At 32.9% G+C, this 56,432-nt stretch carries 65 protein-coding genes and 2 pseudogenes (1 of these 67 cut by a window edge); 28 read left to right on the forward strand and 39 right to left on the reverse strand.

The genetic code is table 11. From position 1 onward, the window contains the following. Positions 1-7: 7 nt before the first annotated feature. Together RCJ96_RS09810 and RCJ96_RS09815 are read right to left on the reverse strand one after the other, a co-directional pair. Positions 8-538, reverse strand: coding sequence for a general stress protein (locus tag RCJ96_RS09810; RefSeq protein WP_416504741.1), 531 nt, complete (start codon positions 536-538; stop codon positions 8-10). A gap of 39 nt (positions 539-577) precedes the next feature. Continuing rightward, entirely contained in the window at positions 578-715 is a 138-nt protein-coding gene (locus RCJ96_RS09815) for a hypothetical protein (RefSeq protein WP_000359816.1), read from the reverse strand. A gap of 208 nt (positions 716-923) precedes the next feature. On the opposite strand from RCJ96_RS09815, the gene RCJ96_RS09820 reads away from it, so the two are divergent. The 3 genes from RCJ96_RS09820 to RCJ96_RS09830 all read left to right on the forward strand — a co-directional run bounded on the left by RCJ96_RS09820 (position 924) and on the right by RCJ96_RS09830 (position 4,945). Beyond that, a complete protein-coding gene (locus tag RCJ96_RS09820) occupies positions 924-1,175 on the forward strand; it encodes a hypothetical protein (protein ID WP_017560540.1) in 252 nt (83 codons plus the stop codon). A 205-nt stretch (positions 1,176-1,380) separates the two neighbouring features. Continuing rightward, a complete protein-coding gene (locus RCJ96_RS09825; protein ID WP_446699766.1) occupies positions 1,381-4,071 on the forward strand; it encodes a response regulator in 2,691 nt (896 codons plus the stop codon). Positions 4,072-4,087: 16 nt separating this feature from the next. After that, complete coding sequence (locus RCJ96_RS09830) at positions 4,088-4,945, forward strand: CheR family methyltransferase (protein WP_074609744.1); 858 nt, start codon at positions 4,088-4,090, stop codon at positions 4,943-4,945. Between the two features lie 38 nt (positions 4,946-4,983). On the opposite strand, the gene RCJ96_RS09835 is transcribed toward RCJ96_RS09830, so the two are convergent. From RCJ96_RS09835 to rsbV, 5 genes are all read right to left on the reverse strand, one after another. Next, complete coding sequence (locus RCJ96_RS09835; protein ID WP_242303966.1) at positions 4,984-6,126, reverse strand: fused response regulator/phosphatase; 1,143 nt, start codon at positions 6,124-6,126, stop codon at positions 4,984-4,986. Between the two features lie 175 nt (positions 6,127-6,301). Continuing rightward, positions 6,302-6,742, reverse strand: coding sequence for a ferritin-like domain-containing protein (locus RCJ96_RS09840; RefSeq protein WP_416504739.1), 441 nt, complete (start codon positions 6,740-6,742; stop codon positions 6,302-6,304). Positions 6,743-6,811: 69 nt separating this feature from the next. Next, positions 6,812-7,588 carry an RNA polymerase sigma factor SigB gene (sigB, locus tag RCJ96_RS09845; RefSeq protein ID WP_074609749.1) on the reverse strand — a complete coding sequence of 259 codons (777 nt, stop codon included), beginning with the start codon at positions 7,586-7,588 and terminating at the stop codon, positions 6,812-6,814. Beyond that, the gene (gene rsbW / locus RCJ96_RS09850; protein WP_002091785.1) at positions 7,551-8,033 is read right to left on the reverse strand and encodes an anti-sigma B factor RsbW; all 483 of its coding nucleotides are present in this window, start codon (positions 8,031-8,033) and stop codon (positions 7,551-7,553) included. The genes sigB and rsbW overlap by 38 nt, the downstream gene beginning before the upstream one ends. A 6-nt stretch (positions 8,034-8,039) precedes the next feature. After that, complete coding sequence (gene rsbV, locus RCJ96_RS09855; RefSeq protein ID WP_416504738.1) at positions 8,040-8,378, reverse strand: anti sigma b factor antagonist RsbV; 339 nt, start codon at positions 8,376-8,378, stop codon at positions 8,040-8,042. Between the two features lie 197 nt (positions 8,379-8,575). On the opposite strand from rsbV, the gene RCJ96_RS09860 reads away from it, so the two are divergent. Continuing rightward, entirely contained in the window at positions 8,576-8,776 is a 201-nt protein-coding gene (locus RCJ96_RS09860; RefSeq protein ID WP_000390995.1) for a hypothetical protein, read from the forward strand. A 182-nt stretch (positions 8,777-8,958) separates the two neighbouring features. Here RCJ96_RS09860 and RCJ96_RS09865 read toward each other — a convergent pair whose 3' ends face one another. The 3 genes from RCJ96_RS09865 to RCJ96_RS09875 all read right to left on the reverse strand — a co-directional run bounded on the left by RCJ96_RS09865 (position 8,959) and on the right by RCJ96_RS09875 (position 9,926). Continuing rightward, a complete protein-coding gene (locus tag RCJ96_RS09865; protein WP_000522902.1) occupies positions 8,959-9,210 on the reverse strand; it encodes a GlsB/YeaQ/YmgE family stress response membrane protein in 252 nt (83 codons plus the stop codon). 75 nt (positions 9,211-9,285) lie between these two features. Continuing rightward, positions 9,286-9,486: a CsbD family protein gene (locus RCJ96_RS09870; RefSeq protein WP_000004269.1), complete on the reverse strand. Its 201-nt coding sequence runs from the start codon at positions 9,484-9,486 to the stop codon at positions 9,286-9,288. A 50-nt stretch (positions 9,487-9,536) separates the two neighbouring features. Further along, positions 9,537-9,926, reverse strand: coding sequence for a general stress protein (locus RCJ96_RS09875; protein WP_416504737.1), 390 nt, complete (start codon positions 9,924-9,926; stop codon positions 9,537-9,539). Positions 9,927-10,033: 107 nt separating this feature from the next. Here RCJ96_RS09875 and RCJ96_RS09880 point away from each other — a divergent pair, with 107 nt between their 5' ends. Continuing rightward, complete coding sequence (locus RCJ96_RS09880) at positions 10,034-10,402, forward strand: VOC family protein (protein ID WP_416504736.1); 369 nt, start codon at positions 10,034-10,036, stop codon at positions 10,400-10,402. Between the two features lie 95 nt (positions 10,403-10,497). Further along, complete coding sequence (locus tag RCJ96_RS09885; RefSeq protein ID WP_074609754.1) at positions 10,498-10,953, forward strand: hypothetical protein; 456 nt, start codon at positions 10,498-10,500, stop codon at positions 10,951-10,953. Positions 10,954-11,039: 86 nt separating this feature from the next. On the opposite strand, the gene RCJ96_RS09890 is transcribed toward RCJ96_RS09885, so the two are convergent. Then, positions 11,040-11,453 carry a hypothetical protein gene (locus RCJ96_RS09890; RefSeq protein WP_000120198.1) on the reverse strand — a complete coding sequence of 138 codons (414 nt, stop codon included), beginning with the start codon at positions 11,451-11,453 and terminating at the stop codon, positions 11,040-11,042. Positions 11,454-11,768: 315 nt separating this feature from the next. Between RCJ96_RS09890 and RCJ96_RS09895 the strand changes: the two are divergent. Further along, positions 11,769-11,852, forward strand: a pseudogene (locus RCJ96_RS09895) (YjcZ family sporulation protein); the annotation flags it as partial. Between the two features lie 300 nt (positions 11,853-12,152). Continuing rightward, positions 12,153-12,392 carry a DUF2798 domain-containing protein gene (locus tag RCJ96_RS09900; RefSeq protein WP_000700215.1) on the forward strand — a complete coding sequence of 80 codons (240 nt, stop codon included), beginning with the start codon at positions 12,153-12,155 and terminating at the stop codon, positions 12,390-12,392. A 317-nt stretch (positions 12,393-12,709) separates the two neighbouring features. Here the strand turns inward: RCJ96_RS09900 and RCJ96_RS09905 are convergent, their stop codons facing one another. The 4 genes from RCJ96_RS09905 to RCJ96_RS09920 all read right to left on the reverse strand — a co-directional run bounded on the left by RCJ96_RS09905 (position 12,710) and on the right by RCJ96_RS09920 (position 16,813). Further along, positions 12,710-13,618, reverse strand: coding sequence for an alpha/beta fold hydrolase (locus tag RCJ96_RS09905; protein WP_074609756.1), 909 nt, complete (start codon positions 13,616-13,618; stop codon positions 12,710-12,712). A 367-nt stretch (positions 13,619-13,985) separates the two neighbouring features. Beyond that, complete coding sequence (locus tag RCJ96_RS09910; protein WP_074609758.1) at positions 13,986-14,597, reverse strand: DUF2812 domain-containing protein; 612 nt, start codon at positions 14,595-14,597, stop codon at positions 13,986-13,988. A 13-nt stretch (positions 14,598-14,610) separates the two neighbouring features. Continuing rightward, the gene (locus RCJ96_RS09915) at positions 14,611-14,925 is read right to left on the reverse strand and encodes a PadR family transcriptional regulator (RefSeq protein ID WP_074609760.1); all 315 of its coding nucleotides are present in this window, start codon (positions 14,923-14,925) and stop codon (positions 14,611-14,613) included. A gap of 151 nt (positions 14,926-15,076) precedes the next feature. Next, on the reverse strand, positions 15,077-16,813 hold the full coding sequence (locus tag RCJ96_RS09920) for an S-layer homology domain-containing protein (RefSeq protein ID WP_416504735.1): 1,737 nt from the start codon (positions 16,811-16,813) through the stop codon (positions 15,077-15,079). Positions 16,814-17,296: 483 nt separating this feature from the next. Between RCJ96_RS09920 and RCJ96_RS09925 the strand changes: the two genes are divergently transcribed. The 3 genes from RCJ96_RS09925 (at position 17,297) to RCJ96_RS09935 (ending at position 19,557) form a co-directional block, all read left to right on the forward strand. Continuing rightward, a complete protein-coding gene (locus RCJ96_RS09925) occupies positions 17,297-17,461 on the forward strand; it encodes a hypothetical protein (protein ID WP_074609763.1) in 165 nt (54 codons plus the stop codon). A 502-nt stretch (positions 17,462-17,963) separates the two neighbouring features. After that, positions 17,964-18,179 (forward strand): hypothetical protein, encoded by a 216-nt coding sequence (locus RCJ96_RS09930; RefSeq protein WP_257145174.1) that lies wholly within the window; start codon positions 17,964-17,966, stop codon positions 18,177-18,179. 484 nt (positions 18,180-18,663) lie between these two features. Next, positions 18,664-19,557 (forward strand): helix-turn-helix domain-containing protein, encoded by an 894-nt coding sequence (locus tag RCJ96_RS09935; RefSeq protein ID WP_242303969.1) that lies wholly within the window; start codon positions 18,664-18,666, stop codon positions 19,555-19,557. Positions 19,558-19,670: 113 nt separating this feature from the next. Here the strand turns inward: RCJ96_RS09935 and RCJ96_RS09940 are convergent, their stop codons facing one another. Next, a complete protein-coding gene (locus RCJ96_RS09940) occupies positions 19,671-19,952 on the reverse strand; it encodes an LCI fold-containing protein (protein ID WP_000473859.1) in 282 nt (93 codons plus the stop codon). A gap of 403 nt (positions 19,953-20,355) precedes the next feature. Here RCJ96_RS09940 and RCJ96_RS09945 point away from each other — a divergent pair, with 403 nt between their 5' ends. Then, positions 20,356-20,466, forward strand: a complete 111-nt coding sequence (locus RCJ96_RS09945; protein ID WP_000540371.1) for a YjcZ family sporulation protein — start codon at positions 20,356-20,358, stop codon at positions 20,464-20,466. A gap of 151 nt (positions 20,467-20,617) precedes the next feature. On the opposite strand, the gene RCJ96_RS09950 is transcribed toward RCJ96_RS09945, so the two are convergent. Continuing rightward, positions 20,618-21,742, reverse strand: a complete 1,125-nt coding sequence (locus tag RCJ96_RS09950) for an HD-GYP domain-containing protein (RefSeq protein WP_416504734.1) — start codon at positions 21,740-21,742, stop codon at positions 20,618-20,620. A 257-nt stretch (positions 21,743-21,999) separates the two neighbouring features. On the opposite strand from RCJ96_RS09950, the pseudogene RCJ96_RS09955 reads away from it, so the two are divergent. Next, positions 22,000-22,098 (forward strand): annotated as a pseudogene (locus RCJ96_RS09955) (transposase); the annotation flags it as partial. 469 nt (positions 22,099-22,567) lie between these two features. On the opposite strand, the gene RCJ96_RS09960 reads toward RCJ96_RS09955, so the two are convergent. The 4 genes from RCJ96_RS09960 to RCJ96_RS09975 form a co-directional block, all read right to left on the reverse strand. Then, positions 22,568-23,101 carry a VanZ family protein gene (locus tag RCJ96_RS09960; RefSeq protein ID WP_242303971.1) on the reverse strand — a complete coding sequence of 178 codons (534 nt, stop codon included), beginning with the start codon at positions 23,099-23,101 and terminating at the stop codon, positions 22,568-22,570. A 21-nt stretch (positions 23,102-23,122) separates the two neighbouring features. Next, positions 23,123-24,466, reverse strand: a complete 1,344-nt coding sequence (locus RCJ96_RS09965; RefSeq protein WP_416504733.1) for a sensor histidine kinase — start codon at positions 24,464-24,466, stop codon at positions 23,123-23,125. Then, positions 24,463-25,125 (reverse strand): response regulator transcription factor, encoded by a 663-nt coding sequence (locus RCJ96_RS09970; protein ID WP_416504732.1) that lies wholly within the window; start codon positions 25,123-25,125, stop codon positions 24,463-24,465. Before RCJ96_RS09970 ends, RCJ96_RS09965 begins: the two co-directional genes overlap by 4 nt. 62 nt (positions 25,126-25,187) lie before the next feature. Then, positions 25,188-25,343 (reverse strand): DNA-binding protein, encoded by a 156-nt coding sequence (locus tag RCJ96_RS09975; protein WP_416504731.1) that lies wholly within the window; start codon positions 25,341-25,343, stop codon positions 25,188-25,190. 429 nt (positions 25,344-25,772) lie between these two features. Between RCJ96_RS09975 and RCJ96_RS09980 the strand changes: the two genes are divergently transcribed. Together RCJ96_RS09980 and RCJ96_RS09985 are read left to right on the forward strand one after the other, a co-directional pair. After that, positions 25,773-26,255: a GNAT family N-acetyltransferase gene (locus RCJ96_RS09980; RefSeq protein ID WP_074607563.1), complete on the forward strand. Its 483-nt coding sequence runs from the start codon at positions 25,773-25,775 to the stop codon at positions 26,253-26,255. A gap of 292 nt (positions 26,256-26,547) precedes the next feature. Further along, positions 26,548-27,381, forward strand: coding sequence for a CPBP family intramembrane glutamic endopeptidase (locus tag RCJ96_RS09985; protein WP_416504259.1), 834 nt, complete (start codon positions 26,548-26,550; stop codon positions 27,379-27,381). Positions 27,382-27,778: 397 nt separating this feature from the next. On the opposite strand, the gene RCJ96_RS09990 is transcribed toward RCJ96_RS09985, so the two are convergent. Further along, the gene (locus RCJ96_RS09990; protein WP_139302764.1) at positions 27,779-28,285 is read right to left on the reverse strand and encodes an RrF2 family transcriptional regulator; all 507 of its coding nucleotides are present in this window, start codon (positions 28,283-28,285) and stop codon (positions 27,779-27,781) included. Positions 28,286-28,496: 211 nt separating this feature from the next. Between RCJ96_RS09990 and RCJ96_RS09995 the strand changes: the two genes are divergently transcribed. Beyond that, positions 28,497-29,138, forward strand: coding sequence for an FMN-dependent NADH-azoreductase (locus tag RCJ96_RS09995; protein WP_416504260.1), 642 nt, complete (start codon positions 28,497-28,499; stop codon positions 29,136-29,138). A 75-nt stretch (positions 29,139-29,213) separates the two neighbouring features. Here RCJ96_RS09995 and dhaK read toward each other — a convergent pair whose 3' ends face one another. Beyond that, positions 29,214-30,965, reverse strand: a complete 1,752-nt coding sequence (gene dhaK / locus RCJ96_RS10000) for a dihydroxyacetone kinase subunit DhaK (RefSeq protein WP_242303978.1) — start codon at positions 30,963-30,965, stop codon at positions 29,214-29,216. A 178-nt stretch (positions 30,966-31,143) separates the two neighbouring features. Between dhaK and dhaS the strand changes: the two genes are divergently transcribed. Together dhaS and dhaQ are read left to right on the forward strand one after the other, a co-directional pair. Next, on the forward strand, positions 31,144-31,710 hold the full coding sequence (dhaS, locus tag RCJ96_RS10005) for a dihydroxyacetone kinase transcriptional activator DhaS (RefSeq protein WP_000204208.1): 567 nt from the start codon (positions 31,144-31,146) through the stop codon (positions 31,708-31,710). Between the two features lie 19 nt (positions 31,711-31,729). After that, complete coding sequence (gene dhaQ, locus RCJ96_RS10010; protein WP_416504261.1) at positions 31,730-32,728, forward strand: DhaKLM operon coactivator DhaQ; 999 nt, start codon at positions 31,730-31,732, stop codon at positions 32,726-32,728. Between the two features lie 99 nt (positions 32,729-32,827). Here dhaQ and RCJ96_RS10015 read toward each other — a convergent pair whose 3' ends face one another. From RCJ96_RS10015 to RCJ96_RS10040, 6 genes are all read right to left on the reverse strand, one after another. Next, the gene (locus RCJ96_RS10015) at positions 32,828-33,466 is read right to left on the reverse strand and encodes a VanZ family protein (protein ID WP_242303982.1); all 639 of its coding nucleotides are present in this window, start codon (positions 33,464-33,466) and stop codon (positions 32,828-32,830) included. A 333-nt stretch (positions 33,467-33,799) separates the two neighbouring features. Further along, positions 33,800-34,453 carry a DUF2306 domain-containing protein gene (locus RCJ96_RS10020; RefSeq protein ID WP_242303983.1) on the reverse strand — a complete coding sequence of 218 codons (654 nt, stop codon included), beginning with the start codon at positions 34,451-34,453 and terminating at the stop codon, positions 33,800-33,802. Between the two features lie 293 nt (positions 34,454-34,746). Next, positions 34,747-35,118 carry an ATP synthase subunit I gene (locus RCJ96_RS10025; protein ID WP_074607554.1) on the reverse strand — a complete coding sequence of 124 codons (372 nt, stop codon included), beginning with the start codon at positions 35,116-35,118 and terminating at the stop codon, positions 34,747-34,749. Positions 35,119-35,141: 23 nt separating this feature from the next. Beyond that, on the reverse strand, positions 35,142-35,726 hold the full coding sequence (gene pssA, locus RCJ96_RS10030; protein ID WP_139302762.1) for a CDP-diacylglycerol--serine O-phosphatidyltransferase: 585 nt from the start codon (positions 35,724-35,726) through the stop codon (positions 35,142-35,144). Further along, the gene (locus RCJ96_RS10035) at positions 35,719-36,177 is read right to left on the reverse strand and encodes a MarR family winged helix-turn-helix transcriptional regulator (protein WP_074607552.1); all 459 of its coding nucleotides are present in this window, start codon (positions 36,175-36,177) and stop codon (positions 35,719-35,721) included. Before RCJ96_RS10035 ends, pssA begins: the two co-directional genes overlap by 8 nt. A gap of 159 nt (positions 36,178-36,336) precedes the next feature. Continuing rightward, positions 36,337-36,693: a DUF4259 domain-containing protein gene (locus tag RCJ96_RS10040; protein WP_242303985.1), complete on the reverse strand. Its 357-nt coding sequence runs from the start codon at positions 36,691-36,693 to the stop codon at positions 36,337-36,339. Positions 36,694-37,069: 376 nt separating this feature from the next. Between RCJ96_RS10040 and RCJ96_RS10045 the strand changes: the two genes are divergently transcribed. After that, positions 37,070-37,336, forward strand: coding sequence for a YmzC family protein (locus RCJ96_RS10045; protein ID WP_242303986.1), 267 nt, complete (start codon positions 37,070-37,072; stop codon positions 37,334-37,336). Between the two features lie 143 nt (positions 37,337-37,479). After that, entirely contained in the window at positions 37,480-37,590 is a 111-nt protein-coding gene (locus RCJ96_RS10050) for a YjcZ family sporulation protein (RefSeq protein ID WP_000505679.1), read from the forward strand. A 229-nt stretch (positions 37,591-37,819) separates the two neighbouring features. Here the strand turns inward: RCJ96_RS10050 and RCJ96_RS10055 are convergent, their stop codons facing one another. The 3 genes from RCJ96_RS10055 to RCJ96_RS10065 all read right to left on the reverse strand — a co-directional run bounded on the left by RCJ96_RS10055 (position 37,820) and on the right by RCJ96_RS10065 (position 41,398). Next, a complete protein-coding gene (locus RCJ96_RS10055; RefSeq protein WP_446699767.1) occupies positions 37,820-38,842 on the reverse strand; it encodes a hypothetical protein in 1,023 nt (340 codons plus the stop codon). A 1,299-nt stretch (positions 38,843-40,141) separates the two neighbouring features. Beyond that, positions 40,142-40,696, reverse strand: a complete 555-nt coding sequence (locus RCJ96_RS10060; protein ID WP_074607549.1) for an HPP family protein — start codon at positions 40,694-40,696, stop codon at positions 40,142-40,144. Positions 40,697-40,813: 117 nt separating this feature from the next. Further along, positions 40,814-41,398, reverse strand: coding sequence for a CGNR zinc finger domain-containing protein (locus tag RCJ96_RS10065; RefSeq protein ID WP_416504263.1), 585 nt, complete (start codon positions 41,396-41,398; stop codon positions 40,814-40,816). A 420-nt stretch (positions 41,399-41,818) separates the two neighbouring features. On the opposite strand from RCJ96_RS10065, the gene RCJ96_RS10070 reads away from it, so the two are divergent. After that, positions 41,819-43,228 (forward strand): alpha/beta hydrolase family protein, encoded by a 1,410-nt coding sequence (locus tag RCJ96_RS10070; protein WP_416504264.1) that lies wholly within the window; start codon positions 41,819-41,821, stop codon positions 43,226-43,228. A 458-nt stretch (positions 43,229-43,686) separates the two neighbouring features. Here the strand turns inward: RCJ96_RS10070 and RCJ96_RS10075 are convergent, their stop codons facing one another. Together RCJ96_RS10075 and RCJ96_RS10080 are read right to left on the reverse strand one after the other, a co-directional pair. Beyond that, positions 43,687-44,514: a class I SAM-dependent methyltransferase gene (locus RCJ96_RS10075; protein ID WP_242303990.1), complete on the reverse strand. Its 828-nt coding sequence runs from the start codon at positions 44,512-44,514 to the stop codon at positions 43,687-43,689. A 614-nt stretch (positions 44,515-45,128) separates the two neighbouring features. Continuing rightward, a complete protein-coding gene (locus tag RCJ96_RS10080) occupies positions 45,129-45,374 on the reverse strand; it encodes a hypothetical protein (protein ID WP_000013681.1) in 246 nt (81 codons plus the stop codon). 198 nt (positions 45,375-45,572) lie between these two features. Here RCJ96_RS10080 and RCJ96_RS10085 point away from each other — a divergent pair, with 198 nt between their 5' ends. From RCJ96_RS10085 to RCJ96_RS10100, 4 genes are all read left to right on the forward strand, one after another. After that, on the forward strand, positions 45,573-45,698 hold the full coding sequence (locus RCJ96_RS10085) for a YjcZ family sporulation protein (protein ID WP_000540377.1): 126 nt from the start codon (positions 45,573-45,575) through the stop codon (positions 45,696-45,698). A gap of 220 nt (positions 45,699-45,918) precedes the next feature. After that, the gene (locus tag RCJ96_RS10090) at positions 45,919-46,260 is read left to right on the forward strand and encodes a PadR family transcriptional regulator (RefSeq protein WP_000683196.1); all 342 of its coding nucleotides are present in this window, start codon (positions 45,919-45,921) and stop codon (positions 46,258-46,260) included. Then, a complete protein-coding gene (locus tag RCJ96_RS10095; protein ID WP_446699768.1) occupies positions 46,253-46,735 on the forward strand; it encodes a hypothetical protein in 483 nt (160 codons plus the stop codon). The genes RCJ96_RS10090 and RCJ96_RS10095 overlap by 8 nt, the downstream gene beginning before the upstream one ends. Continuing rightward, positions 46,732-47,259 carry a permease gene (locus RCJ96_RS10100; RefSeq protein WP_446699769.1) on the forward strand — a complete coding sequence of 176 codons (528 nt, stop codon included), beginning with the start codon at positions 46,732-46,734 and terminating at the stop codon, positions 47,257-47,259. Before RCJ96_RS10095 ends, RCJ96_RS10100 begins: the two co-directional genes overlap by 4 nt. 40 nt (positions 47,260-47,299) lie before the next feature. Here RCJ96_RS10100 and RCJ96_RS10105 read toward each other — a convergent pair whose 3' ends face one another. Continuing rightward, a complete protein-coding gene (locus RCJ96_RS10105; RefSeq protein WP_446699770.1) occupies positions 47,300-48,775 on the reverse strand; it encodes an MDR family MFS transporter in 1,476 nt (491 codons plus the stop codon). 142 nt (positions 48,776-48,917) lie between these two features. Between RCJ96_RS10105 and RCJ96_RS10110 the strand changes: the two genes are divergently transcribed. The 3 genes from RCJ96_RS10110 (at position 48,918) to RCJ96_RS10120 (ending at position 52,276) form a co-directional block, all read left to right on the forward strand. Then, positions 48,918-49,493: a TetR/AcrR family transcriptional regulator gene (locus RCJ96_RS10110; RefSeq protein WP_000999288.1), complete on the forward strand. Its 576-nt coding sequence runs from the start codon at positions 48,918-48,920 to the stop codon at positions 49,491-49,493. 458 nt (positions 49,494-49,951) lie between these two features. Continuing rightward, positions 49,952-50,710 (forward strand): hypothetical protein, encoded by a 759-nt coding sequence (locus RCJ96_RS10115; RefSeq protein WP_202294809.1) that lies wholly within the window; start codon positions 49,952-49,954, stop codon positions 50,708-50,710. A gap of 120 nt (positions 50,711-50,830) precedes the next feature. Continuing rightward, complete coding sequence (locus RCJ96_RS10120; RefSeq protein ID WP_202294811.1) at positions 50,831-52,276, forward strand: SIR2 family protein; 1,446 nt, start codon at positions 50,831-50,833, stop codon at positions 52,274-52,276. Positions 52,277-52,459: 183 nt separating this feature from the next. Here RCJ96_RS10120 and RCJ96_RS10125 read toward each other — a convergent pair whose 3' ends face one another. The 4 genes from RCJ96_RS10125 to RCJ96_RS10140 all read right to left on the reverse strand — a co-directional run. Beyond that, positions 52,460-53,068 (reverse strand): TIR domain-containing protein, encoded by a 609-nt coding sequence (locus RCJ96_RS10125; protein WP_446699771.1) that lies wholly within the window; start codon positions 53,066-53,068, stop codon positions 52,460-52,462. Positions 53,069-53,140: 72 nt separating this feature from the next. Beyond that, a complete protein-coding gene (locus tag RCJ96_RS10130; protein ID WP_446699772.1) occupies positions 53,141-54,583 on the reverse strand; it encodes an SIR2 family protein in 1,443 nt (480 codons plus the stop codon). A 413-nt stretch (positions 54,584-54,996) separates the two neighbouring features. After that, complete coding sequence (locus RCJ96_RS10135; RefSeq protein WP_446699773.1) at positions 54,997-55,377, reverse strand: DUF6262 family protein; 381 nt, start codon at positions 55,375-55,377, stop codon at positions 54,997-54,999. 1 nt (position 55,378) lies between these two features. Further along, positions 55,379-56,432: the end of a tyrosine-type recombinase/integrase gene (locus tag RCJ96_RS10140; RefSeq protein ID WP_446699774.1), read on the reverse strand. 1,061 nt of this gene lie beyond the right edge of the window; the window shows 1,054 of its 2,115 coding nt (coding positions 1,062-2,115); the start codon falls outside the window, past its right edge; the stop codon is at positions 55,379-55,381.

A 56,432-nucleotide genomic window follows, 5' to 3' on the forward strand; every position in this document is an offset into this window, starting at 1 on the left:
TTACATTTTATTTAAAGAAATCAGAGTTATAAGCATGATGCTTATCAAATATTTTATAGATTTCTAACTTATCATCTAATTTTGCATCTACTAAAATTAGTATATTTCCATCGTAAATGTATTCTTCATATTTCTTAGCGTGTTCTTCTGGAATGCCTAATCCGATAAATGCTCCTATTAAACTTCCAGCTCCTCCGCCAATACCGGCTCCCCCAATTGCTGCTGCGATAGGTCCTGCTGCTACAATTGGGCCCAGTCCAGATACAGCAAGTACACCAAGACCTGTTAATAAACCTCCGAGTCCACCTGCTACTCCTCCAGCTACAAGCCCTGTCGCTGAAAAGATATCCGCTTTATGTGCAGTTTCATGATTCACTTTCTCACCTGATTTTTCTTCCAGATGTTCAATTTCCTTTTGATCTTTCGCAATAGCTGAAATGTTATCTGCCGAGTATCCTTTTTCCTTTAATTCATTAATAACGAGTGCCGCATCATCAATTGTTGGAAAAACACCTACTATTTTTCTATCTACATTCATAACTATTAACCTCCTAAAATTTTATATAACGTATCTTTATTACTCTTCGTTTTTATATACACTAATTTTTTTATTCACATAACCATTTACGAAAAACGCTAACAATAAAAGGACTACAAGAGAACTACTTAACAAGTAAATGAAATCAAATGTAATATCCGTTATCATTTTATCCATATGTAACAGTCTCCTTTTTATTTAAAGTAAAAGTATAAAACCTTACAATTCATCTTCGGTCAATATCTTTGTAGTATATGTATACCCTCCGTAACTCTTTCTAAACGTAAAAAACTATAATTATATTTTTTCTTATTTATATGTTTAACATTTTTTAAAACGGGTACGTTTATATTGTTATGCTTATTATATGGAAAGGAAAATTACGATGAACGCCATTCACTCTACTACTATTCTTTATAATGAAACACCTACAATAACGCAGATTCATCATTTTTATGCTTTAATGACAACATTTCAAACGAATGTATTTATAAGTAAACAAGGAACACTTACTTCTATTAAAAACTTAAGCACATTAGTATCATTTTTCCTTACTGTAAAAAAGAGAGAGCTTGTATTATTTATATTTGAAGGAATAGATGCAAAAAAAGCTTTAAGAACACTCTTTCCTTCTTAAAGGTTTTATTATCCCCTATTCCCTCGATTGTTACTTTTCATATATCGTTTTATACTTCAAAATGATTTCCTCTATTCAAAACGAGACCCCCTAATACAATAGGGGGATTTCTAGTTTAGCCCTATGAAAACTGATATAATATATATTACGTTTTTCATTCTTTAAAATAGAAAACTTTTAATAACCTTGAAGGTAGGAATTTTTAATGAAATCGGAAGCAAAATTTAGTATTCGCTACAAAATTATGGCTGGTTATTTAGTTATCATTTTGTTTTTACTTATTTCTTTTATTATGTTAAACAATCAGATTTCCAATTTACAAAAATCTCGTAATTTTATTATTGATCACGATTTTAAAGTTCTCAATTTAACGAACCAAGTGGAGAAAGACTTGCTAACAATAGAAAATAAATCGAAAGGCTTTATCACTTCTAATAACGCGAACTATTTGCAATCTCTTAACTCTGCCGAAAGAGATTATGAAAAACATTACCATAATCTTTTTTCTTTATTAGAAGATAATCCATCTCAGCAAGAAAAATTAAAAGAGATTAACGGAAACATTACTAATTGGATGAATAAAGAGATTCACCCGTTAATTGCAAATCATAATAGTAATAAAATACAAGAAATCGACACTACCGAAATCCAATCATTACAATCACAACTAACTGACTTCCGTAGCACTGAGGAGCAATTAACGAAAAAAAGAGCTGCACAATTAGATACTAAAAATAATAAATTAGAGCTTTGGTTATACAGTTTATTGTTCTTACTATCTTGTATTTCTATTATCGTTTCACTTTATATTTCCAATTCCATTACAAAAACGATTAAAAATGTAATTCAAGCTATTAAATCCATTTCTTCTAAAGAAAAAATTACGGAAAGAATTCATGTAAATACACATGATGAAATAAAAGATCTTGCTCATACAACGAACCATCTGCTAGACGAAATATCGAAAAGAGAGTGGTTACAAACGGAGATTGCAGAATTAATTTTAATGTATCAAGGTGTATCTTCTATTGAGATGTTAGGTAACAAAATTTTGAGTGGAATTATACAAAAAACGCAAACTTCTTGCGGCGCGTTTTATGTACGTGAAGAAGTTGAAGAAACTGTCTACTTTGTGAAAAAAGCTTCTTTTGCCGATCAAGGTGTTGATATTGGAAAACAATCTATTAAAATGGGTGAAGGTTTCATTGGACAGTCTGCTTTAGAAAAGAAAAGTTTTATTCTTAGGGACATACCTGAAGAGTTTCGTTACGTTACTACTGGATTATTAGAAATACGCCCTAAAAATTTACTAGTCATCCCTGTCTTATTTGAGGATGAAGTGATTGCAGTAATGGAGTTAGTAAGTGTAACTGACATTTCAGATTTACATCAAGATTTAATTCACCAAACTGTTGATAATCTAGGTTTAACAATCCATAGTATTATGGGACGTATGCGAATTCAAACTCTTTTACATGAATCACAAGCAATGACAGAAGAGTTACAAGTTCAATCAGAAGAATTACAAACGCAAGCGGAAGAACTACAAATGCAAGCCGAAGAATTGCGAACAACGAATGAACAGTTAGAATCTAGAACGGAAGAGGCTGAACAGAAGACAGCTGACTTACAAATTACTAAATTAGAATTAGAAGAAAAAGCAAGTGAGTTGTTACGTAGCTCAAAATACAAATCAGAGTTCCTAGCAAATATGTCGCATGAATTACGCACACCGTTAAATAGTATTTTACTATTATCTGAAATGTTAAAAGAAAATCATGATAATCATTTATCCGATGATGAAATTGAATTAGCAACCGTCATTCATTCATCAGGGAAAGATTTGCTTACTTTAATTAATGACATACTGGATTTATCTAAAGTAGAAGCCGGAAAACTAGATGTCATTTTTGAAGCAACGAACATAAGTGATATGGCTGCAAGTATGCAGCAAAACTTTTTACATATCGCTGCACAAAAAAATGTTGAATTTACTGTTGAAAACAGTGACACGATTCCTGATCTGTTTTATACAGATGCAAAAAGGATTGAACAAATTATTAAAAACTTATTATCCAATGCATTTAAATTCACGGAAAAAGGATCTGTCTCTTTACATTTCGATTCAATCGAAACAAGCAATTTAAGTGATGATATGCAATCTATAAGTAAAGACTGGATTACAATTTCAGTAAAAGATACTGGTATTGGTATTGCTAAAGAACAACATCAACTTATTTTCGAAGCCTTTCAACAGGCTGATGGCGCAACGATTCGGAAGTATGGTGGTACAGGCTTAGGATTATCTATTTGTAAAGAGTTTGCTAGATTATTAGGTGGTTGGATTACGTTACAGAGTCATGTAGGAGAAGGCAGTACTTTCACCGTATATATTCCCAACCTTCCAAATGGATTACATGATGTACAGTTATCCAATTTAGAAGTCGCAGCAACGATAGAAGACGTTACTCCTGATGAAGTTATTGAAGAAACTATCGTTCTCCCAGAAGCAAATAATGTCTTCCAAGAGAAAACTATTTTAATTGTCGATGATGATCATCGAAATATATTTGCATTACAAAATGCATTAAAAAAACAACATGCCAATATCATTACTGCACAAAACGGCCTAGAGTGTTTAGAAATACTAAAAAACAATACAAATATCGACCTTATTTTAATGGATATTATGATGCCAAATATGGACGGTTATGAAACGATGGAACATATCCGAATGAACTTAGGATTACATGAAATACCTATTATCGCATTAACTGCTAAAGCAATGCCAAATGATAAGGAAAAATGTTTATCTGCTGGCGCTTCAGATTATATAAGTAAACCATTAAATTTACATCAACTCTATTCGGTAATGAGTGTATGGTTAATAAAATAAGTGAGGTTTCGTTTCAGTGGAAAATAAGTATTATAATTTTGATCCATCAGTAGATACGGATAAGCGTACGAACTTAGAAATTGAATTACTATTAGAAGCGGTATTTAAACTATCGGGATTTGATTTTCGCCAATACGCTCGCACATCTATTTATAGGCGGATTTGTAATCGAATGCAGATTTCTAATATCCCTACTATTTCAAAATTAATTGAAAAAGTAATTCATGAGGAAGGGGTTTTAGAACAGTTATTAAATGATTTCTCAATCAATGTAACTGAGATGTTCCGTAACCCTATCTTTTTTAAGGCGCTAAGAGAGCATGTTATTCCTGAATTAAGAAAGCATCCTGAAATTAGAATTTGGCATGCTGGATGCGCAACTGGTGAAGAAGTTTTATCCATGTCCATCTTACTTCACGAAGAAGGGTTAAGTGAAAAAGCTGTTATTTACGCAACGGATATGAATACAGATGTGTTAGAAAAGGCAAAACAAGGAATTCTTCCATTAAATAAAATGCAAACTTATACGAAAAATTATTTACAAGCTGGCGGTACACAAGCATTTTCTAACTATTATTCAACGGATAGTCGTTTTGCTTATTTTAATCCTTCACTGTTACAAAACATTATTTTTGCACAACATAATTTAGTAACTGATCAATCTTTTAACGAATTTCATATTATACTTTGCCGTAACGTTTTAATTTACTTTACAAGTAAACTTCAAAACCAAGTACAGCAACTCTTTTATGAAAGTTTAGGTCACAACGGATTCCTATGTTTAGGAAATAAAGAAACTCTTCGTTTCTCGGATATCATGCCGCATTATACCCAATTTAATCCGAACGAACAAATCTATCAAAAAATACAATAAAAGCGTATGAAATCCTCTGTTTGGATTTCATACGCTTTTTATTTCGCATTCGTTTGTATCATAATGAGGCACATATCATCTGATTGCGCTTGTTTCTGTTCTTCCTTATAAAACCCTTCTATCTCTTCTTCTAGCTCTCCCCATTTTCTTTCTGTAAAAGTACGTAATTTCTCTTCAGCTTCAAATTCATCACTTGCAATTGCTTCAAGAACGCCATCTGTAAACAATACGATTTGAGCATTTTTCTCAAAAGGTATAACTGTCTTTTCAACTTTTATTTCATCAAAAAACCCTACCGCACAACTCCCGCGATTTAGTTCAACTACATTTGTTTCATCAACTAAAACATATCCAGAAGGATGTCCTGCATTTACATATTCAATCGTTCTATCTTCTGTATTAACTACTAAGTATATCGCTGTAAAATAATATGGAATATTGTCATTCTCATTATGTAAAAGAGTCATATATTTATTTAAGTCTTTCATAACGAGTTCTGGGTCGATTAAACTTTTAATCGTTTCACGTAATACAGACGAAATGAACATGCAAACTAAGGAAGCAGATACACCATGTCCCATCACATCTAATAATATAATACCGTAGCGGTTTTCATCGATTTTATACCAGTAATACATATCTCCAGCTAGTTTAAATGAAGGTAAGTAACTTGCTTCAATTTTTATATGCTCTTCTCTTAATGGGCTACTTAATAAGTTTCTTTGTACTTGCGTAGCTAAATCTAGTTCATTCCGAAGATTCTCTTCCTGTTCTTTATGCCAATTTAATTCCGATTTCAAGCGTAATGCTACACGCATACGCGCTAACAATTCAACCTTATTTATTGGTTTTGTAATATAATCCATTGCACCTATATCAAGTGCTTCAGCTAATTTATTCGCATCTTCTAAAGCTGTTACAAAAATAATAGGAATATCTTTAAACTTCTCCTCTTTTTGTAATCGCCTACAAACTTCAAGTCCATCAATTTCAGGCATCATAATATCTAATAGTATTAAATCTATTTCGTTATGCCTGGAAGAATCTTTTCCAAAATGGATGTATTCGAAAAGCTCTTGTGCAGAATTCAGCGATACAAGATCCTGATATCCGGCTTGTTTTAAAATCTTCTTAATTACAAAGATGTTAACCGGATTATCATCTACAATTAAAATGGACACAAGTGATTTCCCCTTTTCTTATATAAAATGTAAATCGATTATCATTTTCTATTTTTCTAGTATTACATACTCAGTTACAAAATGAAAATTTCCTACTCATACCTATTTTTTATACAGCAAAAGAACAAACCCCCAGAAATGAGAGTTTGTTCTTTCACTCTATAAATTTCCACTTTTAATTTAGCACCATTGCTTTATCACTTAAAAGACGATCCAATTCTTCCATATGATTGGTTTCATCTGCAATCATATTTTCTAACTTTACAACTAACTCTGTCATATTTAAATTCGCGGCTTGTTCTTTTCGCTTTTCATAACGCTTAATTGTTTCATATTCTGATTCTCTAGCATATTCTAACATTTCTCTAACATCTTCTGCTTGTTTCACTCGTAAAGGGATCGTAGTAGGTGTACCACCTAGCGTCTTAATTTTCTCCGCTAAATATAGGGCATGTCCTTGTTCATCACTAATTTCAGATTCAAAGAAAGGTTTTAACACTTGTCTATATATACCAGAAACTGTAGCTGCATTATGGTTATACATAATAATTGCTGAGTATTCTCCCGCTAAATCTTCATTCAATCCTTCGATTAGTTCTTTCACATCGTGTGACATTTCATATCTCCTCCTATACTTAATAAGTACCCCTTTTCTCATGTTTTAAACATCATTATTTAAAATTTTTTATGTATCTAAAAATGCGGCTTGTTTCAACTTACTTATCGCTTGTCTTTTAATACGAGAAACGTGCATTTGTGAAATACCTAACCGTTCCCCTGTATCTTTTTGATTTAAATTTTCTTCAAATATATAATGAATAACACTCTTTTCCGTTTCATTTAATACGTTAAAAATATCCTTTAAAACGAGACGCCTTTCTGTCTCTTCATATCCTTGCTCTACTTCACCTACAGATTCAATTCTCGCTACCGAACTTCCATCAGATGCATTTTCAACTACATCATCTAAGGAAGATACTCGATAATTATTTTTCGCATCCATAATTTCTAGTACTTCCTCTTCGGATAGTCCTAAATGATCCGCAATCTCTATAATTTTCGGTGAACGCTGCAAATGATCTGTTAGTTCCTCTATCGCAAGTTTAATTTTTCCGCCTAAATCTTTAATTCGCCTTGGAACGTGAATGCCCCAAGTTTTATCGCGTAAATACTTCTTTATTTCCCCTACTATCGTAGGTATTGCAAAAGGCTCAAAAGCATTCCCTATCGAATAATCATACCTTCTTATTGCGCCTAAGAGCCCTAACATGCCTACTTGTATAATATCCTCATGCATCGGTCCGCCTTTTGAATAGCGATATGCAATGGAATAGACAAGATTTTTATAATGCTCAACTAACCTTTCCTGCGCTTCATCACATTGGTTTTGTTGAAATTCTGCAATTAGTTTAATAACGTCTTCTTTAGTAAGATTCGTAGGTTGAGATTGGATTTCCATCATTCTCCACCTGCTCTCTTTGTATATATTTTGTCATTAAAACTGTCATGCCCTCATCATGCATGATTTGTATATCATCCATTAACGTATTAATTAAATATAAACCTAAACCATTTTCCGGCAAATGTTCTACTGGTTTACTAATATCATACGGGCCAACTTTACTTCTTAAGTTGTTAAAATCAAAGCTAACCCCATTATCCGCAACCATAATTTCTAATCGATCTTCATATAGCCCAAAGACAATTGCAATTTCTCCAACGTCTTCTTTATATGCATGTTGTACAATATTTGTACATGCTTCACTAATAGCAATTTTCATATCTTCTATATCGTCATAAGCAAAGCCCATTCGATTTGCAACACCAGCCATTGTTAAACGAATAATAGCCACATATTCTGCCTTTGCAGGAATTTTCATTTCTATCTTTTCAAATCTCTCCATCATCCCTAGTCACCTTCTTTCTACTTTTTCAAAATCGGAATTCAAATTTAATATTTCTGTTAACCCTGTAATATCAAATAATCTTTTTAACCTTTTAGATACACCAATAAACTCTAGTTTTCCATTATTTTTCTTAACTGCTTTTAATAGTGCTATAAAAACACCTAAACCGGTACTATCCATATAATCTACCTTATTAAAATCTACGACAATATGAACCTCTTTTTCGCCTGCAATAGGCATCATCTTATTTTTTAAATCTGATGCCGTATACGCATCAATTTCACCATTAAGCTGTACCGTATAACCTACATCATTTTGCAAAATATTTATTCCCAAATTCATCATTTCCGCCCCCTTATCTCAAACTACTACTATGTTAATTACCCATAAAAATTAGTTTTAAACATATTTTTTTATTTTTATTATAAATAAATTTTCTATATCTTTCTCAGCTTAACACTAAAAAAATAATACCAAATGTTTAAACCTTATAAATTTGTGTATGTATAATGTATAAACATTATTTTTAGGGGGATCTATCTATGGAAGAGCACAACTTTAAAAAGGGAGATTTCGTTCAATTTTCTTATCGACACGATCATGCTACAAAATTAGTTGGTTCCATTATTAACATACTAACGAATACGATTGTAGTTGATATAGGTAATAACGAGGACTTATCTCATATAGAACCACGGCAGGTCGTAAGAATAAATAATTGTAAAAAAGTAACGATGGTTTAATACATAATAGAAATTGTAATTCCAATGAGCGGGGGACCTTCATCCCCCGCTCATTCCTATGCAAAATACATAAAAAAAGCATCCAAATTATTTGAATTGGATGCTTTTTTTATGTATTTTTATGAGCTTATTAACTTTATAGTCACATATGACAAACTTAAGATTACCATTCATTATCATACTTACGCTTTCCGTAACATTCTAGAGAAGAATGTAACGATTAAAATAAAGACAATTGCACCTAATAACGCTGGAAGAATAAAGATGCCTCCCCATTCAGGACCCCAATGACCAAATAACGCACTACCTACCCAAGATCCGATTAATCCGGCAATTACATTACCAACTATACCTAAAGGAAAGTCTTTTCCCGTAATCATTCCAGCTAACGCACCAATAAGTCCACCTACAATACACGTAATAATAAGTCCCACAATTAACCCTCCTATATTCGTTTTATATTGTATTTATCAAGCTTTGGTATGGAACCAAAGCTTGATAAACATGTATTATTCTTTATTATCCAACCCATCACTTATCTTTTGTTTAACTTTTCCGACTTTTTCTTTTATCGTCCCCTTCGTCTTGTCCCACTTCCCTTCATTTTTCAACTTTCTATCTTCTGTAACTTCACCAATTCCTTCTTTTACTTGTCCCTTTGTCTTTTCCACTTTACCAGTAATTTGTTCTTTTAGTCCGCTCTCACTCATATTTCCCATCTCCTTTTCGTAATAGATTTATAGATTTACAGAATACAAATTTAAATAGAATACATGCATCTTCTTTCTTGTAACCATTCACCGACTCTCTCTATATCTTTAACGAATAACAAGATTTTCCCTTCATCCAGCTTTTCTTCGTAGAAGTTCGCTTCTTCCTCATTAAGCCCTAACTCCTGCATCTTATTTCTTAACTGATCTCCCGTTTTTTGAAAGACGTTAATAATACTTGTCCCAAGTCCCTCCTCTTGTATACCAATTGTATTCACGTCTGCATTGTCTGCGATTCTATCTGTCCTTTCTTTCTCGTGTGTTAATACGTAAATATCTTTTTGGTCTATTCCTTTCTTCACTAGATCATTCGCCGCATTCATGACCTCTTTTTCCGTAATAAATTCATATACAAAAGGTTTCCTATACTTCGTTTCCATCTTTAACTTCCTCCTTTAAAATGAATTATTTGTTATATTATATGTAGTACACCTATTTTCGAAATGTTAAACATAAAATTTGAAAAAAAATGAAAAGGAGAGTACATATGCACTTTCGTCTAGAGCTATTTGTTGAAGATTTGCAAAGGTCTATTCGTTTTTATGAGGAAATCCTTACCCTTGTATTCTCAAAAAAGAATGCGACTGGTGCAAAGATTAAACTAGGGGATTTTTCTTTATTATTGACCCCTGATTATATTCTCAATCAAAATCATTATTTAAAAACAGGTGGACTGAATCCAAAAGGTAAAGGTGTTGAGATTATCATAGTTTTTGATAATATTGAACAAATATACCAACATGTATTAGAAAAAAATTATCCAGTGGAATCTAACCTTAAAATGCAATCTTGGGGAATGAGGGATTTTCGTATTGTAGACCCTGATGGTTATTATTTACGGTTAACCTCCTCTTGAATTTACTCTATCCGAAAACTAGTAGAATAAATCTACTTACAATAACTACCTAAATTAACAGAAAATTGTTATAATTAAACGTAAGGAGGGATACTATGAAAAAAATCATATCTATATGTACTCTAACCGCTCTATCTTTCACTTTAATAGGCTGTGCCAGTACCTCAGCTACAGACAAATCTCCACAAGCTAAGCAAGAACATACACAAACTACCTTTCAATTAAAATCCGCAAATATTACAGACATTGAAATACTTAGCACAATAAATAACAACGTTTCAAAATCTCAAACAGACAACGAAGAAATGATACAATCTATCGTTTCCGCAGTTCAAAAAGGCACGCCTAAAACAATCACTTTAGATCAAAAAAAGCGAGAATCGGCACATTCTACTATTACCGTTACATATAAAGATGACACAAAAGAAGAATTTCTTGTTTGGGTTGATAATAATGAGAAAATTACGATTGCTAAAGATGAGAAGAAGGATAAGGTTGAAGGTGTAACAGTGAATATTAAAGATGTGAAAATGATGAAGGATTTCTTTTAAAATTTTAATATAATTGATGTTAAAAAAGAGTAGGATGTAATCCTACTCTTTTTTAATCTTGTCCAATAAATAAACTTTTATAAAAGCTATTTAAGATCTAATTTTGCTAAATCATGTTGTAAAACATTATTTCCTTCTTGTGGGTTAAATACTATTGCACTAAGACCAAAAACATTCGTAACAACATCTCTATCTTTCGAACGAATGATTCTTACTTCATAAGCAAAAACACCTGAAGGAAGAGCTGCTGAACGAAAAGTAACACGTCGATTAGGTGCCAATGTTTGTGTTGAAGGGTCTACTAATGGTAACAATACCGGAGAACCCGATGACCAATCAAACATTTCAACAGTTACTGTATGAGTATCATCTGGATCAACATTCATAGCTTCCACAGTAAGAAACAACGTAGCGGAATGTCTACGTAATACACCCGTTGACAAAGTTTCATTGTGGTGTTTATGATGTTTTTCAGGAGGATGATCATAGCCATAACTCATACCAATCCCCCCTTTCATTTACAATTAAGGATAAGTATTCCTTACAATATATAATGCTAGTATTATTTTAATGAAAGGTATAAAAGCGGATTTCTATCTATATTTTTAGATATTTCATTTCCACTTATTACCTATTAATGAATAATATAGATTCTCCTATTTTGTCCTTGAACTCCTTCAAAGAATAAATCTATTTTGAAAAGAACCTGCTCCATTCATAAATACATAAAGTAAATGGAATCCGTTAAAACACATAATTGATCCTTTGTTTTCCCCCTCCTATTTAAAGGAGGAACTGTTCTCGGCTTTGGTGATAGTTATGGCTTCGCGGGAGGATTTGCTTTATTAGTTGTATTGTTTATTTTATTAATCATCGTTGGAGCTGCTTGCTTCTGCTAAAAAACTATTGGAAAAGACATGCGATATGCAAAGATTCAAGTGTAACTAATACTTTAATGATGTAATATTACATTCGCCCCCAAAATGAACTTCGATGCTATAAAAAAGATAAAGTGTTCATTTATACAACCTTAGCTTGATAGCAATATCATGAGTTCCCATCCCAGACAAACTAGTTAACATCTCAATAATTGCTATTGCAGAAAAGTACAACAAGCTGGACAACATAGATTTCAAACTGTAAGATTAGATGTTGGTAAAATCGGACAGCAAAGTATATATAGAAAATAGGTGTTAATTTTGAAAATCAATAAAAAATTTGAACCGATAATTTTTAATCTCTTTATGATTTTAGGTATATCTAGTATTATCTCTTTCGTCATGGTTTCAATGAATGTTGGGTATACAGCTTTATTTCTCAAATCATGGATAAAAACATGGGCAATTGCTTTCGTGCTTGCATTTTTAGCTTCTAAATTACTACCCTTTGTAGTGAAAAGGATAATGAAAATATTCATATTTGTTGAGAAGGATGCTTAAAAATAAAGTGATGTACTACTCTAGTTCATTTAAATGAAGAGAAATAATCATCACAAAACTTAACCTAGTAAAATGTTTTAACTCAAAGAAAGGTACTTGAAAGGTTGTCTTTTCTTTATATGTTAAAAAAGCTCGCCTATTCCCGTAGGCGAGCTTTATCTTTATTACACAATAAGAAATTATACTCTCTTTTTCTCGGAAAATTTATGTAATTATACATATCCATAAAAATAGAAGAAGTAAAATATCCCAAAACAAAAAATAGATAAATTCCCCTAAGAGAAAGTTGTTATTACAACATATTCTCCACGTTCAACTTAGTTATCATTAGCATGTTTTTCTACAAAATCAAGAATTCTAGCATTAACCTCGTTAGAGAACTCACCATTAATTGCGTGAGATGCATTTTTCCAATTCACTATATCGATGTCTTTCACATATTTTTCCCCAGTTTCAACTGCTTTTGCCGAATTGTGCATTGTACTTTTTTCAGCCATTAATGCAAGCACTGGAATATTAATATTTTTTAAGTCTTCTTTACTAAATAGATCAGGTGCTGGCGTTTTCAATTTATAATTACGCATACCCGACTCAATTAACTTAGCGATTGGCTCATCGTTATTTATTTCTGCTCCCCCAGAAACATAACTTAACATCTTTTCTCTTATAAACTTAGGTACAATAGGAACGGAAGCTGGAATAGATGCTAGAATCATCTTTATGGATATTTGCGCAAAGACAAAAACTGGATCCATTAAACTAGCCGTAGCAATATGCTCAGGATTATATCTGGCCAAGTTCATTGCTGTCCAACCTCCAATGGAGACACCCACGATATGTACTTTTTCTAAACCTAATCCTTCAATTACTCCATTCAACCATTCTGCTTGTTGTTTTTGGTTTTCAATCACCTTCGTTTGCACGCTCATTCCAGGTTCACCGAGTAAATCTATTGTGTAAACAGGCCTTTTCTCCCTTAACCCTTCTAAATTGGGTACCCACATTGGGGTAGATGCACCTCGTCCAGGGAGTAAGAGTATTGGTTCCTTATTTTTATTTTCCTCTTTAGTAAAGTAATACGTACGAATTGTACCATATGTAGTTTCTATATCTTTCGTATCGTTAGGTGGTGGAAGAAGTGCCATTGATTCATCGTAGGCACTTTGAAAGTCTTTTTTTCCTTTTTCAGATGTAAAATGACCAATCTTATTATCATCTCTCTTCATGTGAATTCCCCCTTTCTACAAATATATGGATGAACTTTATCTATATATTCATGGTAATCATCCATTGAAAATTTATCTTCTTTAAGCCAAAACCGTCATTTTGAAAAAAAAGAAAAAGACACCTTAAGGTGCCTTCTTCTGACTTGAACCATCTTAATTTTAATAATATGTATTGGACTCCCACCAACTATTATTTTACCACATTAAATTGTTTTGTTTATTGAGAAATACAATAGTTTATGTGCTGGTCTTTTATATTAGATCTTTTTCTAGTCCATGCAGCGATTAATAAAAGAACAAGCTATTAATTAAAGGTAAAACTACATGCTAAGCCGGTGTAACATATCAATAAAATTTATACTTTCTATCATCTTCTCTCTTCATACAACCTATGTGCTTTATAAGAACAAACGAAAAACATACATGCTGCAACGGGGATAAATGTCAAAAACAATCCTCTCATTAATGCAAATGGTGTTTCAAATAAGAATGACCATAGAAATGATAAGCCTTGCTTATCCCATAATCCTGGCGTCAAGTATAGTTCTTTCGGATTTACAAACGCTCCTAAATTCATCGTATCACTATACATAAATAAAAATAATATCGGTAAATAACAGATTGCTAGTTCTAAAAATGTTTTAGATAGGCGTTTGTACTTCCCTGCTCGTGACATTTGATCTGAAAAAATGTCATCTTCACTTTCTTCATTTACCTTTTTAAAATAGTACGTACCTGACCACCGATTACCAGCTATACGCTCCCAGCCGCTATCTTCAAATAATGTGCAGTAATTCATAAATTCACTTTTTCTACTAAATACTCTATGGTCTATTCTAATCGTTGCATCTTCCGGCTCTGTATATCTAAATGTATAACCAAATGTATTACTTTCTAGTTGATAGCCTTTCCAAGCCATCTCTTCTAACCATTTTTCCTCTTTCTCAAAGTCTAGAAAGAATTTCAATCTCCACATCATCGTTTCCCCCTAACTATACGTGTAATAACCCCTTTGTAACCGTAATAATGCGCTGCATTCTCATAAAGTCTAAGTGCAATACTTCTTTCCCACGTTCCGTAATGACATACACTTTTCTTCGTTTATCTTCACTTTTTACCGATTCTATTAACCCTTGTTTTAATAAATTTTCAACCGCCCCATACAATGTACCCGCTGCGATTTTCACTTGATGATTACTCAGCTCCTCCACCTTTTGCATAATTAAATAACCATGTGCTGGCTCTAATAAAGCTAAAAGAACGTAATACGTCGTTTCCGTTAATGGTAAATTTTTATCTCTATTCATAAAGACCTCCAATGTAACGATAAATATATAGCTAAACTATATAGTTCAACTGTATAGTTTGATTTTATACAGTTAAACTGTATATGTCAAATTAAGTAAAAAAAAAAAAAAAAAAACAACCTAGATCCAACATGGAATCTAGGTTGCTTTTTTACATAAACGTAATCGTCACTAAAGAATATCCTTCTTTCGCATTATACGGCTCCGCTTTATAAGAAACACGGTTCGCCCCTTGCGGATAACCGATTTCCCCAATTGCTTTTTTCACATCTTGCAATGCGCCATCCATTGATTGTTTATAAAGAATTTCAATCTTTGGTAACTTTTCGTTATAACGTTGCTGCATTTTATTTTTGAATTCATTATAGTTATTTGCGATGTATTCATTTCCTAAATAGTTTAGCTTTGTATCTTTTAATATTTGCTGATATGCAGGAGTTTTCGTACCACCTACCGCAATTTTATTTGTTAATGTACTATAATAATTTGTTGTAGCTTGCGGATATTCCCCTCGGTTCCACTCATGATTTCTTGTGATTTGCTCATCTGATAAGTTGAAATAGGAATATGTTACGCGGCCTTGTTCATCTGGAACCGGATCATCAAATGTTGTATCAAGATGATACCATTTGTTTTCGATTTTCACTAAGTTCCAAGCATGAGGCTGACCGTCTCCAGTTCCTACTACAAAATGATTCTCAATTCCAGCTTCTTTTAATAATTGATAAGTTAATAGTGCGTAACCTTGGCAAACCGCAGAACGATTTACGAGTGCTTCATATGCTGTGTAAGCTTTATAAGACGTATCATAAGAAACATGTTTTACGACATAATCATGAATCGCTTTCACTTTTTCGTGATCATCCATCCCAACTTGTGTAATAGAAGAAACAATTGCCTTCGCTTGCTTCATTACATATTCTGTTTGTTCTTTCGTTTCACGATATGTAATTTTTAGCGTAAACGTATAATTTCCAGGTGATCCAGAAAGTCCATATGAAACATTCGATCTATTATTATTTGTATACTCATTTTTACTTGCCACTTCTTTATAGGCGTTAAAAAGTGTATTCATCACTTCTTTTGTATTACTATTTGTCGTTTTATATGGAAGTGTAATATTCGTTTCGTACGCATTAATACGCTTCTGTACTTCATCTTTGAATGCTGCTAATAGTGCTGCATCTCCTGTATTTTGCACCGCAACCGCAGGCTTTTTATACTGCAAAGCATTATATAAAAACTGTGCATATTGTTCACGCGTTACCGTTTTAGCAGGTTCAAATTTCCCGTCGCCTGTACCAGATGCAATCCCGTTTGACTGCACCGCACTAATCGCCCCTTCTGCCCAAAAACCATTTGGAACATCATTAAATGTATGCTTTTGCTTAGCCGAAACTTGAAAAGCATTTTTAATAATTTGCGCCATTTCTGCACGGCTAACAGAATCTTTCGGTCTAAAACCTCCGTTTCCATCCCCGTTAAAAATCCCTAATTTCGTTAACGTTAAAACCTCTTCTGGAAACAATGTGGATCCTGAGCGAATATCTCGATACGGATTGTTTAAAGTAGATCCATCTTGTAATACGTAACGAGCACCATCATTACTAAACGTACCACCTTGCTTATTCGGTAACAACGCACGATAAATTAAAGCTGCAACTTGCTCTCTCGTCGCAACATCACCGAAACCAAACTTCCCATTTCCATAACCAGAAATAATATTTTTACTCGATAAATCTTTAATTGCCGGATACGACCAATGCGACGTAGGCACATCAGAAAAAATACTTGCCTCAGCTGCTCTCACATCACTACCATTTGTAAACAGTAAAGCACCACCAATAAGTGATAATGATGTAATTGATTTTAATAGTTTTGTGTACATAATTCCTTCTCCCAATTTGTTCTCTATTCATGTTGTTTTTTGTCGAAAAATCTAAAAATATGACAAAATACATTATACAATTAAAAGGTTTTGAGGGATATATTGAATTTTAAAATATGCAAAAATTCATATTAATATATTTTTCCGTATTAATATTATGTTTTTTTATTTATGAATATATAATAGGTAGTAACTCGTTATAACTCCCTTCATGGTAATCTCTAATTTTATATTGGAATTCTTTAGAATAATTCTTCTTTATTTCTCAATATAAGGAGTCTTGGATTTTCATTAACATTCCTGTAATATTATTAACAAAGAGTAAGGTAAGAGTTACTCTTTGCCATTTTAGAAGAGGTTCTGTTGGAGACAGCAGGATCTTTTTTCATATAGAGAAGATAGTTTTGCTAAATTTTTCACTACTAACCACAAAAATATCCTATAATGTTTATATTACAAATTAACATATTAGGGGCGAATCAAATGCCAGTTACACTAGAACTTATTCTTTTCATTCTTATAGCAATTAGTGCTGTTGGCTATTTAATAAAAGAATTTCAAAAAACTAGAAAAAGAACACTTGGAATTTCACTAGAATTCTTGGTTCTTTTCTGGTCAATATGGAGAATATCGACTATCGTAATGTAATTTATAAAACATGAATTCCTTCGAATAAAACTCAATATTATGTCCATAATGTTGATAGGCTGTATGCCAACATTCATTTAGTTTTCTCTGTATCTCCTTGTATTGAGCAGTTAGCTATTGCTAGCTGCTCTTTTATATGTAACCTTGTTAGACAAGTTTTCATATAATATAGTCATTCCTTTCTTATAAAGTGAAACTTTAATTAGTGGGGGTTTTGTTCATCCCCCACTTAACTTCTTTGCTCCAACTGAATTTTGAGGTGGGAGTTTTACTTTCCGTTAACGCGGGATAAAAATTGAATTATATCCTATAACATTTTCAGGAATCATCCATATTTTATTTCTAAAAAATTGCATTGTTTCACTGAAAAGTGATTGTGGAAACAACCGACTTTTTATTTATGGCAAAATAAGATTTCTATTAAACTTCATTACAAAGTATGTTATTACTGGTACACACTGGTATAATAAATACAGATCAAACATTGAAAGGAAATATGACAATGAAAAGATATTTTAACTTCATTTCACTTTTCTTAACTGTACTTGTAATAATTAATCTTACAAATATACATACAAAGTACCAATTCTTTATAGGTGCATCTATAGCATTATGTTTAACTATTATTTCTACAAATGAACTTATAAAATTTCTTGCTACTAGTAGCTTATTAGTTTACGGATTTGCAGCTCTTACTCTTTTAAGTATTGCTTGTTAACTTTCAATTTCGCTTTGTATTAAAATAGCGTTTTTATTTAATTTCATTACAATACTATAGAGGCACATACGACTTTTTTCTTTGTTTAAGGGTTCTTACGTAATAGTAAAAACCCTTTTTTCATGCCAATTACGATTTATTCATTTTTTTTGATACATTTTATGGAACGTTCATACGTTACGTTAGATAAATCCTTTTTGACAGAATGAATAATGAGTTATATCTTTCTCTCAATGAATTTAGGTATTTAACATGGTAAAATAATATTCGTATGAGCTTCCAATACATATTATTAAAATTAAGATGGTTCAAGTTGCAGGAGGCACCTTTGGGTATCTTCTTTGTACATACTAAAATCCTCACCACCTTATAAAAACGGTAAGCCCTTTACACCAAACAATAATTGCAACTATATTATTTTTACATTACATTAAGGTAAAGGAATATCTCTTTATAAATAAAGTGCTAGATAGTAGGTGGAAAAATGAAATTTAACGATTTGGGTATTATCATTAAAGAACTTAGAATGAAAAAAAATATATCACAATCCGAATTATGTCATGGAATATGTTCACAAAGTCAAATTAGCAAGATTGAAAAAGGTATGATTTATCCATCTAGTATATTGTTATATCAATTATCAGAAAGACTTGGTATTGATCCAAATAATATATTTGCACTAACTCAAAACAAAAGATTAAAATATGTAGAAAACGTAAAATACGTAATAAAAGACTGCTTAAAGCAAAAACAATATAAAGAACTTTATGAAATAGTAAAAAAAGAGAAAAACTTAAATAATTTTCAAACAAAAGAAGAGAAACAGTTTCTAATATGGCACGAAGCAATTGCTATATTTATGGTGGATAGATCAATAAAAACTGCTTTAGATCTTTTAAATAATGCATTAAAACTGACTTTAACTAATTCTGATTTTTTATCAGAAAGAGAAATAGATATTATGCAAACAATGGCTATATTTTATGCAGAAAATAAAAATTATGAAAAAGGTATTAATATATTAAAAAGATGTTTAACTAATTTTAATAAGTTAGATTTTCCTAGAGATAAAGAAATTAAATTAAAAATCATGTTAAATTTAGCAAAATGTTTAGACTCCATATATCAACATGAAGAGGCAATAAAATACCTTGATAAGGGTATAAAATTAGCAATTAATTTAAATACTTTATACCTATTAGGTGAACTATTCTATTTAAAAGGTCAATATTTATTAAAGATTAAACAACATAATGTAGAAGAGGTTGTTTATAACTGGAAAAAAGCATTATTTATATTTGAACTAACAGAAAAAGAATATTATACAAAAACGCTACCAGATGAACTGATTGAAATACAAAATAAAAAACAATCATAATTTCGTAAAAGATACTTACAAAAGTCGCAGGAAGGCACCTTTAGGTGTCTTTTTTTGTGAAGAATCAGTTTAAAAACTAAAAGAACCTCAATAAATGAGGTTCAAAGAATCTACTATTTTAAATTACCTTCGTAAAAAGCAACTCCATTTTGAACATGTTTTAAATACCACGTAATCGTCCCGCCACAAACATTTTCAGTAAAACTATTAGCATATACTCCATTTGAGTAATACAGAGTTCTTTTGAATTTACCATTAGAATACTCATAAGGAATTGAGCATGTTGCTTGCTTCGGAGAACTCACAGCTTTTTGCGTATCAGCTGAAGCTGCCCCAATTCCTCCTGTTAATGCAATACCAGTTGCCAATACTCCTACTACTAATTTCTTGAACATAATAAATCCCCCTTTAATAGTTTTTATAGCTTATAACTTAAATGTATCACTTTTGTAATTAATGTAAATATATTGAATATATAGAAATATTTATTTAACTTTTGGTAATATTAGGATTTTATTTTATCAAATAAAAAATAGAGGGATTTAGAGAAGTATGTAACAATGCATAATAAATCAATCAGATATTATGATATACTCACAAGGAACTGATACAAAATTTCTTTAGATTGGAAAACTAAAGTCTTATCTACCTAAAAGGAAGGCGCCTAATGGCGTCTTTTCTTTATTTTCAAAAGGACCTGCTCCATTCATTCTTTAAAACATAAGGTAAAGTGAACCCATTAAAATCCATGGAATGAACCCTAGTTTTACCCTTTTATCTAAAGGAGGCACTATTGTTATGGGATATGGTGGTAGTTGCGGCGAAGGCTGCGGTTTCGCTGGAGGATTTGCTTTATTAGTTGTATTATTTATTCTATTAATCATTATCGGATGTAGTTGTTTCTGCTAAAAAACTATTAGAAAAGGTACCCATATGGGTACCTTTTCTTTATGTGCCTTATTCATGATCTAGTTCCAAATTTTTATTACGATTAGATTCGGGGGTTTCATTTTTCGCATTCATCATACCTCAAATAAGAATCGATTTCAGACATGCGTTTTTAACGAAAAGAATTCGGGACCATTCTTTCCCACAAAGGAAATACCTTTTTGAAAACCTCTACTATAGAAGGATCAAATTGTGTACCAGATCCTTCTATAATACGTCTATAAGCTTCTTCAGGAGATAGAGCCGAACGATATGCTCTTGAAGAAGTCATTGCATCGAATGCATCTGCTATTGCAACAATTCTTGCGCATAATGGTATTTGATTTCCTTTTAGTTTTTGAGGATAGCCCTTTCCATCCCATCTTTCATGATGAGAAAGAATTATATCTTCACTACCTTTTATTAAAGATATATTTTTAAAAACTTCTAATCCTAATTGTGGATGTGTCTTAATAAGATTATATTCTTCTTCTGTAAGAGAAGATGCTTTCTTTAAAACCTCATCGGGAATACCTATTTTTCCTATATCATGTAATAAACAAATAAAATGAAATTGTTTTAAAGAATTATCATCATATTCATTTGTTTCTTTAGCAAGAATCGTAGCATAATTGGCTACACGTTCACTATGCCCTTTCGTATATTGATCCTTTAGTTCCATTATCCTCATTATCGATAAAGCTGTTTCTTTCATTTGTTTTTCATAGGATGCTTTTATTTTTTGTACTAAAAATTTTAATGAAAGAAATACAAAAAATGACGTAACAAAAATGATTAGAAACAATAATATTAATGATATTGGATAATTAATTTCAAAATAATAAATAGCAATTAAAAATCTACATACCATACAAATAGATACCGTTAGAAGATAATGAATACTTAAAAATAAAGGTGCAGAAATTACTAGGAAGCACTCTAAATATGGGATATGTAAAGACGAACCTGGATCACGTATAAACATAAGATCATATGCCAAAAGATAAATAATACTAACACCAAGAAAAATATATTTTGTAAACATTTGTTTATTCATTTTTTGTAAACACTTATTACATAAAAAAAATGAAATGAAAATAAATAAAAATACGAGTTCAAATAAAAGCTTCTCTAGTGTAAAATCCTTTCCAAGAATAAAATGTTGATAAATATTATCAAACAAAAGAGTACTACAGGGAATAAATAGAAACATGTTTATCGGTTCTTTCGTTTCGATATTTTTAATCCCTTTCATCATTTTACACACCGCCAAACCTTTTTAATAAAAACATAAGTTCATATAGATATTATTAATAATATCCAAGAATAGATAATAGTGCAAAAAATACCCTTTCTCATAACCTATAAATGGAGTACCGCCATGATAGGAATGTATAAAGAGATGGATAGGGTTATAGAAAAAGAAAAAGGAAAACATCGAACTCTCTTACAAACATTCGTGTATTCTTACAATATTGTCATTTTGCAAATGTATTCATCGCCTTTCCTTTCATTATTTTCTTTGGAAAACATAGTGAATTACGAGAAAAAGCGCTACAAGATCAACTTATAAGAAGTAGTGCATGAAACCTCTTAATTAATGAAATTAGTATGTGACATACTATTTATTTAAGTGAAGCAATAAAAGCTTTGAAGAAATAAGAACATTTTGTTGGTGCTACCCCTCCCCATCAAACTAGGAAAAATAAATACCCCAAAATGATAATTTTAAAAACTTATTTGCGGAATACAGCTCGAATTTTCATTTTTGGGAGTATAGATGGTTGGAATGTGGCAGGGGATCCAATGACAATAAAGTTAATCAAATATTCCTATTTCAATCAATCAGTAGGTTGGTTGAAATAATAGTACGAGAAAAAATGATAAAGCGAGTGCGATTAGTTTTTTCATTTTCATTGCGGTAGTCATCCTATGTATGGCGTAAAATAGACATTTACGTTTGTCATGCTCCTATGGCAAAACAATTTGTATTTTCCCTGTAGTTTGTCTGTAGCGGAGAAAACAAAAAAAGACCGGCAGGAATAACCCTGTCGGTCAAAGTGATAAAGCTTGGTTGCTAACATCAGTGGTGCAGACGCCTCATAACAAAATGGCTGAGATAAAACAGATAAGTGAAATATAATACTACGCAAACAGTTACTACAAAGGCGAGTATATTTACAACCTTAACAGTCCTGTTTTTGAAAATCTTGAACAATAAAGCATAAATACCAATGCCTATTACCCCTCCAAGCGTATTGCCAAGTACATCAGTAATATCGCTTCTTCCTATTGCGAAAATGAATTGTATAGCTTCAAACGCCAATGTCAAAGTAAAAATGGGAAGAACTTTCTTCATAAAAGGCCATTTACTTTTTAGCATACAAATATATATACCTAAAGGGATAAAAATAAGTATATTATCTCTTATTTCTCTAAAATCAATAGTTCCGCTGTCATCGAAAGACCCCTGAAATGGAATCAGATTGATTACTCGTATCCCGTCTGATATTTCAGAAGAATAAAATGGTAACTTGAAGAGAATGACGCCTGTCAACAGCAGCATATATACTACAAACAATGTAATTGTAAGTTTATTTCGGTTTTCTGATTTCATTATTTTTTCTCCTTGTATTATTTATGTCTTTGGCAAATCCATCCAAAATAGAACGCCATCCGGAACGTTTTCCAAAGCATATTCAATGTTCATTACTTCCAACGTTTTCCGCACGATAGTCAAGCCTAAACCGTTGCGCCCACTTTTCCGCCCCCGCACTTTATCCATACGGTAGAATGGGTCAAATAACTTAGGCAGAACTGTATCGTCTATCCTTGCATCTGTGTTTAGTATGCAAAGGCGATATTGTTTATCCACAGGCTCGCTCCATATCCTAATTTCACCGCCTGGAGGCGTATTCTGTACTGCGTTCAAAATGATATTAGAAAGTACTTTTTGAAGCATTTTAGAATCGACAAGGCAGTTTTGTCCATCAGGAATGTCCATAACAATACACTGACCGTTTGCTTCAGCTAATATCTGAAAGTCAGGCAGTATGTCAGCCACTATTTGCCTGACTTTCAGTTTTTCAGAATCCTGAGAGATTTTCCCATCGCTCAGGTTGACAATCTCCAGTATCTCGGAAATCACATTGTCCTGCGCGTCCATCATCTTCATGCATTCGCGCAGGTATTTGGGATGGTCTTTGTAATCACCTACATTTTCGAGCATACCCTCCAGCAAGATACTTGTTGCCGCGATAGGCGTTTTTAGCTCATGTGAAGCCGCCGAAAAAAAATATCGCTGTGCTTCCTCCATTTCCCTTACCCGCAGGATTTCATTTTCTAACTGAGAAATGGTATCTTTCAACTTATCGTACATAGAGTGAATATCACGTGACAAATCGCCTAATTCATCCCGGCGTATAGGCAGGCTTTGCGGTACATCTTCAAGCCTTGTCATTTTCCCGGCGTCATCCGCTAGTCGCTTGATGGGTTTGGTTATCTGCCGTGCAAAAACATACGCGCACACAAGGCAGAGGGTGAGTATAATGGCCAACGCAACTAATGCTCGCACAATTATTTCATTGTAAAAGGCAGTTATGCCCGGTCTGGTCTGGGCGACGACAGAATAGCCGAGGGCTTTATCATTATGCACTACATAGTAAAAGTCACCCTTGAAATTATCCGAGGTATCAGCACCCGGCGTAGCGTAAACCACACCGCCATTATCATCTATAATGCAAAACTCAAATGATTGGTTTTTGTCACGAAACCTTTGCGCTGTTACGGGAATATCGTTATAATCACTATTTTTTACTCTATTGACCAAAGGCTGATAGGACACTAATATTTGTTCCCTTTCAACTGCTCTGTACAGTGTTAAGAATTGACCTGAAAACAATGCGGTAGTTACGAAAACAATCAACAACATAGCAACTATCGTATAGGCAAAAATCTTAATAAATATCCCATTCTTTTTCATGAAGTTTCCTCCAATCGGTAGCCCACTCCGCGTACTGTTTTGATGATATTATCCGGTAGCTTCGCCCGTAGGTTTTTAATGTGAGTATGCACGGTGCTACCATCACCGTCAAAATCGTAGCCCCACACGCGGGACAAAATAACTTCATGAGATAGTGTTCTGCCATTGTTTTGCACCAGTAGCATTAAGATTTCAAACTCTTTAAGGGTCAAAAGTAATTGTTCGTCGTCATAAAAAACCTTGAAATCTTCCGGCAAAATTGTCAGCTTGCCATAGTGCAGTTCCTTTGCCACTGCACCGCTGCGACGGAGCAGCGCCTCCACACGTTTTAGCAATAGCCGAATCTTGAACGGCTTAGTCACATAATCGTCCGCTTCCGCATCAAACGCTCTGATTTGATTCTCATCATCGGAAAGAGCGGTCATCATCAGAACCGGCGTATTATTCAACTTACGGAACTCCCTTAAAAGCTCATGACCGTTCATTCCCGGTAGCAAGATATCAAGAATGACAAGCTGATAGGTGTTATCATAAAACTTGGTATACGCTTCATCACCGTTAAAACAAGCATCCACCTTATATCCCGCTCCAGATAAAAAGACTTTTACTGCATTGCAAATATGCTCATCGTCCTCGACAAGCAGTATTCGTATATCCATAAATGTATACCTCCGTAAAAAAGATAACACAGCAATCTGTATTTTCCCTGTAGTTTTAAGATTTATTTCGTTCGTCCATCAACAGATTTTACAGCATCCTCTGGAATAGCCCATGTCCAACCGAGCCAATATGCTCCTAGAATCCTGCTCTGCTTATATAACAGCTGTATCCGACGATCTGAAATGCCCCATTTCTCAATGGCTTCTTTCACTGTCACTAAAACGCATTACCAAAAACAAAGTGCCGATGATTAGTGGTTAATATCTTTTGGTAATGGCTTAAGCGAACACATTACAATCAATTTTTATAGTTTTGACTGCTTACCGTACAAAATTCCCAAAATATTGGTGGTACGCCTTCAAATAATTCCTCAATTTCTTTTTTGTGTATTAGAACTTTCCCCCTACTTATTCAAATCTACGAATTCATTTTACATCACTTTTCACTTTATTTTTGTAAGGAGTATTTTTATCTATTAACATTCTCTGTTAACTTGATAGGTATGTGGTACTACCCCATTGCCATCAAGTTAAGGTTTCGGACTATTTTTGAAATTGAATAGTTTTATCCATTAAGAGGATAAAGGAATGAGAAATACAATGAAGAATTAGAATAGATAATGTAAAAGATGGAAAGAGGAGAAAAGATGAATCTAAAATTAGTAGATGTAACAGAAGAAAATTTCTTTGAAATTATTAATTTAAAATCAGATAAACTTCAAGAAAAACACATTCAAATATATGAAAGATGGGTTGGTTCAAATGCTTTCTTTCTTGCAGCTTGCCAAACGTTTGGATTTACTCCGAAAGCTATATATGATAATGATATTTTAATAGGTTTTGCTTCGTATGGGTTTAGAAATGAAACGAAGCAATATGAGTTAATTAGTATGATGCTTGGCCATCAATATCAAGGGTTAGGGTATGGGGTTCCTGTTTTAAAGGCAGTAATAGATAGTATGGTTCAGACGTACAAATGTGAAGAAATATTCTTATCGGTTATTTACGATAATGAACGCGCAAAGCGGATTTATGAAAAAGTGGGTTTTAGGCCAACAGGAGAGATTGAAGAAGGACACCATCCAGAATTAGTTTACTGTTTAAAATTAAAAAACTATGTAAATGTATAAAATTATATATACCTATAGTTCTGTATAAATCTTTTCATTTTCTGGTTCTGTTTCATATTCTTTAATATATGAAGCAAAAAAATCTTGAAATACCCATTGCATCTAAAATTAACCAAGGTGTATATATCTCTTATAACGTAAACGTCAAGTAACTCCAAAATATACAATGAAAAATCTCTGCAGGAATTTACATATGTCAAATATAATAGAAAGAATATTCAGTTCATTATCTCAACGCGCTGAATAAGTACACTATAGTATGTTAAAAATTTAGCTTAAGGTGGGATTGTATATGACTGAAGATAAAAGACTGAAAAAGCCGGTGGTAAGTTTTATATTACTAACCAACATTATTTTTTGGCCACTTTTTCTGCTTGTAGGAATTACAAAATTATTACATGTTCCAACTTGGATTTTTGATGTAATGCTCTGCATATCAGCTTGGTCTTCCACTTTTGCTTTTATGTTTCTATTTAAAAGAATTTATCCTGGACAAAATTTTATTCAATTCGTAAAAGATAGATTTAAAAATAAACTTAACTACTCTATCGTTCTTACTGTCAGTATCATTCAAATAATTATATTTTTGACAATGCTGTTTCTCATTTCGACTAATAGTGAAGCAGACTCTATTTTTAATAGAACTACATGGGGCGTGTTAATTTATTATGTTGTTAAAACTATTGTATCTGGACCACTAGGAGAAGAATTAGGGTGGAGGGGTTTTGCATTAATGGAGCTCCAGAAAAAATACTCACCATTAAAATCTTCAATCATTATTGGTTTTTGGTGGGGAATGTGGCATCTACCTATATGGTTTACTACAGGTTTTACAGGCAGTAATTTAATCAAATATATTTTGTTTTTTATGATTGCAATTATATCTACTACAATTATTATGACAACATTTTATAATTTAAATCAAAATTTAATTATTCCAATGATCATCCACTTTTTCTTCAATTTATTTATTGGCATAATAAATGGACCATTAATTGAATTAATTATGTATACTGCAATTTTTTATTTAATAGTTGCGATTTTACTTATAGTTATAAATCCAAAGAAAGTTTTATATGGGAATAAAATCAAAAAAATTGTTAATAGAGAACATGATTCAATTTAGTAATAGTTTTTACAGATTTTTTATGCTTGTTCTATACAAAATTAGTAGACATAGCGTCCCATTGCCAATAGTCAACGATGCATAAAACTTTCGTTATAGGGGATTTGTATTTTCTTAGCTTAATGGTGATGTGACGCAACCTCAACTTAGTAAAATATCATTAAAACTATTAATCCAGTAGATTTATGAGCCATATCATCACATCCTTTCGAAATAAAATATATTTACAATATATTAAATGCAAAAAACGTTCCTTTTGATAGGGACGAATTACTAATATGTGGTACATACGTGAAGAAATCAAATTGGCGATGGAAATAGACTTTAAACTAGACAAATAAAAGTTGATTGATATTGTTAAAAAACAAAAAAACTCTAACTAATTCGTCATGGCGATTTAGTTAGAGTTTTTTTGTTTGAAGTATTCACGAGTATCTACCCTTATCTTTTCAGGTAAAACAATATCAAGTTCTTTATCTAACCATGCAAGAGTCTTTTTACGGAGGAACTCACGCATATGTTCTTCTGCTTCAAGCATTACTAAGTTAATTGTACAAGAAGAATTGCTAGGTTCACAAGAATTACAAGCCTCGTCTCGATATAGTAGACCATTCTGCACAATATTTTTACATTGAAAAATAGGTTTTGGACCTTCGACAGCTTCTATTACATCCCAAAAAGAGATATCTTCCGGAGACTTAGCTAACCTATATCCTCCCTTTACACCTGGGACAGAATTTACAATGTCAGCTTTAGATAATTTACCGAAAACTTTTGAGAGAAATGTTTCAGAAAGACCTTGAAACTCTGCCAAATCTTTTATTCCAACACTTTCTTTGGAAGGATTATTAATTAAATAAACTAGGCAATGCAAGGCATATTCAACCCCAACACTATATTGCATATACAAATCACCTGCTTTTTATTTTAAGGGTTATCAAATTGTATCTTAGGACCATTTAGAATTTTAGTCAAATAAAAAAAGGCCCTTTTAGAGTAGTATGTATTTCATTTGACAAAAATAATTTCAGAGTTTATATTAAAGACCAAGTTAATCGACGATTAACTTGGTCTACAATTAAAATGTAAAAAACTTTTAAAAAGGGGAAATACAAATGAACAAAACACTTATCATAAACGCACATCCGAAAGTGGATGATACATCATCAGTAAGCATTAAGGTTTTTAAGCATTTTTTAGAATCTTATAAAGAATTAATTTTTAATAATGAAACGATTGAACAGATTAATTTATACGATGATGTAGTACCAATGATAGATAAAACTGTTTTAAGCGCATGGGAAAAACAAGGTAATGGACAAGAGTTGACTGGTGAAGAACAAAAAGTAACGGAACGTATGTCCGAGATTTTACAACAATTTAAAAGTGCAAATACGTATGTTATCGTATTCCCTTTGCACAACTTTAATATTCCATCAAAGTTAAAAGATTACATGGACAATATCATGATTGCACGTGAAACATTTAAATATACTGAAACTGGATCAGTAGGATTACTTAAAGATGGAAGAAGAATGCTTGTTATACAAGCAAGTGGAGGAATCTATACAAACGATAATTGGTATACAGAAGTGGAATACTCTCATAAATATTTAAAAGCAATGTTTAATTTCCTTGGTATTGAAGATTATCAAATCGTTCGTGCACAAGGAACAGCAGTACTAGATCCAAATGAAGTATTACAAAATGCATATAAAGAAGTTGAAGAGGCTGCTTCTAGATTGGCTAATAAATAAACTTTTCCGCTGAAAGAATGATGGTTATAATTAAAAAATCCCCTCCACCACAAGGCAGAGGGGATCTTCTCATTCCTACTTCAAACTACCCGCAATCTCCGTAAAGATCACCCCAAGTGCATGTGCACCTGCATCTGGATAGCCTAAGCTTCTTTCACCAACTGTACCGGCGCGGCCCATGCGAGCTACGATTTCTTTCGTATACTCTGCGCCTTTGACCGCTGCTTCTGCTCCTTTTTCAAAAGCAGTTTTCATGTCTACTTCGTTTGAAGCGTTGTCTAACCATGAGTCTACACATGGAGCAAGTGCATCAACAAGCGTTTTGTCACCAACTACTGCTCCTCTTCCGAATGATCTTTCACCGATCGATTGTATGCCTTGCAGAGCTGCTTGCAACATTTCAGCGAATTCTTTCACTGTTAACTCACGTTTTTCGCCTGCTGCTTTACTAGCTGCTCGGAATGCTCCACCCCAAATTGGACCAGATGCACCGCCGCAATGTTCCATAATAATCATCGAACAACCGTCAAGGAATGATCCGATTGTTACGTTTTCTTGTTCTACAATAGAGTGCCACTCACGTTTTAATTGCTTAAATCCTTTTGCCACACTCATTCCGAAGTCGCCGTCACCTGCATGCGTGTCTAACTCACAGAACGGTACTTCATTTTTAATAATAATATCGCTCATTTTATCAACGAGATAAATCATGTTGTTTAATGTAATAACATTATCTTTAATCACAGCGTGCTCTTCCGCCGTTTCTAGTTCAAAGGAAACTTCCTTCTCTTCTGCCTCTTCAAGTACATTTACATACTCAACACTTTCAACTGGACCGTCTACTTTAAACGCTGGTGTATTACATTCTTTCGATAGTAATGTTTTTAGCTCATCATCTAACTTCATTACCGTTAAAGACATACCTGCCATATCGATACTCGTCATATAGTTACCGACAAATACTCTATTGATTTTAATGTTTCTAGCAGCTAATTCTCTCGTAACTGCGTTGTTAAATAAGTAAAGTTCTTGTAGTGGTGTTCCGCCAAAACCGTTAACTAGAAGTGCGATTTCCTCGCCATCTTTTACTCCTAAATCTTTCATTAAATCATTTGTCATACGGTTCGCTAATTCATCAGCTGACAGCATTTTTTCACGCTTAATTCCCGGTTCACCGTGAATACCTACGCCGTATTCCATTTCATCTTCCGCAAGTGTGAAAGTAGGTGATCCGCTCGCTGGAACTGTACAAGAAGTTAACGCTAAACCGATTGTGCGCACGTTAGCAGCTGCTTTTTCCGCTACAGCTTTCACCGCTCCTAAATCCATACCTGCTTCCGCTGCTGCACCGGCAATTTTATGAACTAAAATAACGCCCGCAACGCCGCGGCGTCCTACTGTATATAAACTATCTTCTACCGCAATATCATCGTCCACTTTTACGTAATCTACTTCAATTCCATCTTCCGTCGCTAAATGCGCTCCGTTTTTGAAATTCATAATATCGCCGCTGTAATTTTTAATAATTAATAACGTACCTTTTTTACTAGCTGTCTCTTTAATCGCTTGGTATACCTGAATTTGTGAAGGTGACGCAAACACATCTCCGCACACTGCCGCATCTAACATTCCTTTTCCGACTAATCCCGCATGTGCCGGCTCATGACCACTACCGCCGCCACTAATTAACGTTACTTTATTTTCGTTCATTTCTTTCTTCTTAATTACTTTATATTTTTTCAAAAGCTCAAGCTCCGGATGAGCCATAACCATTCCGTTGCACATTTCCATTACTAATGTTTCTGGTTTGTTTATAATCTTTTTCATTGTGATTCTCCCTCAATTCCTTTAATATATTGTGATATATTTGAAATCTTCTTCTTACTACTCATGTTAAAATGAAAGCGTTTTATAGTAAACGGACAAAATGGACAATCTGTCTAAAGACACCGCTCTCATTTATAGATAGGATTTTTATATTAATAACATTCTAGGGATGATTCAGATGACCTCTTCTATAATTTCTAAAAAGATAATCGCGAATTCATTGAAATATTTAATGGAAACAGAGTCATTTCATAAAATATCAGTGAGCGATATTATGTTACACTGTCAAATGCGTAGGCAAACTTTTTATTATCATTTTAAAGATAAATTTGAACTATTAGGCTGGATTTATAGAGAAGAAACGAAGGAAAACATTATCGACTTTCTCGACTATGAAACGTGGGAAAACATTTTTGATTTATTATTTGATTACTTTTACGAAAATCAAAAATTTTATCGAAACGCTTTTAAAGTCATTGAACAAAACTCGTTTAATCACTATTTATTTGAGCATACGAAAAACTTATATATGAAGATTATTGATGAACTATCTGTGAGCTGTGGATTCAGCCTTTCTGATGAGACAAAAAATACGATTGCCTCCTTTTATAGTCACGGCTTCGTTGGAACGATAAAAGATTGGATTGAAAGTAAGTGCGAAGTAGATCCATCCATTATGTCTTCTCTCATGAAAAATATGATAAACAATCAATTACTACTATTACTGGAGCAATCAGCAAAGTAATTAAAGGGTGGCAAAAGCAATGAAAAAGATTATGAATGATGTACAAAATATCGTTCAAGATATGATGCATGGCTTTTATTTTGAACATAACGACAAAGTAAATTATGACGAAACAAATCACATCATTTATGTAAAAGATATTGAAAAACTAAAGCAAAACGTCGCGATTATAAGCGGCGGTGGTAGCGGACATGAACCTGCTGATATTGGTTATGTAGGAAAAGGAATGCTTACGGCGGCAGTAAACGGCAGCATTTTCACTCCGCCTACAGTGGAACAAATTGTGGCGGCAACTCGCCTCATACCGAAGGAGAAAAGCATTTTATTCATCATTAAAAACTTTAAAGATGATGTTCAGAACTTTTTAGCGGCAAAGCAAATCGCAAAAGAAGAAGGAAGAGAAATTGACCACATCATCGTAAATGACGACGTTTCAATTGAAGATGATGCTTCTTTTAATAAAAGAAGACGCGGTGTTGCTGGTACTGTATTCGTTCAAAAAATATTAGGCGCGGCCGCTCTTGAAGGGCATTCTTTAGAAGAGCTGACTGCACTTGGCCGTTCTATCACTGAAAACTTACACACATTAGGAGTCGCCCTTTCACCTGCCAACGATCCAGTGAAAGGACAAGCTTCATTCACATTAAACGATGATGAAGTCTTTTACGGCGTCGGTATTCACGGAGAAAAAGGTTACCGTAAAGAAGCACTATCCTCTTCTGAAATATTAGCGATTGAACTAATGAACAAACTAAAAAGCATTTATCGCTGGAGAAAAGGAGACAACTTTGCCATCCTTATTAACGGACTCGGTGCTACACCATTAATGGAGCAATACATTTTCGCAAATGACATTCGCCGTTTGTGTGAACTGGAAGGATTGCATGTGAAGTTCGTAAAAGTCGGTACCCTGCTCACTTCTTTAGATATGAAAGGTGTTTCGCTTAGTTTGCTTAAGGTAGAGGATTTGGATTGGGTGAAGTGGTTGAAGGCGGATACTCGAGTGGGTAGTTGGTAAGTAAAAATTATGATGATAAAAGCCTTTAACTATAACGAGTTAAAGGCTTTTTGTAAATTGAAATATCGTACGAGCGTTAAATAGAAATTCGTAATTACCTCACTGAATGATGACAGGTCTTCCAAACAAAGCTGGATAATAAATTAACATCGCTCCTACAAATGAACACACTAAACAAAAAATAGCCTCGTATTTTATGACTAGCGAAGAGTTCGTATCAATCTTTTTTTCCTCTCTTTTCAATATCATTTTAAATAATGCTGTATATAATACATACCCAACAATCGTCCCGAGAGTATTCGTAAATAAATCATCAATATCTGTAATTCTATTATTTAGTAATTGATTTAACTCAATTGCCAATGAAAAAAAGAATCCCGCGCATACGGTGTTTTTCATTTTTCTAAATTGCGGCCAAATGGTCGGTAATAAAAAACCGAATGGCATAAACAGTACAATGTTCAAAAGATATGTAGTACTACCTGCCGTATCAAATAGAGTCAAATTAATTTGATTTACACGAATCCACGTTTCATATCTACTTATATCCCATACAGTCGCGATTTGCGTCACCTTATACACGAGCGAAAGGTAAAACAGAAAAACATACACCCATAGAAAATGCCGAATAGATATATTGTTTTTCGCTTTAAAATAAAATCCAATTTGAAATACAATACAAAAAATTATAGTGAAAAAATATGTATACAAATAACTAATTAAAACTCCTGTATGCATGTGGAATCCCCTAACTTTACATTTTCATCTATTATTTTAGAACATAGTTTAAAAAATAGTACTTTCGCTTCAAATATCGGGAATATATTAAAAATAAAAAATCCCCACTTCTTCATTTTCAGTCTCCTCCTTGATGTAACTTGTTTATAGGATAGGAAAAACTTTTAAAATAAAAAGTGGGGTAAATATAAAATTTTTCTTAAATTTTATGTTGGGTTTTATTATTACTCTCGTTAGGAATCAGCTATTCGTTGTTAGATAGCAACATGCTTACATCTATAAAAACATTGAACTACTGAAGAATTCTGCCCTCAATATGACAGCAGATTCACATCAAAAATGTAAATCCTCATTTTCCTCGTATTTTCCTTTATTCAGTCTTTGTCTTATAAATAATTCTGCGATAATTAAATTAGGTACCCACGCTAACCAAGCAATAACCGCGTAACTAAGTTCAAACTGCTCTATTCCAAATAGAACGATAAACAACGGTAGCCAAATTCTTAATGTAACTGCCGCAAAGGTTAAAGCATAATTTCTAATCATCCAATTCCGATGCTCTTTCATTTTTTTATTCTTAACTCTATGTAACGCTTGATATGCTGAAGTTAGCCAAAATACAGATAACAAACCGAAACCTAGCTTCGCCACCAATCCTCCCGTAGCATAAAAAGATAGATATAGTCCAGAAACGCCGCCTAATAATATACCAACCATATAGATTCTCCCAGCTATTCGATGACGGTTGATATTCCTTTCTCTAAATTTAGTGGATAATGTAAACGGACCAATTACTAATGCTACTATACTAGTCGTAATATGTATAAATAACATCACATACCAGAACTCACTTAATTTAGATCCATACATGAGCTTCGCTTTTACAAGCCCTGTTTGAAATCCATCCATAATAGAATATTGGACAACAATATAACCAGATACTAAAAGAGCAAAACAAGTAAATACATACCAAATTTTCCTGTTCAAATTTCACTGCCTCCCTATTACATTCATGGAAATTAGATTATACATTACTGTTCATTCTTAGTAAAAATAGAAAATCCTTCTAAACAAATGGAGGACCTCCGAAAAAGAGACATTTAATAGATTAAGATTTCCAAAAATAAGGAATATATATGTTATATTGTTAGAGGTACTGAAATGGGGGTTTTTCTAATGGATATGTTGCAACAAGTAATAGATACATTTAAAATGAGCAAACTTTTTATATAATAAAAAAACCCTCAAGTATATCATTCTATACTTGAGAGTTTACTCATCTATTTCTTCTCATTCCTCATACTATAATACCCCAAATTAATAATAACCAAGAAATACCCACCCATAATTCCAGCAGCAAATGTCCACATGTACTCACGGTGTTCAATTTCATACATAATAATCGCGCCGAGAATTGCGGCTGCGAACCGGTTCATCATTCCGAGCATCGGTGCTTTTTCTTTTTTTACGATACTATCTCCGAACTTTTCAATACGCCTTCCTAAAATCCAGGCGCAGTACATACTCACTAAGAGACCAATGCTTCCCCCTACAAACTGGGCTCGAAAAGGGGTCATCAGCCATCCTACTAACATCACGCCTAGCAAACAATATATTTGTATATTGAATGATCTTAATGCCATACGAATCATGTTATGCTCCTTTATCTTTCTCATTAGTCCCATCTTTCGGACTTCAAGCTTTCAGATATATCTTTTTTAAAATGAGGAAATTTGATTTTGCTTACCATTAAATAAGCGAGTACGCATGTACCAAACGCCACGGAAATTGGATTATTCAGGAGGCATAAAATAAGAAGACACATTGCCGCAAATGGTATAGGCATGCCGATAAACGTCGGGAGTTTACTTTGCTGCGTGTTAAATCTCGCAAGCCGCAGCATTCCACAAATACTGTAAGCGAGCGCACATATCATCCCGATAGATTGCAAATCTTTTAACGAGGCACTATAGGCGAGAATAGACGGTGCCACGCCAAAGGTAACTAAATCCGCAAATGAGTCTAACTCTCCGCCAATTTCCGAAACAGCATCCAGTTTCCGAGCCACCATACCATCAAACAAATCAAATACCATACCTGTAATAATGAACATGACTGCACCATACATATCTTGAAAGAAAACAGAATAAATGGCCAATATCCCACAAATAAAATTCGCTATCGTCATCATATTTGGTATGTAACTCATCACACGCTTCTCCTCCTTTCTACTCATTACCTCATCTACGTTCTTACTCATTACAATCAAGATCCTTCTGTTTTTCTTCCAATATCACTTTATTTATTTTCTTTAACGTATCCGTCATTTGTTCTAAAGCACCGATATCAATTTTTGAAAAATACTTCTCAATTAATACATCATCTAACTCAGACAACTGCTCCATATACTTACTACCGTTTGGACCAAGTGTAAGGAAATACTCTCTTTTATTATTCGGATTTACTTGTTTTGAAATCATCTGTTGCTTTTCTAATTTTGATAAAACTTGGCTCACAGCACTTTTCGTTATATTAAACGTACTCGCAATGTTATTCGCTGTTGTGTTTTCATTTAAATTGATATGAAATAGCATGCTCTCTTGCTGCCCAGTAAGACCGAACTCATCCTTTAAATCTTGAAATAGTAAAATGTAGAGTTCTGTGTAGGCTCGATTCATTTCATTAATTACTTCTTTATATGATCTCGTCATAGCGTTCTTCCTCCAGCCACGATTTTATATAGTTTAGTTTAGTTAACTAAACTATATTATACCTTTATGTTCGTGTAAAGGGAAATATAGCTCCGTACTTTATTCACAATGAAAAAAGAAGACACCTATTAAGATGTCTCCTTTTCATGTTGAAAAATATTAACCGTTAATCAGCTGTTGCTTAAATTCATCTAAAACTTTTTTTCTCTCTTCATAATCTTCCATATCAGCTTCTTCCCAAAGCTCAAGGTCAGCCCCACGTTCAATTAATGCAATTGCCTTGTTACGAACTTCTTCTTGAAGACACCCTTTCTCCAATTGTATTGCCGCAAGACCAATGTATACTAAAGACATTACTTCTAAATCTTCCTCTATATCAAACTCATCTACATACTCTTCTAAAATGAGCTTAGTTGCTTCTTCTACACTGTTACCTTCTTCTATATATTCAATAAACTGCTCTTTCACATCACAAGTCGTGTCATCATCAAATAACCCAGTTCCCCAAGCGCCCATATGTTACAGCTCCTTCTTTATACTTTTTCCATTTTAATTTTAAATATAGTAAAAATTTATTACAAGACTAGTTATATACATCATTATATTTTACAATTACTGTAGGTAACAAATACCTTTCACTACGTGTATCATTCCGAATAATCAAACATAACCATTAATCAAATTCCATATAGACCCATTAATGGTTAAAATGTTATAATAGAACTACCCTACATAGTTACTCATATTTAACTTGAGGAACTAGCGTCTTATTAAGCAATGCGCATAAATTAAATAAAAAAGACACTTTTTACAGTGTCTTTTTTATTTATATTCTCATAGAAAATATCTCTTTTATACACAAAATCTAGCAAATGAAAAAGGAGACTATCATATGGAGCATCCTCTAGCAAGAGAACTACGTAACATACGTATATGTCTTATTATCTTGATCATTGTCATTGCATTTTGGGACCGTGAGAAACCTGTAGAAATCACTGACCATAGTAGCGATCCTATGTTAAACACTAGTAATATGACCCAAGTTGGCGATCATACATTTGCCTATAAAGACGAATCTAATCAAATTAAAATATTTAAGTTTGATCCGGATACAAATGAAATAAAGCTAATAAAAGAATTTTACGCTAGCGAATATTAATTACATAAAGGCACCTCAAGGTGTCTTTTTTTATTTTCAAAAGGACCTGCTCATATTTATACGTTAAAACATAAAGTAAATGGAATCCGTTAATAAACACGAGTGACCCTTTGTTTTCCCCTCTTATTAAAGGAGGAACTATTATGGGATTTGGTGGTAGTTGCGGCGGAGGCTGCGGTTTTGCTGGAGGATTTGCATTATTGGTTGTGTTATTCATTTTATTAATCATCGTTGGAGCTGCTTGCTTCTGCTAAACAAACTATCGGAAAAGACACTCTTATATGGGTGTCTTTTCTTTATGAAGTAAAATGATGAAAAGACGGATTTACCAAGCTAAGCGACTTGTTGGTACTCCCCCTAAAAAAAGGATATGTCTTTATGACCTGACTTCTTATTTTACTCGGCTACTTCATCTATTTTTTCATTTTAAAAATTCTACATATAAAAAAAGAAAGTGAGAAAAAACACTTTCTTTTTTAAAATCTACATATCTAACTTTTGTAAAGCACCAGTTTTCTTATTTACTCCATAGAAAACTGTTTCATTCTTAGACCAATCTGTTACTTTATATCCGTATTGATCTTCAGTTTCAAATTCTTCTACATATACCGCAGTTCCAGGATGACCTTGAGCTTTTAAGAATGAATTTACAATAGACAATCCAGCTTGGAAATTAGGTACTTTTAGAGTAGTAGCTTCATTATTCACATTTTCTTTATTACTTTTCTCTTCCACATTAGAAACTTCTTTTTTCACTGGCTCTGGTTTTTGTTGTTGTTGTTCTTGTTTTTGCTGTTGTTCTTGTTTTTGCTGTTGTTCTTGTTTTTGTTGTTGTTCTTGTTTTTGTTTTTCAGCAATTTGCTTCTGTTGCTCTTCTCTTTTCTTTTGTTCTTCTCGTTTTTTCTGTTCAGCTAACTTCTTTTTCTCTTCTTGGTCTTTTGCAAAAGATTTTGCTTCTTCTTTAGCCTTTGTAACTAATTCTGACCACTTTTTTTCTTGATCTTTAATTAATGGATGATTAATAGTGAACTTCATAAGACCATCTTTCGTTACTTCATCAACATTACTTAATTCTTTATTTTTAAGAATCTCTTCAACCAACTTCATATTCTTTTCGTTTTCTTGCAATTGGGATTGCAGTTCTTCTGTCTCTTTTTCAACACTTAATAAAGATTTTGTAATTTGTTTTTCAAATTGATGTTTAGGTAGCTTTTTTACTTTATCAATTTGCTCTAGTGTAACCTTCAGTGTTTCTGTTTTTTTCATATCATTTAAACGATTCATCTCTTTAGACAAAGTTTTTAAATCATCTGTTTTCTTATCTTGTTTTAACTCACTAGCTTCTGCATATAAATCATTAGCCCTCTTATAATCTTCTTTTTCCATCGAGGAATCTGCTCTCTCAATAATAGTATTGACTTTCCCACTTCCTAAGAAGTAATTAGCTCCGAATCCTAGTGCTAAAACTAAGATGACCAATAATGGGATCCATAAAGCTTTTTTCATAAGTTTGTAACGCTCCTTCATTATTTTTTTATTAATATATACCATATATTAAAAGTACACTTCATTATAAACCACTATAGTGGAAAAATGAACCAAAAAAACTTTTGTAATATAACTTATTGCAAGTTACTTGGCAGTTACAGTTAAGGGTAGCGTCACATCGCCATTAACTTAAACAATTGATTGTTCACCAAAACGAAAGAAATGTGCTGATTTTATAAATAATTGTAAAAAGAGGGGCGTTTTAGAGGTGTTTCAAAATCTTGGCTTGATGGGCATGTGGTGCTACCCTCTGTTTTGCTAAAGCTACATACGCTTACAACATTTGTTCAAGAACAAGATGGTACTGAGAATTACCATCTTGAAAGTTGCTTATGAAATAATTAATCAACTTATAAATCATCATGTAAAAAAAGAATTAACTCTAGAACAGAAAATAAAATTACTTCTTTTTTCATTATCGGCTACTAACACATATTGATAGAAAGATAAATATGTAAAGTTTTCCCTAAATACTGAGTAGATTCTTATAAATTATATTACAGAAGTTTTTCGTTCATTTTTTTGCTGTAGTGGTTTATAATAATTTGTATTTCAATATATAAATATAATGATTTTAAAATGATAAAATGTAATGACTGTGGAAATTCCATATCTGCAAACGCCGAGATTTGTGTACACTGTGGATCAACAAGACCTCATAATGATTTCGATTTTATATTCGATTTAGTATCTGCCGGGGTATTTTTAGTAGGAAGAGCGCTACAATTGAGTCCATTAATAATTCTTGGCGCTTTTTTAGAATATATAGTTTTTAAAGAGATAAAATATAGCTGGATATTTTGGACAAGTAGTGCCATTCTCTTTTTCATTTATTTTAAATATAGAAAAATATCCATATTTTTATTCCCTATTATTCTTGGCATCATGATATGCTTTATGAGTATACTTTATGGATTTTTGATAGGTTTTGTCCTGCTCTTAGTTAACTACTATTACTATAAAAAAACACAGTAACCAGATATATAGTTGATACTCTAAAATAAAAAACACTCATTAAGAGTGTTTTTTATTTTAGAGGGACATGCACATCCCAATCAAACTGAGATAAGTTTATATACCCAAACAGGGATTTTATGATTATAAAAGATGTTAATATTTATCTGAAATCTTTATAAACTAAAAAGTATGAGAATCCGATCCTTTAGCCATAATTACGACTAAAGGATTTTTTTATATGAAAATTAAAACATAGTAAAAAAACGGGATACTTACTCAAATTGTTTTCCGCTTTACAAACTATATCCAAAAAGTTGGATAGCTCCTTTTACTACTCATATTATTAATAAATAAAGCAATAACTACAATAACAAGAGAACCAACTAAAACTGGTGTTACTAAATAACTCCAACTGTATGCTCCTAAAATAACGACAATTGGATCAGCCCCTGCCGGAGGATGCGTTGTTCTTGTTAGCATCATAATAGCAATCGACATCCCAACTGCTAAAGCAATTGCCCAATATTCATTCCCAAACAAATGATATATTGATAGACCGATGAAAGTTGAAATTAAATGTCCTCCAATAATATTACGCGGCTGTGATAACGGTGCATTCCAAACTCCAAACGCTAATACACAACTCGCCCCAAATGGAGCCATTAACAATTCTGTAGAAGTTATACTCGTTAAATATGTTAAGGTGAGAATTGTTAAAAACCCTCCTAATAGTCCCGTCAAAGAGTCCTTTATGTTCACTTGTAACGGACTTCTTCCTTTCCCTTTCATTTTTGCAAAATATCGTACACTTATTGGCGGAGCCTCTTTCTGCTTAGCTGCTGTTATATTATCCATCGTTCTCCTCCTTTATTTACCAACAATTATATTTCAAACAAACTAACCGGTCAATATTAATTTTAGGGGTTAGTTTTAAAATACATAAAAAAAGATCAACTGCTATAAGTTGATCCCCTAAACTTCTTCACATTTTCGATCCTGGAATTTTGCTACCTTTTTTCGGTTCCCACATATTTTCATAGAACACCATTTTCGTTTCCCACTTTTATCTATAAATAATAAAACACAGTCGGGATTTGAACACCTTTTAAGGAAAATAAGTTTATTTTCTGCTACTAAGGTTAAAGCATCAAATGCAATTATCGATACGAGTACATTCTCAATTTCTCCAACTGGGATAGGTACTAGACTCTGTTCAATTACTTTATATGTAAATGGTGCCTTCTCAACTTGTTTTTCCAAATACGTAATAAAATCATTAGGAATTTCGTGCTGATCAGCAATTGTCTCAAACTGTTTTCTCAGTACTTCTCTTGCCTCTAATATGCTAGATGTAACTTGATCCATTCGTTCTTGAATTCCTATAAGTGTTTTTTCATTCCAAAAAGGCAGATTAACCTTTATTACATGTAGCCATTCTAATACATCTTCATCTGTTATTAATAAATCATAACGTTGTCCACGCCTAACTAGCTCTGTATTCACTAAATCTAATGAGAGATTTCCACATATAAGCGGGAATTGTTTTGTTTCCTGCATGTACTCATCACCTACTCTTTAAATAATCATATTCCAAATTAATACAGAAGTACAACTTTTTTATAAAATACAAAGTATGAAGATCCAAGCCTTTAGCCATAATTACGACTAAAGGCTTTTTTGTATATAAATAAAAAGGAGCTGACTGTATGGAACATAATAAAAACGGAATGCTTGCTTTAATCGTTTTATTTGTAGGACTCGCATTTTTTGTCTTCGGTATGGTTTATCATTTATGGGGCACGGTTTAAGAAAAAGGTACTCGTATGAGTACTTTTTTCTTAATATGTCATCTGAAAACATTCTAAACTTACTTACATGCATACAATTATCAATGACGGTTATATAACCGATAAGATTATAGATTATCAATTTAGCAATCTACATTTATATGATTAGGAAAGGAGCTAAAAACTGAAAATGTTAGAAATCATTTTTGTTGCTGTATTAATTTTGTCTAGCATCCAACTTATCTTTATCAAGCGCGGGTTGACGAAAAAGAATGTATTCACCTTAATAATAAATTACACATTCTTATTAGCCACCATCATATTAATTGGCGCAAACTGGCGTATGATCCCTGCCTATTTCTTATTGTTCGTTTTAACATTACAAGTTTTTTTGAAACCAAAAACTACAGCTGTTTCTAAAAAGTTCGTGATGAAAATTTTAAAAGGGTTAGGAATTATCGTAACTGCTATCGCAATGTTTACGCTACCCTTGCTTTTTCCAATCATAACACTCCCAGAGCCTACAGGAAAATATACAGTAGGAACGAAATCTTTTCATTTAATTGATACAAATCGAAAAGAAACCATTGTACCGAGTAGTAGTCATGGAAATCGTGAACTTATGATACAAGTGTACTATCCTGCCGAAAAAGGATCTGGGAAACCTTCTACCTACTTTGAGAACATAGACGCCCTCGCTGAACAATTGGGTGTAACAAAAGGTGCTCCGTATATCGTAACGACACATTTAGGGCTGACAAAAACACATTCTTATCAAGATGCTAAACCACTTCAAATTAAGGGAAAATTCCCCCTTCTTTTATTCGGCCATGGAATGGAATTATACGGACAACAAAATACATTCCAGTTAGAAGAATTAGCTAGCCAAGGTTATGTAGTAATCGCTCTTAATTTCACAGGATACGCAGCAACAACGATTTTCCCTAATGGAAAACGTATAGATTCCGTACCAATTGAATTTACACCTAACGCTTTAAATAACATGGTTCGAAATTGGGAACAGGATACTACTTTTGTTTTAAACGAAGTAATAAAAGGCAATTTTGATAAAAACTTTACAGCCATTGCAAATTTAATTGACGATGACAAAATCGGCATGCTAGGTCACTCTTATGGAGGAGCAACTGCCGCACAAATGTTAGTAAAGGATAATCGTATTAAAGCTGCCATTGATATGGACGGCGGATTGTATGGAGATCCAATGCCTAAAGACGACCCTCAGAAACCATTCATGTTGATGAATGCTGAAGCCACCATTCATTATATGAAAGAAGCGGAGAATCAAAAGACAGGCGGAATCCAAGATGAATTGTTTGAAATATCCTATTTAAGAAATAAAACCATTGAAAAACCTGGCGCGTACACAGTTGTAATTCCAAAAACAAATCATAATAGTTTTACAGATTTAGCCGCATTTTCACGTATTATTAATGAACCCGGTGAAGATGTAGCCGCAAATTATACACTCATTAATAAACTAGTAACTAGCTTCTTTGATCAAAGTTTAAAAGGGATAAACGAAAATCATTTAGAAGAAATTCAGAAGCAATATCCTGAACTTCAGCTCATTAAACACTAATAATCATTTATTTCCCTAGTCATGTAACCCCTCACTATGCTTGAGGGGTTACATGACTAGGGCGCTCAAAAAATAATATAAGTAAATGAATTAAAACAAATAACAGACAACTAAAATATATAACATAAAAATTGCGTAATTCATATATATGCAATATTACATATAAAAATTTCATTATTACATGCTATACTAAAAAAGGAGTCGACAATCGTTATTTTCTTCTTATTTTTAAAGCAATATGGATTATACCTTCTTAACACATTTGGATTGTACAAGTAAAAGAAGACATCTTAATTGATGTCTTCTTTTCTTATATTTTTATGAATGTTTTTGCCAAGATGCTCTCCAATTAGGAAAAGATGTTGGGCGTCTAGAATAAGCTGCCGTTCGTTGAAAAGAAAAAATATTACTTTTTTGAAAAAAGTGATATTTTTTCTTTCTCTTTGTTCAATTTAACTTTACTTTTCTAACAATAAGGCTATAGTTTGACTTCCTTCGTTGCCAGTTTCACCGGAAACATCATCGTAAATTTCTTTTACAGTAAACCCTACAGCAGTTACCTCTTTGATGAATAATTCTTTTGTGAAGAATTGATACCAAATGTTGTGAATTTCTATTTTATCATCGGTTACCACTGTTGTTTGTTCTAATGTTACTCTATCAGGATATTTGAGATTTCTCCCGATAGCTAAATAGCAATCCTTTGACCAGAAACCACCATTTTCATTCATACTCCAATATTGTTCTTCCTTGAACTGATCAAATTGATTTTGAGAGAAAACATCCAATAACAACTTTCCACCATCCTTCAGACTGTTCCAAATGTTGAAAAGTAATTTACTACGATTTTCAGGCGCAAGAGCACCATAATCACAATATATCAATAGGGCCAAGTCATACATATTTGAATCATTTAATTCCAAATAATTTTCATAACGATATTCAATATCATAATCTAACTTTTTTGCTTGTTCTTTAGCGTAACGAATTGAGTTTTCAGAGAAGTCTATCCCTGTTACTGTATAACCTTTTCTAGCTAATCGCTCACTATACAGACCTGGACCACAACCTAAGTCTAGTACTTTTTGATAAGATTTTTTGGGAGCTATTCGTTGGATAAAATCAATAGATTTATCAATAAACTGAAAACTCCTACTAGCTCCTTCAGTATCAGAGCTTAAATGAATCTCTAATAATTTTTGAGCAATATAAGGATCTTGCCAAAAAACATTATCAGTTTGTTCGAATCTTGAAGGTACCTGCAATTGATTTAATAAATTATTCATAAAAACTTCCTCCTAAAAATTTTAAACACAAAAAAACCGCAGAGCTTTACTCTGCGGTTAAAAAAGAGAATAAGTCCGTAGAGTAAAAAAATCAAATGGGCATACCGAATAAACACATAAAAATGCGTATTTCAGTTTGCTTCAAATTGATTTATTTACTCTTTTCCAGTCATAACAAAGTTCACGAAAATCAAACTTCTGCTATGCCGAACTTCTTCACCTATCCTTTTAGTGTTTGTATAAATATAACAGACCATAAACTACGAGGTCAACTGCTAGTTTAACCCATTATTCAAGGATATGTCCCGATTGTTGAGTAGAATGACTTGCATTTTTAAACAACTTTTTACATGTAGAGTTTTTTATGAATAGACACCTATAAAAAAGAAAGAGATATAACAGATCACTAAAATATATAAAATAACACATCATATAATTCATATATATGCAACAAAACATAAAAATATTTATTATTACATGCCATACTAAAAAAGGAGTCGACAATCGTTATTTTCTTCTTATTTTTAAAGCAATATGGATTATACCTTCTTAACACATTTGGATTGTACAAGTAAAAGAAGACATCTTAATTGATGTCTTCTTTTCTTATATTTTTATGAATTCCTTTGAGCAGATGCTCTCCAAGCACGAAAAGATGTTGGGTGTCCAGAATGAGCTCTTTGCTTTGCAGCAGCAACAGCTGGTTTTTCTTCAATAGTCTTTGGTTTTTCTTCCACAATCACTGATTTTTCTTCAAGAGTATTCACAGCTGTTTGCATTTTTTCCAGCTGTTCTTTTAAAGCTTGCTGTTCAATCTTTAAATCTGTAAGTAAACGTAAAATCATTTCAGAATTAGCCATAAAGATCCTCCTTCCCCCAATACACAGAATAAAATACAATATGTCATCAGCTGAATAGCGGTGACAAAAATAAGGTCGTCAACTCTCTTAAAATCTAAGCACCTTTATTTTTCAAAAGGACCTGCTCAAGATTATCCGTAAAAACATAAAGTGAATTAAATCCATTAATTAATGGTCTTTATGGAAGGAGGAGTTAATATGGGCTATGGCGGTAGTTGTGGTGGAGGCTGCGGTTTCGGCGGCGGTTTCGCTTTACTTGTTGTACTGTTTATTTTATTAATCATCGTTGGCGCTAGCTGTTGGGGCGGCGGATTCGGCTGCTAAGGGGAGGCACTCTTGAGAGTGTCTTTTTTTTATGTTTTTGGATGTACAGCCCCTCCCTATCCGTCGTTTCCCAGCGCTAAAAAAACAATGTTCTTGTTATCTTCTCCCTCGAAATTCGTACATTTTGAAATTGACATAACACTTCATGCACCACATACTGTTAACAACAGTATACTGTCGTTAACAGTATAAATCCAAATTCATTCTAGGAGGTATATCCATGAAACATACAGGAAGACATACAGGTGCATTTCTTTTGTTATTTCTAGCTGAAGGAGATAACTATGGCGGACAATTATTGCAAAAGTGCGAAGAAGAACTTCCCGTCAATCCAATCGATAGTGCCATTTTATATCGTACGCTAAAAAAATTAGAAAACGAAGGTGCGATTGAATCTTATGTAAGTACAGATTATCAAGACAAACCGAGAAAGATGTACAAAATTACGTCTGCTGGAAAAGAACAACTGGCAGATTTTCAAATGGATATTGAAGAAAAAATGAAGAACTTATCCTTTTTCCTGGGTAAATATAAAGACTTACAGGAATCCGATCATGATTAACGGCGTGATTCTTTACACGTTAGCCATTATTCTTACGGGGATTTCTTTTATGAAGGACCGCAGGAAAACGAAAGATGCTCTAATGAAGTCATGGAAAATGTTTCGCAACCTTCTCCCTGCGATGCTCTCCATCATGCTTTTCGTTGGCTTATCGCTTTCTATATTAACGCCGCCCTTTATTTCTTCTATCATTGGAGAACAGTCCGGATTGTTAGGTATTATGTATTCAGCAATACTCGGCTCCATTGCACTTATTCCAAGCTTCGTCGTGTTCCCACTTGGTCATACGTTAGTTCAACACGGTGCAGGCCTACCTCAAGTTGCGGCACTTATGTCTACACTTATGTCAGTAGGAATTACAACCTTGCCGATGGAACAAAAAATATTCGGACGAAGCTTTGCTTACGTACGTAATGCATCTGCTTTGCTCATGTCTCTTCTATTCTCCTATATCATTTGGATGGTGATGGTATGAAAGAACTAAAAAGATATCGCTTCTTTTTCGTCTTACTACTCGGACTTTTTGTATTAACTTTTATAAATCAATCTTTAGGGTGGCGTGCATTACAACTAACAGGGAATAGCATTTTAGATATGCTGTTTCTCCTCCCCCCTGTCTTACTATTTGTAGGGCTACTTGATCAGTGGGTGAAAAAAGAAACACTCATGAAATATATGGGTGAAAAATCAGGTATATACGGAATCTTGTTTTCTCTATTATTAGGAGGCATTGCAGCTGGTCCCCTCTATGTCGCCTTTCCAATCGCAGCACTACTCTTAAAAAAAGGTGCAAGCATTCGGTACGTCGTATTTTTCTTAGGCGTTTGGACAACTGCGAAATTGCCAATTCTCGTGTATGAATATTCTTCATTTGGAGCAACTTTTACACTCATTCATATTGGTTTCGGGCTAGTATTTTTCTATGTAATGGGGATTATCTTTGAGAGGTTTTATGATCAGGGAGAGTTGCTTCGGTATGATGTCACGGAGGAAATGTAAAAGACATCTTTAATCATAAAGATGTCTTTTTATATAAACCTTAATTTTCGTTCTGTAAAACCCCTGCTACTTCCACTCCCTTTTTCTCTTCTTTTAAGAATAGCGATACGATAAACGCAACAACAATAAAGATTAATCCAAGTGCAAATGCACCTTGGAATCCTGATGTTAAACCATTTAACTTCTCTACTGGGTCCATTGGATTTGCGGAGCTTTCCATATACTGAGTTGTTCCTGAAGACATTTTTGAAATAAAGATAGCCGTACCAATGGCGCCAGCTACTTGTTGCAGAGTATTAAACAACGCTGTTCCGTGCGGATATAGATCTGGTGTTAATTGATTTAAACCGTATGTTTGTGCCGTCATGACAAACATGAGTCCAACCATTAATACGCTATGCATGACAATAATTTGTACCATTGATGTGTCAGGCGTAATGCCTTTAAATAAGAACATTGCAATCCCTACTAACACAATGCCGGGAATGATAATAACTTTCGGACTAAATTTATCAAATAGTTTACCTGCAATTGGTCCCATTATAGCGCTAATAATACTTCCCGGAAGCATGATAATTCCTGATTTAAAAGCTGTAACGAGTAAAACTGTTTGCAGAAACATCGGTAATAAAGTCATCGTTGAAAATAACGACATCATCACAATGACAATTAATCCAACTGATAATGTAAACATCGGAACTTTAAATGCGCGTAATTCTAAAATTGGATTCTCAATTTTCAATTGTCGAACGACAAAAATACATAATGAGATAAGCCCAACAAGTAAAGCACCATATACTTTCGCATCGGACCATCCTAAGTCACCTGACGCACTAAAGCTATACACAAGCCCGCCAAATCCTAATGTCGATAAAAGGATAGATGGATAATCTACTTTCGGTCTTGTTAACTCTGAAACATTTTGAATGTACTTCATCCCAATCATAATTGAAATGATTACGATAGGAATAACAATATAGAATAACCAGCGCCAATTCAGTGAATCCACAATTACTCCAGATAATGTAGGGCCAATTGCCGGAGCTGCCATCATCACAAGTGCGATTAATCCCATTGTGGCACCACGTTTTTCAGGCGGACAAATAATTAAAATCGTATTCATTAATAACGGTGAAATTAACCCTGTCGCTACAGCTTGGACGATACGGCCGATTAATAAAACGGAAAATGTCGGCGCAAATCCCGCAATTAATGTACCAGCTAAAAACGTTACCATAGCGATCAAAAACATCTGTCTCGTTGTGAGCCATTGCTGAAGTAACGCTGTAATCGGGACTAAAACACCAACTACTAACATGTAAGCTGTAGAAAGCCATTGAATCGTTGAAGCTGTTACACCAAATTCTTTCATTAATACTGTTAATGCATTACCAAGTAACGTTTCGTTTAATAATGCAACCATCGCGCCTAGAAGTAATGCAATTAAAATGGGGGTATGTTTCAAATTAGAAGTATCAACTTTGCCACTTGCAGGGCTCTTAGTTGTCATATTCATTTACAAATTCTCCTCCTGTTTCTTACTTAAAAAGCTTTATATAAACACGAACACATGTAATATAATATACATATGTAGATTAAAAAGGGAGAATCAATTTTCAGCCACTGTATACTTAATCTACAAAAAAGGAGAATTGTAGATGAACGATAATGAAAAACAAATTGATTTACGTATTAGACGTACACATAAATTATTATGGGATTCCTTATTCGAATTAATGACGCAATCAAAACAAAAATATAGTACCATCACGATTAACCAAATTTGTGAACGCGCGATGGTACACCGAACAACCTTTTATAAACACTTTGAAGATAAAGATGCTTTATTAACATTTGGATTTAAACGATACAGCAAGATAGTTGCCGAAATACCTCTTTTAGATCGATTAAGCAAACCATTTCAAGTGATGGAACAATTCCTTCACCATGAAGAAATCGGTAAAATATTAGAGACACAAATGTCTGATGAACAATTCAATAGCCGCATTCAATATTTAAGCCACGAAACAAGAAAACAAGAAACCGAAGCGCTAAATCGCCTTTGTAAAAATCATACAATGCCAAACGATTTAATAACGGAATTTTATTCAGGGGTAATCAACTCATTAAGCTCATGGTGGTTTCAAAATGAAAGAAAATTGCCTGCAGCTGAAATGGATAAGTATTTCCATCAACTTATTAATCGGGATATTTTTCAGTTTGAAAAGGAATAAGACTACACCTTTTCAATCATGCAATCAAATTGACCACCAAATAGGAATATGATATATTTTCCGTAGAATACTATATAAGTATGACATCAAATAAAATGGCATATAATAAAAGAAGAGATGCGCTAACATCTCCTCCCTAACTGCTACCGTATAGGGTGGTGGTTATTATACGTTATTATTTTTTACGAAACCCACCCTTTTGCTTTGGTCTTATCAAGACCTAAATAAAAAAGAATTAAATATATCAGGCTCCTAACATATTGGTCATATCCAATATGTTAGGAGCCTTTATTGTTTTAGCAATGTTGTGTTACCGATTTCCATCAGCGTAACAGAATGTTTTGTTAAAAGGTGGAACAGAATAAATTTTTATCTGTAAAAGTATGCCTTTTTGAATAGCTGTTATATAATTATAGTGTTTTAATTATATATTTAGATTTCATAAAGGATGTGAAAACATGTATTCAGGCTTTAATTTATCGACTCATAATCAATTTAAAGTTTATCAAGATATTGGAGATACAATTTTTAATAATAATAAAAAAAAATTTATAGAAGATTTAGATTTTCATATTGATTTAGATGGAAATATAAATGGAACAAGCTTACAATCAACTTGGTTTCCTCAATTAAAATCTGATATCTTTATTTCTCATTCACATAAGGATGAAAATCAGGCAAAAGGATTAGCTGGTTGGCTCTATAAGGAATTTGGTTTAAATGCATTCATAGATTCTTGCGTTTGGGGTTATTCATTAGATCTCCTCAAACAAATTGATGAGAAGTACTGTTTAAGTGAAGACAAAAAAATGTATAGCTATGAAAAAAGAAATTATTCTACTAGCCATGTCCATATGATGCTTTCAACAGCACTTACTATGATGATAGACAAAACAGAGTGTATGATTTTTCTTAATACTCCTAATTCCCTTTGTACAACAGACATAATTAAAAACACAGAGTCTCCTTGGATATATTATGAGATTGCTATGACGAATTTAGTGAGAAACAAAAAACTATCTGAATATCGCCAAGGAATTATCCAAAAAGCACTATTTAGCGAACAAGCCTCACTAAATATCAAGTATGACGTCAATCTAAATCACTTATATGGACTAACTCAAACGGATCTCGATGTATGGAGTAGTAATTTTAGTAAAATGAAAGGTGAGCATCCACTAGATACATTGTATAGGAATAAGCAGCTTATTAAATAATCATACAAAATATTCAATAAGTGAGTATTAACAACTTATTAATACTGCAGTGAATTCATTGACAAAATAATTTGAAAATCTTTAAGTGATTTCATTAAAATTAGAGAGTTGGTAATAGAAATGAGCATATCAATAGGAAGTTTTGAACGAGCGGCATTAAAAGAATTGCGTAACAATAATCTAGCAATATTTGCAGGAGCTGGCCTTTCAAGGGGATCAGGCTTTGTTGATTGGCGAGGGCTTCTTAGGGATATTGCTGAAGAATTAGAATTGGATATTAATAAAGAGGTTGATTTAGTCTCAGTTGCACAATACCATTTTAATGAAAATGGTAGACAAAGTATCAACGAAGCAATCATAGAAGAATTCCAAAGAACAGCAACAAGAAATGTTAATATGGATATTTTATCTCAATTACCGATTGATACTTATTGGACTACAAACTATGATTCTATCATTGAAGATACATTAGGTGATGCAGGAAAAATAGCAGATAAAAAAATCGATTCTCCCCAACTGAAAAATTATAAACCGAATCGTGATGTAGTAGTTTACAAAATGCATGGCGATAAAGAATTTCCAGATGATGCGGTTATAACAAGAGATGATTATGAAAAATATAATGTAGGGAGAGCTGCCTTTACAACTCAACTAAAAGGAGAACTTATCGCTAAAACTTTTCTTTTTATCGGCTTTAGTTTTGAAGACCCTAATTTAGAGCAAATTCTAAGTAAAGTACGCATAGATTTATTAGGAAATAGCCCTAAAAATCATTATTGTTTCTTTAGAAAAGTTAACAGGGCAGATGAACATTACAAAAACCCTGATGGTTCAATTAATGAACAAAATTTTTATTATGATAAGGTCAAACAAGATTTAAAAGTAAAAGACCTTATTAGATATGGTATTAAATCGATTCTAATTGATGAATACACAGATATTACAAATATATTAAAGAATATTGAGAAAAAGTATAAAGCCAATAAAGTATTTATATCTGGTAGTGCAGAGGAATATGGGACGTACTCTACAGATGAAGCAACAGTTTTATTACATAATCTTTCTAAATCATTAATATCAAATAATCATCATATTATTTCAGGATTTGGTGTAGGGGTAGGAAGTTATGTAATCAATGGTGCACTTGAAGAGATTTTTGAAAATAAAGGTAAAAAAATTAATGACTACTTAACATTACGTCCCTTTCCACAATTTGAATCCGGAGGGAATTCATTAAAAGAACTTTGGACAGAATATCGTAAAGAAATGATAAGTGATGCAGGAATTATGATATTAGTATTTGGTAATAAACTAGAAAACGGAGAAATAGTCGAAGCAGGTGGAATGCTAGAAGAGTTTGGTATTGCAAAAGAGAATAATAAATACATAATACCCATAGGTTCAACTGGTTATGTCGCAGAAAAAGTTTTTGAAGAAATAAAAGACGATTTAGAGCAGTACTGGTATCTAAAAGATTCAATAGATATCCTAGGATCAAATAAAAATCCACAGGATATAATTTCTGAAATAAATAAAATAATTGAAGGAATTAGAAGAAGAGTATAAACATACCCACTTAAAGAAACACAGAACTGAATTTTTTGATATAAAAGGATTGCACTATTTCTGTTTTGTTAACATATTTGTGATGTAGTACTTACCATTTTTAGTGCTACATTTTCGGATTTATAAGCCCCTACCTAATATATTTTTAATTTATTGAGTAGGGGCTTACTTATAATTAGATCTTTATTTCTTTTTAGTTAGATTATAATTGCTTGTATTTTTACTTTTATCGTATGCATTATCAATATATTTATTTGGATCTTTAAGAAAATCTTCTTCATTAATTAAAGAAATATATGAACCTGTTAAATAGTTTACGATTTCACATTCATCACAAGTATATTCAGGAGGATTCTGATTGAATCTATTCTTGTGTATAATATCATAGAGGTATTGATTATTTGTTTGTATAGAGGTATGCCCATCAGAATTTGTAACTGAAGGTCTTAACCAACTATATCCACCATTGTATTTCATGACAACTCCTAGAATACCATTCGTTCCAGATTTGCGATCATTTCGTTTTATTTCTTTAAGTGAATATTCGATTTCCCAATCAATCCATTTACTTAGGTTCATATTCGGAGAAATTATAACGATAGTAACGGAAGTGGAATAAATCATATCCTTTAATCTATCTTTAATATAATCAGTTGTTTTATCAGACAGATCCGGTGATTCACTTGTTTCCCCTTGGTAATATTTACCCCCATCTCCTAATGCATTCACAATGGTATCCCTTAAACCCTTAGCTTCAGAGTATTTATAAGATATAAAAGTTTTATATGCCAAACAAATTCCCTCACATTTCTCTTTATAATTTTTTATTACATTCTCTCTAACTTAACCATATATTTTAAGGAATTAATGTTTAGCTAATTGGTTAATAATTTTTACTACAGTTTCAATTAGTTCTTTAGGAGTCTTATTCGTATCTCCCAAATCAATATACAAAGGTTTTAATTCTTCAATTCCGACATAATTATCAAAATCATCCATAACCTTTTTCCATAAGACCTTAGAAGTAAAGCCAGTTGCTCCCACGGGGATTGGAATTGCTCCATTCCCAACAGAAATATCAAATTCTTCCACCATGCCATTAGCATCGATTATTTCTTGAGTCTTAGTATCGATTTTATTTCCGAATATAAAAACAGCAATACCGACATTAGAAAGCATTTCCTTACGATATTTAGTCCATAATTGAGTTCTAGATAGTTGTCCAGTTGTAACCTGTGGGAATGGTCTGCACTTGAGCCTTTCTTCTACCTTGTTATTTTGGCCTGAATAGAGTTCCTCTAATGCGCCCGAAACGATACAACTTCCTAATCCCAAACCAAATCCAGAAACAATATTATTATTATTTTTAATGAGGGCCTTGCTTAATGATGTACTAAACTCAAAAGATACCTTTTCTCCCCATTCACCATAATCACTCGCACTTCCGGATACAAATATGTTTTTTCTGGTTACCAGTGAAGCTATATGTTTTAATATTTCTGTTACTTCAGGGTAATCATCAACTAAAAGAACCTTAATACTGTACCTTTTTAGATCTTTAATTTTTAATCCTTGTTTAATTGTTGCATAACGGAATTCTTCTTCAGTATCATAATCATCTATATTTACTTTTTTCATAAAGCAATAATGCGTTCTAGCATTTTCATTTAATAGTATTCTAATCTTACTTAGGATTTGAGATAAATTAGGGTCATCAAAACTAAAACCAATAAATAAAAATGTTTTAGATACCAAGTCCCCTCGCAGTGCGGTACCAAATAACTTCCTTTTTTGATCATACCCCTCATAGTCATCTTTGGTTAGAACTGCATCATGAGGCAAAGTACTGTCACCATGCATTTTATAAACAATCGCATCACTTCCTGGTACAGAATAGCTTAAATTTTCAGGCGTTATTTTTTTGTCTACTTTCTTACCTACAGCAACTAAATTAGACTCAATTAACTGGTCGTAATTTGTTGTCCAATATGTACTTATGGGAAGTTGAGATAGAATTTTATGATTATCAGTTGTTGTTACGCTCCTGGTAAATTCATCAATTAAAATTTGGTTTATTTTACTTCTTCCATTAAACTCGTTAACATGATATTGAGCTAGGGCTATTAAATCTACTTCCTGGTCTATATCTAGTTGTAAATCTTCGGCAACTTCGCGTAATAATTCTTTCCAGTCTACATAACCAGCTGGACGTGAAAGACCTGCTCCAGCAAATATGGATGCATTTGAGTCTTGAATAGCTTTTACATAGGTTCTTAAAAATTCCTGAATACTTGGATCATACTTCAATTTTTAACGCCCTCTCTCTGTATAAAAGTAAGACTAAAATAGCGGTCATTTTTATTTGCTTAATCCGCATAATACAATTTTATCCAATTAAATAAAGATATGCAACTTTATTGATTCATTTTAACCTATTTTCAAAGTCATATAAAAAGCTCCTTCATCCTACATGCTATATTTTAAAAAATTATTAAGGCTAGCTTTTAAGGATGCTATGGAGACGCAATTATAAATTTACAAATCCATAAGGAATATGTAGTTTATGATATTAGTTTATTAGATACAGAAATACAGATAAACACTATTCTTTCCTATGATTCTATAGAAAGAATAGCGTATTTTTTCATTTTAGAGGTTATTTTGTTCTGTTAGAGATATGGCGGTCCCATAGCTTGTTAAATTACATTCCAATTCCACACTTATAGTTGTTTATAAATGTTTGCGTAACTCACTTTTAATTGCTCACGTAACTTTTTATTTTCATCTTCTAATTTTTTCATACGGCGTTTTAAGGAAGCAATAACAGCATCTTTATTATTATTATCCATTTCTCGTTTCGTCTGTTTCGGGGTAGGTACTTGTGATTGCTGTTGCCTAAGCATTTCAATTCTATTTCTCAGTTCTTCTGTATTATAAAGTGTTGCTTTTGATACACCAGCTTCTTTTGATACACTGTTAAAATTTATGCTTAGATTTGCCCGTATAAGTCTTTTAATACCCGCATCCACCTTTTGGTAGGTAGATGCCTTCCTAGATACATGGATTTCCTTCAAGTGCTTTGCACGATTGTAATCCTTCATATTAGATACCTAACCTTCTTTTCATTCTTTCTTGTCTACCAAAAATAATGTCGCCCTTTTGGATAGTTTTCAAAATGTCTTCGTAACGTGTTAAGTTGCTCTTATATTTTTCTAGCATTTCACTACGTCCTTTTTGTTTTGCTAATTCCATAGTTTTAGATGTTGTTTTTATAAGTAACTCATATTTTTGTACATCTAATTCAGAAAATCCGATAGCCAAATCCCTACAAGGGCTTCCACCATTACAAGTTAGACATGGAGGCTCTTCCATATGAGGGCAATTGCCGTTTAGACGAGCGTGACATGTCCCATACGGATTATCCATTGCATTTAATTTATGATCTTGCCACAATGCATCTAAAATGTCACTAGGTATGTTTTCAGTTGCTGTAATCTCCTGTATTTCTCCATTTAAATTAAAACTAAATACTCCTTGATTAATTACAGATTCAAAAGCTTTTCTTTTAGTATCATCCAATAGTTTTGCGTATCTTAATGTCATTTCTGGAGAAGCATGAGCTAATAATTCTTGTACTGTTAATATATCTGCGCCACCATTCAGCATTTTCACAGCATAAGTATGTCTAAATTGATGGGTTTTAAAATGGAATAACTCACCATTTTCATCTACAATGTTTGTTTCAATTGCTAATTGATTTAACCTCCCTCTAATATAACTTTGCCCAAAGGGCCTTCCTTTTCTAGAACCACGATAACGTATAAAAATAAATCCTTCAGGATTATTATCTTGATTACTATTTTCTAATGATTTTTCAGTTAACACTGCAATCATGTCTGCTAATTCATGATCAATGGGAATACGATGTCCTTTTACATTAGTCTTCTCAATATTAGTCATAATAGAATATTGACCATTTAAAACCCTCAAACAATCATCCTTTAGGCACAGTACATCCGAAATACGTAAACCAGTTTTAAACGCAATCCAAATAACCGGGATGATTTCTTCATTTAGGCTGTTAATGTTAGTAAATAATTGTTCTAATACAAAGTCTGGGATGTAATCAATTTGATCAATAGGTTTTTTTTGAAGT

The sequence above is a fragment of the Bacillus sp. BSL6 genome, from assembly GCF_052928345.1.

Excerpts from the sequence above, each read along its gene's own strand:
- dhaK (WP_242303978.1), bottom strand. The coding sequence starts at position 30,965 with ATGAAAAAGATTATAAACAAACCAGAAACATTAGTAATGGAAATGTGC.
- RCJ96_RS09920 (WP_416504735.1), bottom strand. The coding sequence starts at position 16,813 with ATGTACACAAAACTATTAAAATCAATTACATCATTATCACTTATTGGT.
- RCJ96_RS09970 (WP_416504732.1), bottom strand. The coding sequence starts at position 25,125 with ATGGATATACGAATACTGCTTGTCGAGGACGATGAGCATATTTGCAAT.
- RCJ96_RS09810 (WP_416504741.1), bottom strand. The coding sequence starts at position 538 with ATGAATGTAGATAGAAAAATAGTAGGTGTTTTTCCAACAATTGATGAT.
- RCJ96_RS10045 (WP_242303986.1), top strand. The coding sequence starts at position 37,070 with ATGGAGCATCCTCTAGCAAGAGAACTACGTAACATACGTATATGTCTT.
- RCJ96_RS10050 (WP_000505679.1), top strand. The coding sequence starts at position 37,480 with ATGGGATTTGGTGGTAGTTGCGGCGGAGGCTGCGGTTTTGCTGGAGGA.
- dhaQ (WP_416504261.1), top strand. The coding sequence starts at position 31,730 with ATGAAAAAGATTATGAATGATGTACAAAATATCGTTCAAGATATGATG.
- RCJ96_RS10060 (WP_074607549.1), bottom strand. The coding sequence starts at position 40,696 with ATGGATAATATAACAGCAGCTAAGCAGAAAGAGGCTCCGCCAATAAGT.
- RCJ96_RS10085 (WP_000540377.1), top strand. The coding sequence starts at position 45,573 with ATGGGCTATGGCGGTAGTTGTGGTGGAGGCTGCGGTTTCGGCGGCGGT.
- RCJ96_RS09965 (WP_416504733.1), bottom strand. The coding sequence starts at position 24,466 with ATGAAAAAGAATGGGATATTTATTAAGATTTTTGCCTATACGATAGTT.
- RCJ96_RS10040 (WP_242303985.1), bottom strand. The coding sequence starts at position 36,693 with ATGGGCGCTTGGGGAACTGGGTTATTTGATGATGACACGACTTGTGAT.
- RCJ96_RS10095 (WP_446699768.1), top strand. The coding sequence starts at position 46,253 with ATGATTAACGGCGTGATTCTTTACACGTTAGCCATTATTCTTACGGGG.
- RCJ96_RS10105 (WP_446699770.1), bottom strand. The coding sequence starts at position 48,775 with ATGAATATGACAACTAAGAGCCCTGCAAGTGGCAAAGTTGATACTTCT.
- RCJ96_RS09890 (WP_000120198.1), bottom strand. The coding sequence starts at position 11,453 with ATGAGTTATGGCTATGATCATCCTCCTGAAAAACATCATAAACACCAC.
- RCJ96_RS10115 (WP_202294809.1), top strand. The coding sequence starts at position 49,952 with ATGTATTCAGGCTTTAATTTATCGACTCATAATCAATTTAAAGTTTAT.
- RCJ96_RS09910 (WP_074609758.1), bottom strand. The coding sequence starts at position 14,597 with ATGATGTGGAGATTGAAATTCTTTCTAGACTTTGAGAAAGAGGAAAAA.
- RCJ96_RS09930 (WP_257145174.1), top strand. The coding sequence starts at position 17,964 with ATGAAAAGATATTTTAACTTCATTTCACTTTTCTTAACTGTACTTGTA.
- RCJ96_RS09995 (WP_416504260.1), top strand. The coding sequence starts at position 28,497 with ATGAACAAAACACTTATCATAAACGCACATCCGAAAGTGGATGATACA.
- RCJ96_RS10075 (WP_242303990.1), bottom strand. The coding sequence starts at position 44,514 with ATGAATAATTTATTAAATCAATTGCAGGTACCTTCAAGATTCGAACAA.
- RCJ96_RS10035 (WP_074607552.1), bottom strand. The coding sequence starts at position 36,177 with ATGACGAGATCATATAAAGAAGTAATTAATGAAATGAATCGAGCCTAC.
- rsbW (WP_002091785.1), bottom strand. The coding sequence starts at position 8,033 with ATGATGGAGAGATTTGAAAAGATAGAAATGAAAATTCCTGCAAAGGCA.
- RCJ96_RS09935 (WP_242303969.1), top strand. The coding sequence starts at position 18,664 with ATGAAATTTAACGATTTGGGTATTATCATTAAAGAACTTAGAATGAAA.
- RCJ96_RS09840 (WP_416504739.1), bottom strand. The coding sequence starts at position 6,742 with ATGTCACACGATGTGAAAGAACTAATCGAAGGATTGAATGAAGATTTA.
- rsbV (WP_416504738.1), bottom strand. The coding sequence starts at position 8,378 with ATGATGAATTTGGGAATAAATATTTTGCAAAATGATGTAGGTTATACG.
- RCJ96_RS09880 (WP_416504736.1), top strand. The coding sequence starts at position 10,034 with ATGCACTTTCGTCTAGAGCTATTTGTTGAAGATTTGCAAAGGTCTATT.
- RCJ96_RS10090 (WP_000683196.1), top strand. The coding sequence starts at position 45,919 with ATGAAACATACAGGAAGACATACAGGTGCATTTCTTTTGTTATTTCTA.
- RCJ96_RS10015 (WP_242303982.1), bottom strand. The coding sequence starts at position 33,466 with ATGCATACAGGAGTTTTAATTAGTTATTTGTATACATATTTTTTCACT.
- RCJ96_RS10100 (WP_446699769.1), top strand. The coding sequence starts at position 46,732 with ATGAAAGAACTAAAAAGATATCGCTTCTTTTTCGTCTTACTACTCGGA.
- RCJ96_RS09885 (WP_074609754.1), top strand. The coding sequence starts at position 10,498 with ATGAAAAAAATCATATCTATATGTACTCTAACCGCTCTATCTTTCACT.
- RCJ96_RS10070 (WP_416504264.1), top strand. The coding sequence starts at position 41,819 with ATGTTAGAAATCATTTTTGTTGCTGTATTAATTTTGTCTAGCATCCAA.
- RCJ96_RS09985 (WP_416504259.1), top strand. The coding sequence starts at position 26,548 with ATGACTGAAGATAAAAGACTGAAAAAGCCGGTGGTAAGTTTTATATTA.
- sigB (WP_074609749.1), bottom strand. The coding sequence starts at position 7,588 with ATGATGGAAATCCAATCTCAACCTACGAATCTTACTAAAGAAGACGTT.
- pssA (WP_139302762.1), bottom strand. The coding sequence starts at position 35,726 with ATGAGTAAGAACGTAGATGAGGTAATGAGTAGAAAGGAGGAGAAGCGT.
- RCJ96_RS09980 (WP_074607563.1), top strand. The coding sequence starts at position 25,773 with ATGAATCTAAAATTAGTAGATGTAACAGAAGAAAATTTCTTTGAAATT.
- RCJ96_RS10135 (WP_446699773.1), bottom strand. The coding sequence starts at position 55,377 with ATGAAGGATTACAATCGTGCAAAGCACTTGAAGGAAATCCATGTATCT.
- RCJ96_RS09940 (WP_000473859.1), bottom strand. The coding sequence starts at position 19,952 with ATGTTCAAGAAATTAGTAGTAGGAGTATTGGCAACTGGTATTGCATTA.
- RCJ96_RS09825 (WP_446699766.1), top strand. The coding sequence starts at position 1,381 with ATGAAATCGGAAGCAAAATTTAGTATTCGCTACAAAATTATGGCTGGT.
- RCJ96_RS09905 (WP_074609756.1), bottom strand. The coding sequence starts at position 13,618 with ATGAAGAGAGATGATAATAAGATTGGTCATTTTACATCTGAAAAAGGA.
- RCJ96_RS09990 (WP_139302764.1), bottom strand. The coding sequence starts at position 28,285 with ATGCAATATAGTGTTGGGGTTGAATATGCCTTGCATTGCCTAGTTTAT.
- RCJ96_RS09815 (WP_000359816.1), bottom strand. The coding sequence starts at position 715 with ATGGATAAAATGATAACGGATATTACATTTGATTTCATTTACTTGTTA.
- RCJ96_RS10080 (WP_000013681.1), bottom strand. The coding sequence starts at position 45,374 with ATGGCTAATTCTGAAATGATTTTACGTTTACTTACAGATTTAAAGATT.
- RCJ96_RS10055 (WP_446699767.1), bottom strand. The coding sequence starts at position 38,842 with ATGAAAAAAGCTTTATGGATCCCATTATTGGTCATCTTAGTTTTAGCA.
- RCJ96_RS10065 (WP_416504263.1), bottom strand. The coding sequence starts at position 41,398 with ATGCAGGAAACAAAACAATTCCCGCTTATATGTGGAAATCTCTCATTA.
- RCJ96_RS10025 (WP_074607554.1), bottom strand. The coding sequence starts at position 35,118 with ATGATTCGTATGGCATTAAGATCATTCAATATACAAATATATTGTTTG.
- RCJ96_RS09925 (WP_074609763.1), top strand. The coding sequence starts at position 17,297 with ATGCCAGTTACACTAGAACTTATTCTTTTCATTCTTATAGCAATTAGT.
- RCJ96_RS10120 (WP_202294811.1), top strand. The coding sequence starts at position 50,831 with ATGAGCATATCAATAGGAAGTTTTGAACGAGCGGCATTAAAAGAATTG.
- RCJ96_RS09915 (WP_074609760.1), bottom strand. The coding sequence starts at position 14,925 with ATGAATAGAGATAAAAATTTACCATTAACGGAAACGACGTATTACGTT.
- RCJ96_RS09960 (WP_242303971.1), bottom strand. The coding sequence starts at position 23,101 with ATGAAATCAGAAAACCGAAATAAACTTACAATTACATTGTTTGTAGTA.
- RCJ96_RS09950 (WP_416504734.1), bottom strand. The coding sequence starts at position 21,742 with ATGATGAAAGGGATTAAAAATATCGAAACGAAAGAACCGATAAACATG.
- RCJ96_RS09860 (WP_000390995.1), top strand. The coding sequence starts at position 8,576 with ATGGAAGAGCACAACTTTAAAAAGGGAGATTTCGTTCAATTTTCTTAT.
- RCJ96_RS10110 (WP_000999288.1), top strand. The coding sequence starts at position 48,918 with ATGAACGATAATGAAAAACAAATTGATTTACGTATTAGACGTACACAT.
- dhaS (WP_000204208.1), top strand. The coding sequence starts at position 31,144 with ATGACCTCTTCTATAATTTCTAAAAAGATAATCGCGAATTCATTGAAA.
- RCJ96_RS09870 (WP_000004269.1), bottom strand. The coding sequence starts at position 9,486 with ATGAGTGAGAGCGGACTAAAAGAACAAATTACTGGTAAAGTGGAAAAG.
- RCJ96_RS09945 (WP_000540371.1), top strand. The coding sequence starts at position 20,356 with ATGGGATATGGTGGTAGTTGCGGCGAAGGCTGCGGTTTCGCTGGAGGA.
- RCJ96_RS09875 (WP_416504737.1), bottom strand. The coding sequence starts at position 9,926 with ATGGAAACGAAGTATAGGAAACCTTTTGTATATGAATTTATTACGGAA.
- RCJ96_RS09820 (WP_017560540.1), top strand. The coding sequence starts at position 924 with ATGAACGCCATTCACTCTACTACTATTCTTTATAATGAAACACCTACA.